47 protein-coding genes and 2 pseudogenes (1 of these 49 cut by a window edge) are annotated in these 56,412 nt (G+C 74.6%); 24 read left to right on the top strand and 25 right to left on the bottom strand.

Annotation, left to right across the window (positions count from 1 at the left end; genetic code table 11):
- Nucleotides 1–814, top strand: partial view of a phosphorothioated DNA-binding restriction endonuclease gene (locus ACOBQU_RS35435; protein WP_423633046.1) — the 3' portion only. Its footprint begins 110 nt before the window's first position; the window shows 814 of its 924 coding nt (coding positions 111–924); its start codon lies beyond the left edge, outside the window; it ends in the stop codon at nt 812–814.
- 174 nt (nt 815–988) lie between these two features.
- The gene (locus ACOBQU_RS35430) at nt 989–3,382 is read left to right on the top strand and encodes an ATP-binding cassette domain-containing protein (protein ID WP_423633044.1); all 2,394 of its coding nucleotides are present in this window, start codon (nt 989–991) and stop codon (nt 3,380–3,382) included.
- Between the two features lie 16 nt (nt 3,383–3,398).
- On the opposite strand, the gene ACOBQU_RS35425 is transcribed toward ACOBQU_RS35430, so the two are convergent.
- A complete protein-coding gene (locus ACOBQU_RS35425; protein ID WP_423633042.1) occupies nt 3,399–4,034 on the bottom strand; it encodes a pentapeptide repeat-containing protein in 636 nt (211 codons plus the stop codon).
- Between the two features lie 216 nt (nt 4,035–4,250).
- Entirely contained in the window at nt 4,251–4,814 is a 564-nt protein-coding gene (locus ACOBQU_RS35420; RefSeq protein ID WP_423633040.1) for a hypothetical protein, read from the bottom strand.
- A gap of 181 nt (nt 4,815–4,995) precedes the next feature.
- On the opposite strand from ACOBQU_RS35420, the gene ACOBQU_RS35415 reads away from it, so the two are divergent.
- Nucleotides 4,996–5,835, top strand: coding sequence for an alpha/beta fold hydrolase (locus ACOBQU_RS35415; protein WP_423633039.1), 840 nt, complete (start codon nt 4,996–4,998; stop codon nt 5,833–5,835).
- Nucleotides 5,836–5,936: 101 nt separating this feature from the next.
- Here ACOBQU_RS35415 and ACOBQU_RS35410 read toward each other — a convergent pair whose 3' ends face one another.
- From ACOBQU_RS35410 to ACOBQU_RS35400, 3 genes and pseudogenes are all read right to left on the bottom strand, one after another.
- The gene (locus tag ACOBQU_RS35410; protein WP_423633037.1) at nt 5,937–6,635 is read right to left on the bottom strand and encodes a response regulator; all 699 of its coding nucleotides are present in this window, start codon (nt 6,633–6,635) and stop codon (nt 5,937–5,939) included.
- Complete coding sequence (locus ACOBQU_RS35405) at nt 6,632–8,116, bottom strand: sensor histidine kinase (RefSeq protein WP_423633035.1); 1,485 nt, start codon at nt 8,114–8,116, stop codon at nt 6,632–6,634. Before ACOBQU_RS35405 ends, ACOBQU_RS35410 begins: the two co-directional genes overlap by 4 nt.
- Before the next feature lie 7 nt (nt 8,117–8,123).
- Nucleotides 8,124–10,402, bottom strand: a pseudogene (locus ACOBQU_RS35400) (MMPL family transporter).
- 318 nt (nt 10,403–10,720) lie between these two features.
- Here ACOBQU_RS35400 and ACOBQU_RS35395 point away from each other — a divergent pair.
- The 3 genes from ACOBQU_RS35395 (at nt 10,721) to ACOBQU_RS35385 (ending at nt 14,627) form a co-directional block, all read left to right on the top strand.
- Nucleotides 10,721–13,588: an ABC transporter substrate-binding protein gene (locus tag ACOBQU_RS35395; protein ID WP_423633033.1), complete on the top strand. Its 2,868-nt coding sequence runs from the start codon at nt 10,721–10,723 to the stop codon at nt 13,586–13,588.
- An 83-nt stretch (nt 13,589–13,671) separates the two neighbouring features.
- Nucleotides 13,672–14,085, top strand: a complete 414-nt coding sequence (locus tag ACOBQU_RS35390; RefSeq protein WP_423633031.1) for a helix-turn-helix transcriptional regulator — start codon at nt 13,672–13,674, stop codon at nt 14,083–14,085.
- Nucleotides 14,086–14,183: 98 nt separating this feature from the next.
- The gene (locus ACOBQU_RS35385) at nt 14,184–14,627 is read left to right on the top strand and encodes a VOC family protein (protein WP_423633029.1); all 444 of its coding nucleotides are present in this window, start codon (nt 14,184–14,186) and stop codon (nt 14,625–14,627) included.
- A gap of 130 nt (nt 14,628–14,757) precedes the next feature.
- Here ACOBQU_RS35385 and ACOBQU_RS35380 read toward each other — a convergent pair whose 3' ends face one another.
- Nucleotides 14,758–16,245, bottom strand: coding sequence for an MFS transporter (locus ACOBQU_RS35380; protein WP_423633027.1), 1,488 nt, complete (start codon nt 16,243–16,245; stop codon nt 14,758–14,760).
- A gap of 189 nt (nt 16,246–16,434) precedes the next feature.
- Between ACOBQU_RS35380 and ACOBQU_RS35375 the strand changes: the two genes are divergently transcribed.
- Both ACOBQU_RS35375 and ACOBQU_RS35370 read left to right on the top strand, forming a co-directional pair.
- On the top strand, nt 16,435–16,872 hold the full coding sequence (locus tag ACOBQU_RS35375; RefSeq protein ID WP_423633025.1) for a MarR family winged helix-turn-helix transcriptional regulator: 438 nt from the start codon (nt 16,435–16,437) through the stop codon (nt 16,870–16,872).
- A 151-nt stretch (nt 16,873–17,023) separates the two neighbouring features.
- Nucleotides 17,024–17,452: a nuclear transport factor 2 family protein gene (locus tag ACOBQU_RS35370; protein ID WP_423633023.1), complete on the top strand. Its 429-nt coding sequence runs from the start codon at nt 17,024–17,026 to the stop codon at nt 17,450–17,452.
- A 100-nt stretch (nt 17,453–17,552) separates the two neighbouring features.
- Here the strand turns inward: ACOBQU_RS35370 and ACOBQU_RS35365 are convergent, their stop codons facing one another.
- Together ACOBQU_RS35365 and ACOBQU_RS35360 are read right to left on the bottom strand one after the other, a co-directional pair.
- The gene (locus ACOBQU_RS35365) at nt 17,553–18,026 is read right to left on the bottom strand and encodes a carboxymuconolactone decarboxylase family protein (RefSeq protein WP_423633021.1); all 474 of its coding nucleotides are present in this window, start codon (nt 18,024–18,026) and stop codon (nt 17,553–17,555) included.
- Between the two features lie 182 nt (nt 18,027–18,208).
- Nucleotides 18,209–18,985 carry an IclR family transcriptional regulator gene (locus ACOBQU_RS35360; protein WP_423633019.1) on the bottom strand — a complete coding sequence of 259 codons (777 nt, stop codon included), beginning with the start codon at nt 18,983–18,985 and terminating at the stop codon, nt 18,209–18,211.
- Nucleotides 18,986–19,435: 450 nt separating this feature from the next.
- On the opposite strand from ACOBQU_RS35360, the gene ACOBQU_RS35355 reads away from it, so the two are divergent.
- A complete protein-coding gene (locus ACOBQU_RS35355) occupies nt 19,436–19,930 on the top strand; it encodes a peptidylprolyl isomerase (protein WP_423633017.1) in 495 nt (164 codons plus the stop codon).
- Nucleotides 19,931–20,068: 138 nt separating this feature from the next.
- Here the strand turns inward: ACOBQU_RS35355 and ACOBQU_RS35350 are convergent, their stop codons facing one another.
- Complete coding sequence (locus tag ACOBQU_RS35350; RefSeq protein ID WP_423633015.1) at nt 20,069–20,521, bottom strand: NUDIX domain-containing protein; 453 nt, start codon at nt 20,519–20,521, stop codon at nt 20,069–20,071.
- 540 nt (nt 20,522–21,061) lie between these two features.
- Nucleotides 21,062–21,856 (bottom strand): helix-turn-helix transcriptional regulator, encoded by a 795-nt coding sequence (locus ACOBQU_RS35345; protein WP_423633013.1) that lies wholly within the window; start codon nt 21,854–21,856, stop codon nt 21,062–21,064.
- A gap of 385 nt (nt 21,857–22,241) precedes the next feature.
- Here ACOBQU_RS35345 and ACOBQU_RS35340 point away from each other — a divergent pair, with 385 nt between their 5' ends.
- From ACOBQU_RS35340 to ACOBQU_RS35330, 3 genes are all read left to right on the top strand, one after another.
- Nucleotides 22,242–23,507, top strand: a complete 1,266-nt coding sequence (locus ACOBQU_RS35340; RefSeq protein WP_423633011.1) for a cytochrome P450 — start codon at nt 22,242–22,244, stop codon at nt 23,505–23,507.
- 261 nt (nt 23,508–23,768) lie between these two features.
- Nucleotides 23,769–24,389: a hypothetical protein gene (locus ACOBQU_RS35335; protein WP_423633009.1), complete on the top strand. Its 621-nt coding sequence runs from the start codon at nt 23,769–23,771 to the stop codon at nt 24,387–24,389.
- An 8-nt stretch (nt 24,390–24,397) separates the two neighbouring features.
- Complete coding sequence (locus ACOBQU_RS35330) at nt 24,398–25,657, top strand: MAB_1171c family putative transporter (RefSeq protein ID WP_423633007.1); 1,260 nt, start codon at nt 24,398–24,400, stop codon at nt 25,655–25,657.
- On the opposite strand, the gene ACOBQU_RS35325 is transcribed toward ACOBQU_RS35330, so the two are convergent.
- Together ACOBQU_RS35325 and ACOBQU_RS35320 are read right to left on the bottom strand one after the other, a co-directional pair.
- Nucleotides 25,641–26,345 (bottom strand): class I SAM-dependent methyltransferase, encoded by a 705-nt coding sequence (locus ACOBQU_RS35325; RefSeq protein ID WP_423633005.1) that lies wholly within the window; start codon nt 26,343–26,345, stop codon nt 25,641–25,643. The two genes, ACOBQU_RS35330 and ACOBQU_RS35325, sit on opposite strands and share 17 nt — an antisense overlap.
- Before the next feature lie 36 nt (nt 26,346–26,381).
- Nucleotides 26,382–26,948: a TetR/AcrR family transcriptional regulator gene (locus tag ACOBQU_RS35320; RefSeq protein ID WP_423634925.1), complete on the bottom strand. Its 567-nt coding sequence runs from the start codon at nt 26,946–26,948 to the stop codon at nt 26,382–26,384.
- 370 nt (nt 26,949–27,318) lie between these two features.
- Between ACOBQU_RS35320 and ACOBQU_RS35315 the strand changes: the two genes are divergently transcribed.
- Nucleotides 27,319–28,203 (top strand): NAD(P)-dependent oxidoreductase, encoded by an 885-nt coding sequence (locus ACOBQU_RS35315; RefSeq protein WP_423633004.1) that lies wholly within the window; start codon nt 27,319–27,321, stop codon nt 28,201–28,203.
- A gap of 40 nt (nt 28,204–28,243) precedes the next feature.
- On the opposite strand, the gene ACOBQU_RS35310 is transcribed toward ACOBQU_RS35315, so the two are convergent.
- Nucleotides 28,244–29,854 (bottom strand): PLP-dependent aminotransferase family protein, encoded by a 1,611-nt coding sequence (locus ACOBQU_RS35310; RefSeq protein WP_423633002.1) that lies wholly within the window; start codon nt 29,852–29,854, stop codon nt 28,244–28,246.
- A gap of 28 nt (nt 29,855–29,882) precedes the next feature.
- Between ACOBQU_RS35310 and ACOBQU_RS35305 the strand changes: the two genes are divergently transcribed.
- Both ACOBQU_RS35305 and ACOBQU_RS35300 read left to right on the top strand, forming a co-directional pair.
- Complete coding sequence (locus ACOBQU_RS35305; RefSeq protein WP_423633001.1) at nt 29,883–30,482, top strand: LysE family translocator; 600 nt, start codon at nt 29,883–29,885, stop codon at nt 30,480–30,482.
- A gap of 105 nt (nt 30,483–30,587) precedes the next feature.
- The gene (locus ACOBQU_RS35300; protein ID WP_423633000.1) at nt 30,588–31,280 is read left to right on the top strand and encodes a B3/4 domain-containing protein; all 693 of its coding nucleotides are present in this window, start codon (nt 30,588–30,590) and stop codon (nt 31,278–31,280) included.
- A gap of 46 nt (nt 31,281–31,326) precedes the next feature.
- Here ACOBQU_RS35300 and ACOBQU_RS35295 read toward each other — a convergent pair whose 3' ends face one another.
- From ACOBQU_RS35295 to ACOBQU_RS35255, 9 genes are all read right to left on the bottom strand, one after another.
- Nucleotides 31,327–31,590: a hypothetical protein gene (locus tag ACOBQU_RS35295; protein ID WP_423632998.1), complete on the bottom strand. Its 264-nt coding sequence runs from the start codon at nt 31,588–31,590 to the stop codon at nt 31,327–31,329.
- 59 nt (nt 31,591–31,649) lie between these two features.
- Entirely contained in the window at nt 31,650–31,835 is a 186-nt protein-coding gene (locus ACOBQU_RS35290) for a hypothetical protein (RefSeq protein WP_423632996.1), read from the bottom strand.
- 117 nt (nt 31,836–31,952) lie between these two features.
- Nucleotides 31,953–32,975, bottom strand: a complete 1,023-nt coding sequence (locus tag ACOBQU_RS35285) for a LacI family DNA-binding transcriptional regulator (protein ID WP_423632994.1) — start codon at nt 32,973–32,975, stop codon at nt 31,953–31,955.
- Nucleotides 32,976–33,029: 54 nt separating this feature from the next.
- Nucleotides 33,030–33,878: an ROK family protein gene (locus ACOBQU_RS35280; protein WP_423632993.1), complete on the bottom strand. Its 849-nt coding sequence runs from the start codon at nt 33,876–33,878 to the stop codon at nt 33,030–33,032.
- Complete coding sequence (locus tag ACOBQU_RS35275; protein WP_423632991.1) at nt 33,875–35,566, bottom strand: class I mannose-6-phosphate isomerase; 1,692 nt, start codon at nt 35,564–35,566, stop codon at nt 33,875–33,877. The genes ACOBQU_RS35280 and ACOBQU_RS35275 overlap by 4 nt, the downstream gene beginning before the upstream one ends.
- A gap of 20 nt (nt 35,567–35,586) precedes the next feature.
- Nucleotides 35,587–38,757, bottom strand: coding sequence for an alpha-mannosidase (locus ACOBQU_RS35270; RefSeq protein ID WP_423632989.1), 3,171 nt, complete (start codon nt 38,755–38,757; stop codon nt 35,587–35,589).
- A 38-nt stretch (nt 38,758–38,795) separates the two neighbouring features.
- The gene (locus tag ACOBQU_RS35265) at nt 38,796–39,608 is read right to left on the bottom strand and encodes a carbohydrate ABC transporter permease (protein WP_423632987.1); all 813 of its coding nucleotides are present in this window, start codon (nt 39,606–39,608) and stop codon (nt 38,796–38,798) included.
- Between the two features lie 10 nt (nt 39,609–39,618).
- Nucleotides 39,619–40,614, bottom strand: a complete 996-nt coding sequence (locus ACOBQU_RS35260; RefSeq protein ID WP_423632985.1) for a carbohydrate ABC transporter permease — start codon at nt 40,612–40,614, stop codon at nt 39,619–39,621.
- Nucleotides 40,615–40,699: 85 nt separating this feature from the next.
- Nucleotides 40,700–41,920: an ABC transporter substrate-binding protein gene (locus tag ACOBQU_RS35255; RefSeq protein ID WP_423632983.1), complete on the bottom strand. Its 1,221-nt coding sequence runs from the start codon at nt 41,918–41,920 to the stop codon at nt 40,700–40,702.
- A 324-nt stretch (nt 41,921–42,244) separates the two neighbouring features.
- On the opposite strand from ACOBQU_RS35255, the gene ACOBQU_RS35250 reads away from it, so the two are divergent.
- The 3 genes from ACOBQU_RS35250 (at nt 42,245) to ACOBQU_RS35240 (ending at nt 45,354) form a co-directional block, all read left to right on the top strand.
- A complete protein-coding gene (locus ACOBQU_RS35250; protein WP_423632982.1) occupies nt 42,245–42,775 on the top strand; it encodes a DUF4232 domain-containing protein in 531 nt (176 codons plus the stop codon).
- 1,265 nt (nt 42,776–44,040) lie between these two features.
- Nucleotides 44,041–44,547 carry a lysine transporter LysE gene (locus ACOBQU_RS35245; RefSeq protein WP_423632980.1) on the top strand — a complete coding sequence of 169 codons (507 nt, stop codon included), beginning with the start codon at nt 44,041–44,043 and terminating at the stop codon, nt 44,545–44,547.
- A 171-nt stretch (nt 44,548–44,718) separates the two neighbouring features.
- A complete protein-coding gene (locus ACOBQU_RS35240; protein ID WP_423632979.1) occupies nt 44,719–45,354 on the top strand; it encodes a histidine phosphatase family protein in 636 nt (211 codons plus the stop codon).
- Between the two features lie 21 nt (nt 45,355–45,375).
- Here ACOBQU_RS35240 and ACOBQU_RS35235 read toward each other — a convergent pair whose 3' ends face one another.
- Nucleotides 45,376–46,398, bottom strand: a complete 1,023-nt coding sequence (locus ACOBQU_RS35235) for a cation diffusion facilitator family transporter (protein WP_423632977.1) — start codon at nt 46,396–46,398, stop codon at nt 45,376–45,378.
- Between the two features lie 260 nt (nt 46,399–46,658).
- Between ACOBQU_RS35235 and ACOBQU_RS35230 the strand changes: the two genes are divergently transcribed.
- The 5 genes and pseudogenes from ACOBQU_RS35230 (at nt 46,659) to ACOBQU_RS35210 (ending at nt 50,885) form a co-directional block, all read left to right on the top strand.
- Nucleotides 46,659–47,627, top strand: coding sequence for a hypothetical protein (locus tag ACOBQU_RS35230; protein WP_423632975.1), 969 nt, complete (start codon nt 46,659–46,661; stop codon nt 47,625–47,627).
- The gene (locus tag ACOBQU_RS35225; protein ID WP_423632973.1) at nt 47,624–47,908 is read left to right on the top strand and encodes a putative quinol monooxygenase; all 285 of its coding nucleotides are present in this window, start codon (nt 47,624–47,626) and stop codon (nt 47,906–47,908) included. Before ACOBQU_RS35230 ends, ACOBQU_RS35225 begins: the two co-directional genes overlap by 4 nt.
- 127 nt (nt 47,909–48,035) lie before the next feature.
- Nucleotides 48,036–48,866: an ammonia-dependent NAD(+) synthetase gene (gene nadE / locus ACOBQU_RS35220; protein ID WP_423632971.1), complete on the top strand. Its 831-nt coding sequence runs from the start codon at nt 48,036–48,038 to the stop codon at nt 48,864–48,866.
- Nucleotides 48,867–48,898: 32 nt separating this feature from the next.
- A pseudogene (locus tag ACOBQU_RS35215) lies at nt 48,899–49,689 on the top strand (PIG-L deacetylase family protein).
- A 356-nt stretch (nt 49,690–50,045) separates the two neighbouring features.
- The gene (locus ACOBQU_RS35210; RefSeq protein ID WP_423632970.1) at nt 50,046–50,885 is read left to right on the top strand and encodes a GntR family transcriptional regulator; all 840 of its coding nucleotides are present in this window, start codon (nt 50,046–50,048) and stop codon (nt 50,883–50,885) included.
- Nucleotides 50,886–50,892: 7 nt separating this feature from the next.
- On the opposite strand, the gene ACOBQU_RS35205 is transcribed toward ACOBQU_RS35210, so the two are convergent.
- On the bottom strand, nt 50,893–52,278 hold the full coding sequence (locus tag ACOBQU_RS35205) for a tetratricopeptide repeat protein (RefSeq protein ID WP_423632969.1): 1,386 nt from the start codon (nt 52,276–52,278) through the stop codon (nt 50,893–50,895).
- A gap of 288 nt (nt 52,279–52,566) precedes the next feature.
- Here ACOBQU_RS35205 and ACOBQU_RS35200 point away from each other — a divergent pair, with 288 nt between their 5' ends.
- A complete protein-coding gene (locus ACOBQU_RS35200) occupies nt 52,567–53,898 on the top strand; it encodes a M64 family metallopeptidase (RefSeq protein WP_423632967.1) in 1,332 nt (443 codons plus the stop codon).
- 52 nt (nt 53,899–53,950) lie between these two features.
- Here the strand turns inward: ACOBQU_RS35200 and secD are convergent, their stop codons facing one another.
- The gene (gene secD, locus ACOBQU_RS35195) at nt 53,951–56,263 is read right to left on the bottom strand and encodes a protein translocase subunit SecD (RefSeq protein WP_423632965.1); all 2,313 of its coding nucleotides are present in this window, start codon (nt 56,261–56,263) and stop codon (nt 53,951–53,953) included.
- Nucleotides 56,264–56,412: the final 149 nt, after the last annotated feature.

Raw genomic sequence — 56,412 nt, 5'->3', positions numbered from 1 at the left:
CACGGGGCTCGGCAGCACCGCCGTCACGTACGCCGAGGCGGAGGAACCCGTCAGCCGTCTGATCAACGACTTCGGTCCGGCCGTGGCGAGTCCGGCGCGGGCGCGGGAGCGGGCCGCGATGCCGTTCGTGCACCTGGAGCGCGCGCTGTGGGACCTGCGGGACGCGGACGGGCAGCCCATCGGTCCGGACGCCCCCGAGCGCGGCGGCCCGCTGCGGGCCCGGGGCGCCCACGGGCGGCTGCGGCCCGGGGCGGAGGCGCTCCTGGCCGACCCGGTCACGCTCGCGGCGGCGGCCCGGCTGCTGCTGGAACAGCACTTCACCCCGGCGTTGGAGGCGCCGCTGTGCGACGCCGTCGGCCTCGACCTGGCCGGGGCCGAGGAGACGGCGCTGACGCCCGCGCGGGCGCGACAGCCGGTCAGGCGCGCCGGGTTCACCGAGGAGGTGCTGCACGCGTACGCGTACGCCTGCGCGTTCTGCGGCTTCGACGGCGCCCTCGGCCGCAATCCCGTCGGGCTTGAGGCGGCGCACGTGCGGTGGCACAGCCAGGGCGGCCCGGACGAGGTGCGCAACGGCCTGGCGCTGTGCTCCCTGCACCACACCCTGTTCGACCTGGGGGTCCTGGGGCTCGGGGACGACCTGCGCATCCGGGTGTCGCAGCGCTATGTGGCGCGCAGCCGGGCGGGCCGGGCCGTCGACGACCTGCACGGCCGGGCCCTGGCGGAGCCCCGCCCGGGCAGGCCCCCGGTGGACCCGCGGTTCGTGCGCTGGCACGGCGAGCAGGTCTTCAAACGGGCCGGGGCACCGGCCGCGTAGCCCGCCGGGGCCGGTGCCCCGGGGGCCGGTCAGAAATGGAGAAGCACAGGTCGTGGGCCCCGTCTAGCGTGACAGCATGAGCAGCGGGCCCGTGGTGAGGAGCGAGGCCGGGCCCGATCCGACCGAGCAGCCGCACGGCGCCCGCGACCGCGCCGCGCATTCGAGGGAGACACGATGAGCAGGGCCAAGAGACCGGACACCCCGTCGCCCGCGCGGCACGCCGCCGACAGCCACGACCTGATCCGGGTGCACGGCGCGCGGGAGAACAACCTGAGGGACGTGAGCGTCGAGATCCCCAAGCGGCGGCTCACCGTGTTCACGGGCGTCTCCGGCTCCGGCAAGAGCTCGCTGGTGTTCGACACCATCGCCGCGGAGTCGCAGCGGCTGATCAACGAGACGTACAGCGCGTTCGTGCAGGGCTTCATGCCGACGATGGCGCGGCCCGAGGTCGACGTGCTCGACGGCCTGACCACGGCGATCACCGTCGACCAGCAGCGCATGGGCGGCGACCCGCGCTCCACGGTCGGCACCGCGACCGACGTCAACGCGATGCTGCGTATCCTGTTCAGCAGGCTCGGCGAGCCCCACATCGGCCCGCCCAGCGCGTACTCCTTCAACACCGCGTCGGTCAGGGCGAGCGGCGCCATCACCGTCCAGCGCGGCGCCAGGACCAAGGCGGAGAAGGCGACGTTCGAGCGCGTCGGCGGCATGTGCGCGCACTGCGAGGGCCGTGGCACGGTCTCCGACATCGACCTCACGCAGCTCTACGACGACTCCAAGTCGATCGCCGAGGGCGCGTTCACCATCCCCGGCTGGAAGTCGGACAACGTGTGGACCGTGGGGGTGTACGCCGAGTCGGGCTTCCTCGACCCGCACAAGCCGATCCGCCGGTTCACCGAGAAGGAGATGCACGACTTCCTCTACCGCGAGCCGACCAAGGTGAAGGTCAACGGCGTCAATCTGACCTACGAAGGCCTGATCCCCAAGATCCAGAAGTCGTTCCTGTCCAAGGACAAGGAGGCGATGCAGCCGCACATCCGGGCGTTCGTGGAGCGGGCGGTCACCTTCACCACCTGTCCCGAGTGCGAGGGCACCCGGCTCAGTGAGGGCGCCCGCTCGTCGAAGGTCAAGGGCGTCAGCATCGCCGACGCCTGCGCGATGGAGATCCGCGACCTGGCCGAGTGGGTCCGCGGCCTCGACGAGCCCTCGGTGGCGCCGCTGCTCACCGCGCTCAGGGAGACCCTGGACTCGTTCGTGGAGATCGGGCTCGGCTATCTCTCGCTCGACCGGCCCTCGGGCACGCTGTCGGGCGGCGAGGCCCAGCGCGTCAAGATGATCCGCCACCTCGGCTCCTCCCTCACCGACGTCACGTACGTCTTCGACGAGCCCACCACCGGACTGCACCCGCACGACATCCAGCGGATGAACGACCTGCTGCTGAGGCTGCGCGACAAGGGCAACACGGTGCTCGTGGTGGAGCACAAGCCGCAGACCATCGCGATCGCCGACCACGTCGTGGACCTCGGCCCCGGCGCCGGGACGGCGGGCGGCACCGTCTGCTTCGAGGGCACCGTCGACGGGCTGCGCGCCTCCGGCACCGTCACCGGGCGGCACCTCGACGACCGGGCGGCCCTGAAGGACGAGGTGCGCACGCCCACCGGCAAGCTGCCGATCCGGGACGCCACGGCGCACAACCTGCGGGGCGTCGACGTCGACATCCCGCTCGGGGTGCTGACCGTCGTGACCGGTGTCGCCGGTTCCGGCAAGAGTTCGCTCGTGCACGGGTCGATTCCGGCCGAAGCGGGCGTGGTGGCGGTCGACCAGGCGCCGATCCGCGGCTCGCGGCGCAGCAACCCGGCGACGTACACCGGCCTTCTCGACCCGATCCGCAAGGCGTTCGCCAAGGCCAACGGCGTGAAGCCCGCGCTGTTCAGCGCCAACTCCGAGGGCGCCTGCCCCGCGTGCAACGGCGCGGGCGTCATCTACACCGACCTGGCGATGATGGCGGGCGTGGCCACGCCGTGCGAGGACTGCGAGGGCAAGCGGTTCCAGGCGTCGGTCCTGGAGTACCGGCTCGGCGGGCGGGACATCAGCGAGGTGCTCGCGATGCCGGTGGCCGAGGCGGAGGCGTTCTTCGCCGACGGGGAGGCCCGCCTTCCGGCAGCGCACCGCATCCTGACCCGGCTCGCCGACGTCGGACTCAGCTATCTGACGCTGGGTCAGCCGCTCACCACGCTGTCCGGCGGCGAGCGGCAGCGCCTGAAGCTGGCCACGCACATGGCGGACAAGGGCGGCGTGTACGTCCTGGACGAGCCGACCACCGGTCTGCACCTCGCGGACGTCGAGCAGCTCCTCGGCCTGCTCGACCGGCTCGTCGACTCCGGCAAGTCGGTCATCGTCATCGAGCACCACCCGGCGGTGATGGCGCACGCCGACTGGATAGTCGACCTCGGCCCCGGCGCCGGTCACGACGGCGGCCGGATCGTCTTCGAGGGCACCCCCGCCGACCTGGTCGCCGGGCGCGCGACGCTCACCGGGGAGCACCTGGCGGCGTACGTCGGCAGGTAGGCGGTCACGGGCCCGGTCAGCGCACCGGGTCGGGCGCCGGGGACGGGCTGCGGTCGTGTCCCCGGCCGCCGCGCACCTGGAAGAGGCCCGCCGCGATCTCCTCGGAGTGCTCCTCGATCTGCTCGCGGACGTCCCCGGGCCAGACGGTGCCGAGGTCCCAGCGGACGCCGGTGAGCAGCGGGAAGCTCAGGCCGACGGCGCCGGTGAGGTCGGCGCCGGAGAGGTTGGCCCGGGTGAGGTCGGTGTCGACGAGGCGGGCGCGGCTGAGGTCGGCGCGGGTGAGGTCGCTGTCGGCGAGCGTGGCGCCGTTGAGGTCGGCGCCGACGAGGTCGGTGCCGGTCAGCCGGGTGTAGCGGACGCGGGCGCGGCTGAGGTCGGCGCCGGTCGCGAGGGTGCCGGTGAGGTCGGCGCCGGTGAGGTTGACGCCGTCGAGGTGCGCGCCGATGAGGCGGGCGCCGGACAGGTGGGCGCCGGACAGGTGGGCGTGGGTCAGCCGGGCGCCGGTCAGGTCGGCGCCGATGAGGCGGGCGAGGGCGAGGCGGGCTCCGGTGAGGTCGGCGTAGGCGAAGTCACGGCCGCCGAGTTCGGCCTCCGTGAGGTCGGCGAAGCCGGTGCCGGTGCGGACCGCCTGCCGGTGCGGCCGCTCGCGCACCGTGGTCCCGCCGTGGCGGGGCCGGGGCGGGCCGCCCTGCCGGGTCCGGCCGTCGTGGGCGCCTCTTCGGGCGCCGTCGCGCGCCGGTCGATGCGGCGCTGGATCAGCTGGGCCCAACCGGGCGGCGTGCGGGGGCCGTCGGGCGCCTGGAAGGCGGGCGCCCGGCGGGAGAGGACCGCGAGCACGCGTCCGGGGAAGGAGGCGGCGTCCATGGTGTCACTCCCCCGCCCGGCGCGGTTCGGCCTCGCCGTCGGCGCCGCCCGGGACGGCGCCGGGGCTGCCCGGCGGCGTGGTCACGCCGTCCGGGGCCGTGGCCCGCGGCCGGAGGGCGGGCGCCGGTCCGCCACCGCCGGGCGGTGGCACGTCCGGCGGGGCCTGGGACTGCGGCACGGGCTGCTGGAGCTGCTGCGCGGCCGCCTGGAGGAGCGGCACGAGCATCGTGAGCTTCTCCAGGAGCAGCGGGGCGGCGGCGCCGATGACGAGGAACAGCCAGGGCACGCCCGCCTTCGGGATGCTGTAGCCGACCGCGACGGCGACCGCCACGCCGAGCCCGACGCGCAGCACCCCCGCGGTGCAGTACGCGAGGACGCCGGGCGCGGGCAGCTCCGGCGCCGTCGGGTCGTCCGCCGCAGGGGACGTCTGCCCGGCTTCCGGTGCGAGGCTCGTCGACGCGATGGCCCACGGCATCCGGCGCCACCGGCGCACGGCGATGATGTAGTCGAGCGCCTCCATCGCGATCCCGCCCACCGCGCCCCACAGCGCCCAGCCCGGCCACCCCATGCCCAGAGGCTAGGGCCGCGGCGGCCCGCGTACTACCGCTTCGGCGGTCTTCGTCCCGGCGGACCGCCGACCTCCCCCGACGGCGACCGGACACCAGAGCGGTAGGTTGCCCCCGTCCATGGTCAGTTGCCCCCGTCCGCGGTCAGGGGCGACGGCACACTCACGTCCGGGGGGCGGCACGGTGGTGGAGCGGGATCTGGAACTCGACGACGGGCGGACGCTGCGCGTCTACGACACCGGCGGCGCCGACGACCACCTCGTGGTCTTCTGGCACCACGGCACGCCGAACGTCGGCGCGCCGCCCGAGCCGCTGTTCCCTGCCGCGGCGCGGCTCGGGGTCCGCTGGGTGTCGTACGACCGCCCGGGGTACGGCGGTTCGACGCGCCGCCCCGAGCGGACCGTGGCCTCGGTGGCGGCCGATGTCTCCCGGGTCGCCGACGCGCTGGGCGTGGCACGGTTCGCCGTCATGGGGCACTCCGGCGGCGGCCCGCACGCCCTGGCCTGCGGCGCGCTGCTGCCCCAGCGCGTGCTCGGCGTGGTCAGCGTGGCAGGGCTCGCCCCGTTCGGCGCCGACGGGCTCGACTGGTTCGCAGGCATGGCGGAGTCCGGGGCGGCGGGCCTGCGGGCCGCCGCGCAGGGCCGGGCGGCGAAGGAGCGGTACGAGGCGACCGCCGCGTACGACCCGGAGATGTTCACCCCGGCCGATCACGCCGCGCTGGCCGGGCCCTGGTCCTGGTTCGAGCGCGTCGTCGGCCCGGCCGTGGCGGCGGGTCCGGGCGGACTCGTCGACGACGACCTGTCCTTCGTCGCCCCCTGGGGCTGCGATCCCGCCCGGGTCGGCGCCCCGGCGCTCTTCCTGCACGGCGCCCGGGACCGCCTGGTGCCCAGTTCCCACAGCGAGTGGCTGGCGAGCCGCCTCCCCGCGGCCGAGCTGCGGCTGCGCCCGGACGACGGCCACATCTCGGTCCTGTCCGCCGCCGATGACGCCCTGAAGTGGCTGGTGGACCACGCCCGTTCGTGAGCGCGGCCGGGTCACGCGGGGCGCGGTCCGTCGCGCCGCGCGTGTCAGGGTCGCCGTCTCCGCACCGCGACCGGTGCGACGGGTCGCTTCCCGGAACGGCCCTACTCCCCGTACCCGGAGGCGGTGCCGCCGTCGGGGGCGGCCCGGGCCAGGCCCGTCTGGTAGGCGATGACGACGAGCTGCGCCCGGTCGCGGGCGCCCAGCTTCGTCATGGCGCGCTGCACGTGCGCGCGGACGGTGAACGGGCTGAGGAACATCCGCTCGGCGATCTCCTGGTTGGACAGGCCGGTCGCGACCAGGGCCACCATCTCGCGTTCGCGCGGGGTGAGGACGGCGAGCCGTGCGGAGTGGCGCGGCAGGGCGCCGTCCGGTGTGGCCAGGAAGCGGGCGACCAGGGTGCGGGTCGCGGCGGGCGACAGCAGGGTGTCACCGGCGGCGATCGTCCGCACCGCGTCCGCCAGGTCGTCGGCCCCGATGCCCTTGCCGATGAAGCCCCCGGCGCCCGCGCGCAGCGCCTGCGCGACGTGCTCGTCGGTCTCGTACGTGGTGAGGATCAGGATGCGGCTGGCGCGCAGCTCGGGGTCGGCGCAGATCTCCGCCGTGGCGGTGAGGCCGTCCACCTCGGGCATGCGGATGTCCATGACCACCACGTCGGGGCGCAGCTCCCGGGTGAGCCGCACCGCCTCCGCGCCGCCGGCGGCCTCACCGACCACGGTGATGTCGTCGGTGGAGTCGAGGAGCAGCCGGAAGGCCCCGCGCAGCAGGGCCTGGTCGTCGGCGAGCAGCACGCGGAGGGTCACGGCGCACCACCGGCTCCGCCGCGGCCGGTCTCTTCGCGGCCGGTCCCGCCGCGGCCGGTCTCTTCACCGTCGGCTTCTCCGCCACCGCCACCGCCACCGCCACCGGCGCCGCCGCTGCCGGGCCGTCCCTCGCCCGCTCGCGCCTCGTCGGCCCCCGCCAGAACCGGAAGTTCACCGTCCACCCGTACCCCGTCCGTCGACTCGTCCGCCGTCCGCCCTGCTTCGCCCGTCGTCGTGCGCCCCGTGTCCGTCTCCTTCGCCGGTGGGAGGGGCAGTTCCGTGGAGACGAGGAAGCCGCCCTCCGGGCGCCTGCTCGCGAAGAGGCGTCCGCCGACCGCGGTGGCGCGCTCCCGCATCCCGATCAGACCGTAACCGGGCACGCGCTCCGACGCCGTGGGCGCCGTCGCGGCCGCACCGCCGCCGCTGGCCCCGTCGTCGGCGACGGTGAGGGTCAAGCGGTCGCGGTGCCAGGTGAGGCGCACCCGGGCGCTGCCCGCACCGGCGTGCTTGGTGACGTTGGTCAGCGCCTCCTGGACGATGCGGTACGCGGTCAGGTCGAGGCCCGGCGGCAGCGGCCTGGCCGTGCCCTCCTGGCGCACCGACACCTCGAGTCCCGCGCGGTGGAAGGACTCCAGGAGGGCGGGCAGACCGGCCAGGCCGGGCGCCGGTTCGGCGGAGGCGGCCGCGTCGCCGGACTGCCGCAGCAGGCCGACCGTGGCACGCAGTTCGTCGAGCGCGTGGCCCGTCGTCTCGACCAGTTCCCGCAGGCTCGTACGGGTCTGCTCCGGGCGGGTGTCGAAGAGGTGGGCGGCGACCGTGGCCTGCGCGTTGGCCAGGGTGATCTGATGGGCCACGAGGTCGTGCAGCTCCCGGGCGATGCGCACCCGCTCCTCGGCCACCCTGCGGCGGGCCTCGCTGTCGCGGCTCTCCTCGGCGCGCTGGGCCCGCTCCTCCACGGCGGCCAGGTAGGCCCGCCGGTTCCGCGCCGAGTTCCCGAGCACCCCGGCCACCAGCGGGGACGCCGCGACCGCCGCCAGCCTGGTCCCGTCCTTGCCCGACAGGTCCTCGAAGAAGGGGGCGGGGGCGACGAGCAGCGCGGCGCAGGCCACCAACACCACGCGGGCCGCGCGCCGTTCGGGGCGGGCGGTGAGCGCGTACGTGTGGGCGGCGATCACGGCGGGGGCCACGATGAGCGGGCTCAGCAGGGGGCCCAGCGGCGCCACCAGCATGCCGCTCGCGGTCGTCGCCGCGAGCGCGGCCAGCGGCGACCGGTGCCGCAGCGGCAGCGCGGCGCAGGACAGCGCGGCGATGACGTAGGCGGCGGCAGGGGGCGCCACCACCGTGTCGTCGACGCCGAGCACGCCGCCGAGCACGCAGACCGCGAACGCCGTCGCCGTGACCGCCGCCTCCCGCCACCAGCTGCCGCGTGCGCGCGGGCCGCCGCCCCCGGTGGTCACGGCCGTGCTCCCGCCCGTGCTCACGGCCGCCTCAGTCCCGGCCGACGGGCTGTCGCACCGCCGTCCCGTCGGGCCCGCTGGCGGCGGCCGGGGCACGCCTGCTCAGGGCCTCGCCCTCGATGTCCACGCGCGGCAGCACGCGGTTCAGGATACGAGGCAGCCACCAGGCCCGGCGGCCGAGGAGGGCCAGGGCCGCGGGCACGAGCGCCATCCGCACCACGAAGGCGTCGAAGGCGACGGCGGCGGCCAGGCCGACGCCCATCGTCTGGATGGTCGGGCTGCTCATGCCGATGAACCCGGCGAACACGCTGACCATGATGACCGCCGCGGCGGCCACCACGCGGCCGCTGTGCCGGAAACCGGCCACGACGGCCTCGCCGGGGGACGCGCCGCGCACGTGGGCCTCCCGCATCCGGGTCAGCAGGAAGACCTCGTAGTCCATGGCGAGGCCGAACACGATGCCGATGACGAGGACCGGCATCAGGGACATGACGGGCCCGGTCTGCTCGATGCCGAGCGGGCCCGCCGCCCAGCCCCACTGGAAGACGGCGACGAGGACGCCGAACGCGGCGCCCACCGACAGCAGGAAGCCGAGCGCGGCCTTGACGGGGACGAGCAGCGAGCGGAACACCACGGTCAGCAGCAGCACCGCCAGGCCGATGACCACGGCCAGATAGGGGACGAGGGCGTCGGCCATGGCTTCGGAGACGTCGATGTTCAGGGCGGTCTTCCCGGTCACCAGGACACGGGTGCCGGTGTCGGCCTCGACCGCTGAGGCCGCGCTCCGGAGCGCGTGCACCAGGTCCTTGGTCGCGCCGCTGTTCGGCGCGGTCCGCGGCACGGCGGTGAGGACGGCCGTGTCCCGGGCGCGGCTGAGCGCCGGTTCCCCGACCGACTCGACGCCGTCCACGGCCCGTACGACCCGGGCGACCCGGTCCGTGGCGGCCCGGACGTCCCGGGAACCGGCCGCGTCCACGACCACGGTCAGCGGGCCGTTGAAGCCGGGGCCGAAGCCGTCCGACAGCAGGTCGTAGGCGCGGCGCTGGGTGGTCTCCACCGGCTTGGACTCGTCTCCGGGGAGGCCGAGTTCCAGGGCGAGCGCCGGGGCGGCGACCGTGCCGAGCCCGAGGACGGCGGTCAGCAGCACGCCCACGGGGTGGCGCAGCACGAACCGCGCCCAGCGGGTGCCCACGCGCCCGCCCCTCGCCGCGGGTTCGCCCTGTCCGGTCGCTCCGCTCTCCGTGTCCCTTCGGGGCACCGCGGTCGCCGTGCCCCTGCGGGGCGCCCCGGTGCGGGCGGCACGGGACAGGACGCGGCGGCCGAAGAGTCCGAACAGGGCAGGCACCAGGGTCAGGGCGACGAGCACGGCGAGGGCCACGGCGCCCGCGCCGCCCAGGCCCATCCTGGTCAGCTCGGGCACGCCGACGACCCCGAGCCCGACCAGCGCGATGAACACGGTGGCACCGGCGAAGACGACGGCGGACCCGGCGGTGCCCACCGCCCGGCCCGCGGCCTCCTCGGGCTCGCTGCCCCGGGCGCACTCCTCGCGGTAGCGGGAGGTGATGAACAGCGCGTAGTCGATGCCGACGGCGAGGCCCAGCATCAGCGCGAGGATCGCGACGGTGGACGTCAGGCCCAGCGGCACGGCCAGCGCGGTGATCGCGCCGAAGGCGATGGCCACGCCCACGAGGGCCGTCAGCAGGGAGAGTCCGGCCGCGACCAGCGACCCGAGGGTGAGGACGAGCACCACGGCCGCGACCGCCACGCCGACGAGCTCCGTGGTGCCGCCCAGCGACTCCTCCGCCTCCAGGGCCGAGCCGCCGATCTCCACGGTCAGCCCCGTCTGCCGGGCCTGGCGCGCGGCGTCCTCAAGGGCGTCCCTGGCCGCACCGGACAGGTCGACGGCGTCCGCGGTGTAGGTGACGGTGGAGTAGGCGGTGGTGCCGTCGTCGCTGACGGCGCCGGTCCTGTAGGGGTCGGTGGCCGAGGCGACCTGGGCGCCGCCGTCCAGCGCGGCGAGGGCGCCGTGGACGGCCGCGCGGTTCTCCCCGCGGTCACCCGCTGTCCGTGCGGGGCCCGGAACACCAGGCGGGCCTCGGCGCCCTGGGCATTGCTGTCGGGGAAGCGCTCGTCCAGCAGGTCGAACGCCTCCTGCGACTCGGTACCGGGCATGGAGAGGTCCTCGTCCTCTCCCGCCGGGGCCGCCGCGGCGGCGACCACGGCGAGGAGCAGCGCGCCCAGCCACAGCCCGCCCACGAGTCGCCGCCGCCGGAAGGCCCACCGTCCGACCCGGTAGAGAAATGCCGCCACTTGTCGATCACTCCAGACACCGCTAGACGAGGCTCCGCTGGGCGGAGGGGAACGCGCTCGGTGCGCGTGGCCTCCACCCTTGCCTTCCGGCGCCCGGCCGGGCATCGTCCGTCGCCGCCGTCCCGTCCTGGTGCGTCCGCACCAGCCGTGCGGGGGCCCTGGTGCCCCCGCACCACGGGGTGGCCCGGCCGGGGCGGAGGCGGGCGGCGGGCCGTGGCGGGGGGTGCGGGATCCCCCTGCGTTCTCCAACTGGTCCACGGCGCGGGTAAATTGACCTTGACGCCCACGGCGGGCGCACCGGGTCGGGGTGGGGTGGGGATGCGCGGCACAGTCCTGGACGGGCGGTACACGCTCACGGAGCGGATCGGCGCAGGCGGAATGGGGGCGGTCTGGCGTGCCCGGGACGCGCGCCTGGACCGCGAGGTGGCCGTCAAGCTCCTCGGCCTGCCGACGGACACGTCGGCGCCGGAGCGGGAGCGGATGCTGGCCCTGTTCGCCCGGGAGGCGCGGGCCGCGGCGGCCCTGGACAGCTCGTACATCGTGCCGGTCTTCGACCACGGCTCGGACGGTGACGTGCCCTATCTCGTGATGCCGCTGCTGACGGGCCGCACGGTCACCGAGCTGCTGTCCGGCGGGCAGGGCCTGCCCCTGAAGACCGTGGTGGACGTCGCGGGCCAGGTGTGCCGGGCGCTGGCCGTCGCCCACCGGGCGGGCATCGTGCACCGGGACATCAAACCGGCCAACGTGATGGTCACCGACGAGGGCACCGTGAAGGTCCTCGACTTCGGCATCGCCAAGTTCCTGGACGCGACGACGGGCGCGGGCGGCGGCTATCTGACGACGACCTCCGACTCCCCCATCGGCACGCTGCACTACATGGCTCCGGAGCGGTTCACGCGCGGCCCGTCCGACGGGCGCACGGACGTGTACGCGCTGGGCTGCATGCTGCATCAGATGCTGACCGGCGCCACGCCGTTCGACGCGCCGTCGGCGGCGGCGCTGATGCACTGCCATGTGTACGAGACCCCGGACCGCCCGTCGCTGCGGCGCACCGGGCTGCCGCCGGAGTGGGACGGCCTGGTCGCGCGGATGCTGGCCAAGTCGCCCGCCGACCGGCCGGACGCCGAGCAGGCGCGGCTCGCCCTGGAGTCGCTGCCGCTGGAGCTGCCCGCCGCGCCCGCCGCGCCGCGAAGACCGGTCTCCGACACGTCCTACCCGCTGGCCCCGCCCATGCCGCAGGGCCCGCCGACGTCCTGGCCGCCGCGGCTCGCGGACTCCGCGCCGCAGCCCGCGCCGTCGGCACCGCAGCCCTCGTACGCCGCGCCGCACCCCGCGCCGCCCGCCCCGCAGTTCGGGCAGCCGCTGCCGCAGGCGCCGCTCGCGGCCCGGCGGCCGTGGTGGCGCACCTGGTGGATACCGGGCGGGGCGGCCGTCGCCATCGCGGCGCTCGTCGTCACGCTCACGGTCGTCGACCCGTTCGGCGGCGACAAGGACCCCAACGACAAGAGCAGCTCCAACCAGGGCTCCATCGACCGCGGTTCCGGCCGTCAGGACCCGGTGGGCGGCACCGCGGTGGCGGAGCGGGCGAAGACCGAGACGCTGACGACGGGCACGCAGCGGGAGTCCACGGGCCCGGCACCGGCCGTCAAGGGCGCCCGCAGGGGCGGCACCGTCAACGTCATCGAGCCCCTCGACCTCACCACCGTCGACCCCGCGCGGATCTGGTCCGGCTCCGACCGGATCACCTCGCGTCTGATCTACCGCAGCATGACCGGCCTCAAGACGCTCCCGGACGGGTCGGTGCGGGTCGTCGGCGACCTCGCCACCGACCCGGGGCGCCCCTCGTCCGGCGGCCGCACCTGGACGTTCCGGCTCAAGGAGGGCCTGACCTACAACGACGGGACGGCCGTGCGGGCGCGGGACTTCGCGTACGCGGTGGAGCGCACCCTCGACCCCCGGTACCCGGAAGGGGACCGCCTGCTGCGCACCTGGATCCTCGGCACGGAGAAGATGACCGGCGCCAACGCCCCCCGGACACTGCCGCCGGGCACCATCGAGACCCCCGACGACCGCACGGTCGTCTTCCACCTGGAAAGCCCCCACCCGGACTTCAACGTCGCCCTCGCGGGCCCCGGCGGCGTCCCCCTGCCCGAGCGGGTCAAGGACGTCACGCAGGCGTCGCGGGCGCTGCCCTCGACCGGCCCGTACCAGGTCAGTTCCTTCACCGTGGGCAAGGAGCTGCGGCTGAGCCGCAACCCCCGGTGGGAGGCGGACTCCGACCCGCTGCGCACCGCCTACCCGGACGCGTACCGCATCGAGGGCAACGTGCCCTCGTCGCAGCTCAAGTCCCGCATCCAGTCGGCCGCCCCGGGCACGGCCGTCATGTCCTTCACCGGCACCCTGGGCGCGGCGGACACCACGAAGACCCCCGGGTCGGAGCTGCTGTCGGCGCCCTCCCCCTACGTGCAGGCCTACATGATCAACACCAAGCGGGTGAAGGACCTCGCCGTCCGCAAGGCCATCGTCACCGCGCTGCCCGCCGCCGACGTCCTGGCGGCGAGCGAGGAGCGCGGCGAGGTGCACCACAACCTGATCCCCCCGGGCGTCCGCGGCGCCCGCCCCTTCGACCTGTACGGCGCGGGGGCCAAGGGCGACCCGGCCAAGGCGCGGGACCTGCTGGTGGAGGCCGACGAGGACGACCGCCGGATCACCCTCGGCTACTCGAGCGTGAGCGACCAGGACGCCAAGCGGGCCGAGGTCATCCGGGCCGCGCTGAACCGGGCCGGTTTCCGCGTCGAGCTGAAGAAGGCCGACACCACCGACTACTACCGCAACGCGGGCGCCGGGAAGTACGACCTGTTCCGCATGCCGGTCGGCGCGGGCCTGCCCGTCGCGTCGTCGTTCCTGCCCGACTACTTCAACGGCGCGTTCACCTACCCGAAGTCGTCGAACTACTCCCGGCTGAAGAGCGCGCGGGTCGCGTCCGCGATGGAGGCGGCCGACGCCGCGACCTCGCTGAGCGCCGCGGGCGAGCTGTGGTCCGCGGTCGACCGGCGCGTGATGGAGGAGGCGGCGGCCGTGCCCGTGTACGTCCCGATCCGCACGTATCCGTACTCGCGCAAGCTGCGCGGCCTCCAGGTCGACCTGGACGGGGTGTCGCCGCTCAACGTGTACGTGGCGTCCTGACCCCGGCGCCCTCCCGTTCGGCGGGGACGGCTCCGGGGGCGGGCGGCCCTCCCCCGCGTACGGGGGTGTGGGATGGTGGTCGCGTGCTGTGGGAAGACCTCGTCCGGTTGCGCCGGGCCCGCGACCTGATGGACCGCGAGTACGACAAGCCGCTCGACGTCCCGGCGCTCGCCCGTGTCGCACTGATGTCGCCGGGCCACTTCTCCCGGAGCTTCCGCGCCGCCTTCGGGGAGACGCCGTACAGCTATCTGATGACGCGCCGGATCGAGCGGGCCAAGGCGCTGCTGCGGCGCGGCGACCTGTCGGTGACGGAGGTCTGCTTCGCGGTGGGCTGTACGTCGCTCGGCTCGTTCAGCTCCCGCTTCACCGAACTGGTCGGAGAGACCCCGAGCGCGTACCGGGCCCGTGACCACGGCGACGACGCGGCACTGCCGCCCTGCATCGCGAAGATCCACACGCGCCCGGTCAAGGCCGCCGGGCCCGCCGGGTCGGGCTAGCCACCCAGGTCGGTCGGCTCGCTCAGGTCGGTCAGGTCGGTCAGGTCGGTCAGGATCGGAGAAGCGCCGCCCCGCGGTCCGGTCCTAGCGTGAACGGCATGGAAACCCGCCCCGTGCACGGCACGGACATCAAGCTCTCCACCTGCTTCATCGCCGTCGACGACCACGACAAGGCGCTCGCGTTCTACCGGGACGTCCTGGGCCTCGAGGTGCGGAACGACGTCGGGTTCGAGGGGATGCGCTGGGTCACCGTCGGCGCGCCGACGCAGCCCGACGTGAACATCGTGCTCGAACCGCCGGTCGCCGACCCGAACGTCTCGCCCGCCGACCGGCGGGCCATGGCGGAACTGCTCGCCAAGGGCCTGCTGCGCGGCGTCCTCTTCCACACGGACGACTGCGACGCCACCTTCGAGCGCGTCCGGGCCGCGGGCGGCGAGGTCCTCCAGGAGCCGGTCGACCAGCCCTACGGCGTCCGCGACTGCGCGTTCCGCGACCCGTGCGGCACCATGGTGCGCTTCACCCAGCCGCGCGGCGGCCGGTGACCGGCGGCGCCTGACGCCCGCGGCGGACGTGTGCGTCTGACACCGGCGGCGGGCACCGGCGGCAGGCGTGCGGCCCGGCCGCCGACGGGGGTGGCGGCCGGGCCGTGCGCCTTCGGCGCCGACGTCGGGTTCAGACCCGGGCGCGCTCCGGGGTGCCGGACTCCGCCACCTTCGTCGGGCCGGTCGTACGCGGTGTGCGCGCCGCCCTGAGCCCGAGCAGGGCGACGGCGGCGACCAGGACGAACGCCGCCCCGGCGAGGGCGAAGCTCAGGGTGAACTGGCTCTCCTGGGGCAGCGCGGGCATGCCCGCCGGGAGCTCGATGGTCTTCGACGCGAGGAGCGTGGTGATCATCGCGCTGGCGATCGCGCTGCCGACCGAGCGGGAGATGGAGTTGATGCCGTTGGCGATGCCGGTCTGGTGGGCCGGGACGCTGGCGACGATGAGCGCGGGCATCGCGGCGTAGCCGAAGCTGATCGCCACGCCGACCACCATGCCCGCGCCGATCACCGACGCGGTGGTGCCGTGCGCCAGGGTCAGCCAGGCGAAGCCGAGGACGCCGAAGGCGGCGCCGACCGCCAGCGTGTGCCGCGCCCCGATCCGGCGCACCAGGACGCCGCCGAGCTGGGCGCCCAGCAGCGAGACCAGCGTGGTCGGCAGCAGGTAGACGACCGAGGCCGCGAGCACCGAGGCGCCGAAGCCGTAACCGGCCAGGGCCTCGGGCATCTGCACCAGGTACGACACGCCGATGAACTGGGCGAACATCGCGAAGCCGAGCAGCAGGCCCGCGAGGTTGGTGAAGAGCACGGGCCGGTGCGTGAACATCCGCATGTCCACCATGGGCTCCCTGACGCGCCGCTCGGTGACGGCCCAGACGCCCGCCATGACGACGGCCCCGGCGAAGCTCCCGAGCGTGCGCCCGGAGGTCCAGCCCCACTCGTGGCCCTGCGAGACCGGCAGGAGCAGCAGGACCAGGAGGGCGGCGAGGGTGAGGGCGCCCAGCCAGTCGGTGCGTCCGCCCGTCTTCGTACGCGACGCGGGTACGACGGCCAGGACGCCGATCAGCGCCACGACGGCCAGGACCACGGCGAGCCAGAAGACCCGGTGGTAGTCGGGGTCGTCGCCCTGGGTGAGGAGGCCCGCGCCGACCAGGGCGAGGCCGCTGCCGAACGCGAGCGTGCCGCTGACCAGGGCCATCGCGCCGTGCAGCCGCTCCGGCCTGACCTCCTCGCGCAGCACCGACAGGGCGAGGGGGAAGATCGCGGTCGCCGCGCCCTGGAGCACCCGGCCGACGATCAGCCAGGTCAGCGAGGACGTGGTGGCGGCGAGCACCGATCCCGCGATCATCACGAGCAGGACGCCCACGAGGGTGGGCTTCTTGCCGTGCTGGTCGCCGAAGCGGCCGAGCAGCGGGGTGAAGACGGCGGCGGACAGCAGCGTGGCGGTGGTCACCCAGCTCACGTTGGCGGTGGTGACGTCGAGGTCGCGCTGGATGATCCCGAGGATCGGCACGACCAGCGTCTGCATCATCGAGACGACCATGGCGGCGAGCCCGAGGACCAGGACGACCGCGGTCTGCCCGGAGGCCCGCGCGGGGGCCGTGGGCGGCGTGTGAGACACGGAAACTCTTTCCCCACTGCGTCACGGCACCTGCTGGCGGGCGGCTGCTGGGGAGCGCCCGCGCGAGAGCGTCTGCCGGAGACCGTGGCAACTACTTAAGAACATGGAAGCTTGAGGACTTCAAGTAATACGTTCACGGTAGACAGCAATATTTGAGATGGTCAAGTTTCAGGGCGTACGGTGGATCACATGCCAGGACACCCTCGCGTCGACACGGGGCAGCTCATGGAGCTGCTCTCGGTGTCGCTCGGCGCCTACTACGGCGACTTCACGGCCGCGGCCGCCGACCAGCGGCTCACGGCGAGCCAGGCCAAGACGCTCAGCGTGCTGCGCCGGGGCCCCGCCGCGATGCGCGCGCTCGCCGGGACCCTGGCCTGCGACGCCTCCAACATGACGGGCATCGTCGACCGCCTGGAGAAGCGCGGCCTGGTGCGGCGCGAGGCGAGCCCCGGCGACCGCCGCGTCAAGAACGTCGTCCTCACACCCGAGGGCGAGCGGACCATCGACGCCATCCGCGCCTCCATGCACGCCACGACGGCGGGCCTGGCCACGCTCGACGCCGAGGAGCGGGCGACGCTGCACGCCCTCCTCAGCCGCGTCTTCGCCCCGACCCCCGAGGGCGACTGACCCCACCGCGCCGCACCCCGTGATGCGGATCACAGCCAGAACGCATTATTCAAGTTTGACTAGCCAGACTCGGCGGTATACCTTCTTCACGTAGTCAAGCTTGACTACGTGGCCTGGGGGGTCGAAGAGCCCCGGACAGCAAGGAGACTGCATGACGCACCTGCCCGACACCGGATACAGCCCCGCTCCGGAGGACCGCGCCAGCCTGGACGCCTGGTTCGCCGCCTACGACGCGGCGAGCGGCAAGCGGGACGTGGAGCGCATGGCGGACATGGCGGTGTTCCCGCTCAACCTGGTGAGCGACGACTCCGCGGGGAACGGCCGGTCGGCGCAGTGGGACCGCGAGCAGTTCGTCGCGACCATGACCCAGGTGATGGGCGACGGCAGCCAGGACATCACCTTCGAGTCGACCCGCACCCCGGTGTTCCTTTCCGCCTCCATGGCGGTGGTCTTCACGGACTCGACGATGACGATGGACGGCCAGACGCAGCAGCTCCGGTACGCCGACATCCTGATCAAGCGGGACGGCGCCTGGGCGTTCCAGACGATGATCCAGGGCGGCTGGGGCGACAACCTGTAACGCCGGTGAGGCGCCCCCGCCCCGGCGTGAGGCCCCGAGGCGCCCGGCGCGTGTGTGCACGTGCCGGGCGCCACGGGGCCGTTGTCCGCGGAGAGCCGGTTCAGCCGAACTGGCCGGGCCGGTAGTCGCCCGCGGGCTGCCGGGTGATGACGTTCACGCGGTTGAAGGCGTTGATGAGGGCGGTCAGGGCCACCAGGGCGCCCAGCTGCTCCTCGTCGAAGTGGCGCGCGGCGTTCGCCCACACCTCGTCGCTGACGCCCCCGGCGGCGTCCGCGATGCGCGTCCCCTCCTCCGCCAGTTCCAGGGCGGCCCGCTCGGCGTCGGTGAACACCGTGGCCTCCCGCCAGGCCGCGACCAGGTGGAGGCGCGGCGAGGTCTCCCCCGCCGCCTCGGCGTCCTTGGCGTGCATGTCGACGCAGAAGCCGCACCCGTTGATCTGGCTGGCCCGCAGCAGCACCAGATCCCGCGTCGCGGTCGGCAGCGACGAGTCCTCGATCACCTTCGAGGCCGTGACCAGGTGCTTCAGGGACTTGCTCGTGACCACGTTGGTGAAGAGGTTCAGACGCGCGTCCATGGTGCCCTCCTTGGGGTGGCCAGTGCGTGGTGGCGCCGGTGCCTGCACCCCTTCGGACGGAACGAGCACCGCGGAACGTGATACGCGCGCAGGTGTGACCCGCGCCTCCTCCGGCGCGCGCGGCGCACCCCGGCTCCCCGCCCCTCGCCCCCCACCTCCTCGACCCCGAGCCCGGCCCCGGGTCAGTCGCTCGCGCCCCGGTAGCCGAGGCGGGCGGAGAGGTCGAAGGCGCCCTTGACGGCCAGCGCGGCCAGCTCGCTCTCGCGCTCGTCGCTCCAGCGGACCATCGGCACCGAGATGGACAAGGCGGCGACGACCTCCCCGTCGCCGTTCCTGACGGGCGCCGCCACACAGCTCACGTCCGGGTTGGACTCCCGGTGCTCCACCGCGACGCCGCGCAGGCGGATGGCGGCGAGCGCGGCGCGCAGCGCGTCGGGATCGGTGATGCTCCGGCGGGTCATCGCGACCAGCTCGCCCTCCTCCTCGATGCGCAGGTCCAGTTCGTCCTCGGGCAGACAGGCCAGGAGCATCTTGCCGACCGCGGTGCAGTGGGCGGGCAGCCTGCGGCCCACGGCGGAGACCATGCGCACGGCGTGGGTGGAGTCGACCTTCGCCACGTAGATGACGTCGAGGGCGTCGAGCATCGCGACGTGCACGGTCTCGTCGCAGGTCTCGGCGACCTCGCGGGCGACCACCTGGCCCTCGGCGGCCAGGTCGAGCTGCTCGGCGTAGCGGCTGCCCAGCTGGTAGGCGCGTACGCCGAGGCGGTAGCGGCCCGGCTGGTCGGGCAGCGGCACCAGGTAGGAGCGGGCCGCGAGGGTGGTGACCAGCTCATGCACGGTGGTGCGCGGCAGGCACAGCTTGCGCGTGATGTCCGGCGCGGAGAGCGTGCCGTCGCCCTCCAGGAACAGTTCGAGTATGTCCAGCGCTCTGGTCACCGCGGGGACGAGCCGCCCCATGGTCCTCACCCACCCTCGTCACGCGAAACTCCGGTCAACGGCCGAGATCCCGAACACCGGCTGGTCACAGCCGCGTTCACCGGGACATGATCCTGCGGAACGGGGCGCCGCGCGAGGGATTGGCGCCTTCCGAGCGCCCCGAGGGCGCGCCGGGGAGGGCGGCGGCCGCGTGACCCCTGAGGGCACAGGGACACCGCGCACGGCCGGTGCCACCGATCGCGGTGGCGCCCGCCACCCCCGGGCGGCCCGCCCCCGGACCGGAAGTGATCTTTCTCTCGTACCCCGGTTCCCGCAGGTCGGCGGGCGGCCCGGCGCGGCCCCGCGCAAGGCCGCGCCGCCGCCCGATCCGGGCCCCGCCGGGCCTCGCGCGGGCCCCGGACGGCCGGGCGCACCACGCGATACGGGGGGCCGTCTTCGACGTGAACGCGGGGAGCATGGAGAATCGGGGCCATGAGTGAAAATGTCTACTTCGATGTGTCGGCCAACGGCGAGAGCCTGGGCCGCATCGTCTTCCGGCTCTTCGACGACGTCGTGCCGAAGACGGCCCGCAACTTCCGCGAGCTGGCCACCGGCCAGAACGGCTTCGGCTACAAGGGCGCGCCCTTCCACCGCGTCATCCCCGAGTTCATGCTCCAGGGCGGTGACTTCACCAACGGCAACGGCACCGGCGGCAAGAGCATCTACGGCGAGACCTTCGCCGACGAGAACTTCCAGCTGAAGCACGACCGTCCGTTCCTGCTGAGCATGGCCAACGCGGGTCCGGGCACCAATGGCTCGCAGTTCTTCATCACCACCGTGGTGACCCCGTGGCTGGACGGCAAGCACGTCGTCTTCGGCGAGGTCGTCGAGGGCGAGGACGTCGTCAAGGCGATCGAGGGCCTCGGCAGCCGCTCCGGCACCACGGCCAAGAAGATCGTCATCGACGACAGCGGCGTCGTCGCCTGACCGTCCGCGTGACCGTGCGGATGCCGCCCGCGCACGGGCGCGGGCGGCATCCTGTCAGGTTCGTGCGTCGTGCCGTGCCTGCCGTCGCGCTGACGGGACAGGGACCGGTCGGCTCGGCGCTCTCCCGGGCAGCGCGGGTCAGACCTCGACTTCGAGACAGACCATGCGCTTGGTCCTGCGGGCGGTGAGGGCCGCCGCCCACAGGGGCTGGGCGAACGGCGGGATCAGCGGGGCCTCCACCCGCTCGGGGGCGGCGAAGCAGTAGCTGCCCGCGTCGTTCTCCTCCAGGTGGATCGAGCGCCGTTGCCGCGCGCTCACCTCACCACCGTCGAAGACGTAGTGCACGCGGGGCATCTGCCCTCCGGAGTCGAGCCAGGCGACCACCAGCAGGTCGCGTACCTCGATGTCGAGCCCCAGCTCCCGGCGTACCTCACGAGCGCAGGCGACGCTCGGGGACTCCTCTCCGTCGACGTGGCCTCCCGGGAGGTTCCAGTACTCCGTGTACTCCGGTTTGACCATCAGCACATCACCGCGCTCGTCGGTGATGAAGGCCCCCGCCGAAGCGGCGAGGGGCGGTGCGGCAGTATCCATGGCATCTTCCTGACTCAGCCAAGACATGACGTGAGCACCAGCGCGGGACCAGGGCGGGTCCCCCTGGGCTCAGGGGCGTACACCTGGTGACGATCGCCGGTACGCAACGGCCCGGTGTCACGTCCACTGGACATGTCACCGGGCCCACGCGCGCGCCCTTGACGGGCTCAAGGGCCTGACGCGCTGTCGCCGCCTGTTCATCGTTCCTCCCCGACCTCCGTGGTCCTGTGCCCACGGGGGTCATGGCATCACCTGGTGAAGCGTTCGTTCCACTCGCGGGGGCCGACCAATCCCCCAGGCAACGCACTGCGGTCGGGCGGGCGTGCCCTCCAGTACGCCGCGTCCGGCGCCGGACGCGGTGTGCGCAGATGCGTGGAGTCGGGAGGCCGTTGACCCGACGCTCCCGCCCCCATGCGGGTTGCCTCGGAAACAGGCCATGTCAACGAGAGGAACCTCCGGGCAGGCGTCGCTCGACGTCAGAGCCAACCTGCCCCCCGGCTCTGGCGTGAGACTGATCCTGATGCACTATCACACTCGGTGTCAACGATTGAGAACGACGCATGTCACAAGGGTGTCCGTCACCCGTTGATCCGCAGTGTCCCCGGCCGGGCCGCGAGCGGGCGCCGCAACGCGCGTAGCGCGGCGGCCACCGCTCGCCCTACGGCTCGCCGCCGGGCCGGGGGCGTCCGGATTCCGCTCTTGCATCAGCCGGACCACCTCGTCGAGGGCCGGAAGGAGATCACGCAGGGTGTCGATCTGGGCCCCGTCCCGCGTGCTGCGCAACGCCACGGAGCGCGCGCCCAGTTCCTGAAGCACCGCCCGTGTCGCGAGCTTCGGCAGGTCCTCGTTGACCATCCGGCGCAGATAGGCGATGAGCGCGGCCCCTTCCGTGCGGGAGCAGAAGCCCTCCGGCACGCGGAAGAACAGCTCCAGGCGGGCGGCGTGGTCGTGGTTGGCGCCGCGCTCGCCGTTGATCAGGTTCGACACGTGCTGGGCCGAGATGCCGGTCGCCCGGGAGATCTCCCGCAGCCCGTACGGCTCCTGGCCCGTCGCCGTCTCCTTCAGGCGGGTCCGCTGGAGGAAGCGCAGGCGCTGCTGGAACAGCGCCTTGCGGAAGCTCTCCCGCGCGTACTTCTCGCGCGGCTCCTCCTCCGGGGGCTCACCGGCGAGCAGCGCGCGCACCCGCGGGGGCTCGATGCCCGTGGCACGGGAGATGAGCGTGACGTCCAGGAGGCGGCCGCGCGAGGTCCCCAGGCGCCGGGCGTAGGCGTCGACGTCGTCGAGGAGGCGGGCGATCTCGTGTGCAGGCGCCGGGTGATGGTCGGCTGCGTTCACCTGAAGGTCTCCATGGGGCCACCGAACTCGTTGGGCGCCCCCGAGCGTATCCACCTCGATCGTCCCCGGCCAGCGGTGTCCTCAATTGTTGACACACAACCTGCGTGTGGCAGAGGATCGGCGGGTGATCGGTACGGGGTCCGCGCGCCCGGTCGCGGCCCCGCCAACCACCGTCCAGCACCCGCCTCTTGGCCGACCCGGAACCCGATGCGATGACCCTCACAGCAGCCCCGCGGCCGAGCACCGACCCGCCGTTACCGCCCTGCCGCCGCCCCGCCCGCCGTGCGCGGCGAGCGCCCCTCGTCGCCGTGCGCGCCCCGCGCTCCCGTCCTGTCAGCCACGCGCCCGCCTGCGTCCGCGGGCCAGCTTCCCGTGAAGGCCACTGATGGATCTCGCGCACCCGCTGCTCCGCCTCGACGAGTACGCCGCCGACGTGCCCGCCCAGGGCCACCGCATCCGCGCCCTCGGACCGCTGGTACCGGTGGAGCTGCCCGGGTCGGTGCGGGCCTGGGCGACCGCCGACCACGCCGTCGCCAACGCGGTGTTCCGCACCCGGGGATTCGTCAAGAACCCCCGCCTGTGGTCGGCGTACCGCGACGGCGAACTCCCCGACGGCTGGCCGCTGCTGCGCCTGGTCGCCGTCGACAGCATGCTCACCAAGGACGGGGCCGACCACCGGCGGCTGAGCACCCTGGTCGGCCGGGCGTTCACCCCCCGCAGGGTCGCGCGGCTGCGGCCCCGCGTCGAGGACCTCACCGCCGAACTCATCGAAGGCCTCGCCCTCGCGGCCCCCGCGGGCCCCGTCGACCTGCGCCGCTGTTTCGCCTTCCACCTGCCCCTGCGCGTCCTGTGCGAACTGTTCGGCCTCACCGACCCGGTGGACCGGCAGCGCCTGGCCGACCTCTACGGCGCGCTGCACCACCGCCACGTCACGGCGGCCGACGCCCAGGCCGCCGACACCGGCATCCGCGAGGCCCTCGACGCCCTCGCCGCCGCCAAGAGCGTCACGCCGGGCGACGACCTGACGTCCGCCCTGATCGAGGCGCACGACGCCGCCGACACCCCGCTCAGCGCACGGGAGTTGGTCGACACCCTCGTCCTGTTCCTCGTCGCCGGGCACGAGACCACCCAGAACCTCATCACGAACGCGGCCCGCAACCTCCTCGACCACCCCGGCCAGTTGGCCCTCGCCCGCCAGGGCGCCGCGGGCAGCGACTGGTCCGGAGTCGTCGAGGAGACGCTGCGCCGCGACTGCCCCGTGCACACCGTGATGTTCCGCTACGCCGCCACCGACCTGGAGGTGCCCGGCACCGGCGTGACGGTCCGCGCGGGCGAGCCCGTGCTCGTCCACCTGGCCGCCACCGGGCGCGACCACGCCCAGTTCGGCCCCGGCGCCGACGCGTTCGACGTGACGCGCGCGGACGCCGACCAGCACCTGGCCTTCGCCCGGGGCGCGCACTACTGCGTGGGCGCCCCGCTGGCCCGGCTGATGGCCGGGACCGCGCTGCACGCGCTGTTCACCAGCTTCGACGTCACCCGCACCGACCTGGACGCCCCGATGCCGCTGCCGGGCCGCGCCGCGAACTCCGTGCGGGCGCTGCCGGTCACGCTGGCGCCGCGCCTGGTGTGCCTGCCGGTCGGAGGCGCGTGAGCGCCCGGCCCGTGGCGCGCCCCGAACCCCGCGCCCGGCCAGGGAGGTTGACGCGCCCGCCGGAGCCGGTTGACGGACCAGGGTCCCCGCCACCGCGGGGCGGCCGCTTGATAATCTCGCTCCGCATGTCGGCCTGTACGGACGGTTACTGAGGGAGCGTGGGGCGTGTCCATGAGCACGAAGCGACCCGGGGGCGTGGGGCGGCCGCCGCTGAGACCCGGCGGTCCCCGGTTCCCCCGCCCGGACCGGTGGACTGACCCCGTGCTCGCGACGCCGTGGCACCGCCTCCGTCCGGCCTCCGCGCTGGGCGCGACGGCCCGGGCCCGCGCGGCCGTGCGCAAGCACCGGGCCTGGGCCCGGGCCCGCCGCCGGGCCACCCGCATCATCCGCGTCGACCTGGGCCTGCGCCCGGGACACGGCCTCCAGGACCTGATCGACGCCGTCGCCGCCCGGCGCCGCCGCCCGATCACCGTGCTGCGCCTGGCCCTGCCCCCGCACGTGAGCGGCTTCTGCGTGCAGGGCCGGGCCGGTGACACCGTCGTCGTCACCGCCGACACCAGCGAACGCCAGGGCCTGCACGTGCTGTTGCACGAGCTGTACCACCTGCTGCGCGAGCCGCCGGACGCGGGCACCCCGTCCGTCGCCGCCTGCGACCTGCTCGACCTCGACGCGGTCACCGCCCAGTTGCCCTCCCTGCCCGCCGACGCCGTCCGCGACGTGCTGTCCCGCCCGGCGCGGCTGCGCTGCGGGTACGAGGAGGACGAGGAGTGGTCGGCGGAGGTCTTCGCCACCGTCGGCCTGCTGCTGCTCTGCCTGGACGACGGCGTCAGCCGCACCGGCTCGATGACGACCGCGTTCGCCCACCGGTGGTCCGACGTCTGATGTGGCTCGTGGTGTGCACCGTCGTCAACCTCGGCCTCGCCGCGGTCCAGTTCGCCCTCGCCGCCGTCAAGGCGCTCGCGGCCCGCCGCGAACCCGACCTCGCGCTCAAGCTCACCGCCTCCGTCCTCGCCAACGCCGGGCTCGCCTTCCTGCTGAGCGCGCCCGCCGTCCACGACGCCGTCGGCGCGGCCGTCGGCTCCCCCAGCCTGCCCGCGCTGCTCATCTACTGCCTGACGCTCCTGTGCGTCGGCCACGCCCATCTGATGACGCAGCTGTGGCGCCCGGAGCGCCGGGCTCCGCACGTGCTGCGCCGCACCGTGCTCGCCTGGGCGCCGGTGTACGCCGGGACGATCGTCGTCATGGCGGTGCTCTACGCCCGCGCGGATCTGCTGGACGCGGACCGCCCGGTCCGCTTCGCGGCGGCCTACGGGCACGTGCCCGAGGTGGCGGCCCTCCACCTCACGTACGTGGTCGCCCTGTTCCTCACCGTGGGGGTGACGCTGCTCCAGTTCCGCGGCCTGGTCGCGCCCGACGGCCCGGGGACGCTCGCCGGGGACCTGCGGCCCTGCGTGGTCTGGTTCGCGCTCGCGCTGGCCCTGGACGTCGCCCACGTCGTCTGCTCCGTGACCGTCGTCCTCTGCTCCGTCAGCGGCGGCTACCGGCTCGACTTCCTCGCCGACGTCTCCTGGCTGGCCACCATCGCCAGCGGGCTCGCCGTCACCCACGGCATGTCCCGGCTCACGGTCACCGCCCGCCGGGAGGAGCGGCGCGACCACCGGACCCTTCAGCCGCTGTGGGGCACGGTGGTGCGCGCCGACCCCCACCTGGTCCTCGCCCCCGGCCTGTTGTGGAGCGGCTGGGACACCCGCATCGCCCTGTCCCGCCGCCTGGTCGAGATCCGCGACGGGGCCCGCAGCCTCAGCCCCTGGATGAGCGCCGCGCCCGCCCGCGCGGTGGCGCAGGTGGCCCGCCGGGACCGCGGCTACCCCGCCGAGGACGTGGTGGCGGCGCAGGCCGCGGCGACGCTGCTGTACGCCGCCGGGGCGCGGGAGCGCGGTGAGCCGCCGGTGTCCGCCGAGGAGCGGCTCGCGGCGCTGCCGGGCGCGGACGTGCCCGCCGCCGCGGAGCGGGCGCACCTCGTGCTGGTGGCCCGCTACCTGCGGCACGTCCTGGTCGCCGAGGCGCTGATGCTCGTACGCCGGGAGCGGACCGGGGACCTGGAGACGTGGGCGCGGCGGCCCGGGCCCGGGGTCAGCGCGCGCTCGTGAGCAGCCGCACGGCCAGGAAGGACGGTTCCTGGCTCAGCTTCTCGTACCGGGCCTCGTCGACGTCCCGCAGCTGTGGCAGTGGCCGCGGCTCGACGAGGCGGTCCAGGGTGAAGCCCGCGGCCAGCCACTCGCCCAGCAGGGCCTCCAGGGTCAGCCGCTGGTAGCGGATGGTCAGCGACGGGTCGGGGAGCCTGGCGTCCACCCACGCGTCGTCGAAGTTCGAGCCGCCGTGGTGCAGCCACTCGGCCGTGGGGTGGGTGGTGGAGAGGACCAGCCAGCCGCCGGGGCGCAGCACGCGGCGCAGTTCGGCGAGGAGTTGGGCGCGGGCCGTGACGTGGTGGTAGACGAGCGCGCACACGGCTCCGTCGTAGGTGGCGTCGGCGGCGAAGTCCAGGGGCGTGTCCAGGTCGTGCCGACGCAGCTCGGCGCGGTCGCCGACGCGGTCGCGGGCGTGCCGCAGCAGTGTGGCGCTGCCGTCGACCGCCGTGACGCGGGCGCCGCGGTCGAGCAGGTCGGCGGTGTAGTGCCCGGCGCCGCAGCCGAGGTCGAGGACGTGGCGACCGGCGACGTCGCCCGCGAGGGCGAGGGTGGCGGGGCGGTCGGTGTGGGCGTTGTACGGGCTGGCACCGGCGAGCTGCGCGAAGTAGTCACCGAGGCGGTCGTGGTAGGCGTTCTCCGGGAGCGTCATCCCGCTATCTGATCACGCCGGGCCCCGGGGGTCCGGTCACGGCCGCCGCGTCACCGCCGCGTCCAGCAGCGGCCCCAACTCCCGTGCCACCGCCGTCAGGGCGCGGGCGTCGCGCTCGGCGCGGGCGATGAGCAGGGCGCCCTCGGCGGCGCTGATCATGAGGGTGGCGAGGGACTCGGCCCGGGCGGAGGGGACGCCCATGTCCGTGAGCGCCCGGGCCACCGGGCGGGTCCAGCAGGCGAACGCCTCCGCCGCGGCGGTCCTGGTGGACTCGGTGGTCTCGACGCAGTCGACGACGGCGGCGGCGACGGGGCAGCCGGTCGTGGCGTCGGGCGTCGCCTGGAGTTCGTCGGTCCACTGCCGCACCATCTGCGCGTACAGTCCGCTCGGCGTGGGCTCGGGCAGGGCGGCGAGGAAGCGGGCGACGCGCCGGGCCGCGTAGTTCCCGCCCCACCGCACGGCCTCGTTGACCAACTGCTCCTTGCCGCCGGGGAAGTAGTGCTGGAGCGAGCCGCGCGGCGCCCGCGCGTGGGCGACGACGTCGCGCATCCCGGTGGCGGCGACGCCCCGGCGGCGCATCAACTGGGCGGCGCTGAACACCATGCGCTCACGCGGCCCCCGCTCGGACCCCATCGTCGGCCTCCCCTGATCTGACACTGACCTGAACTGACGTGAACTGACCTGAACTGACGTGAACTGACCTGAACTGACGTGAACTGACCTGAACTGACGTGAACTGACCTGAACTGACGTGAACTGACCTGCACGACCTGACACCGGCCGCGCGACCGGAGTTGACCTGCACAACCAAAGCTGACCTGAGCTGACCTGCACCGACCCGCGCCGATCACGGATCCGGTCAGCTTAGGCGGCGGGCATCCCTGTGGTGGGCAGGGTAGCGCGGGCTACTATGACGGCTGTCATAGACACAGAGGTCAGCGGCCCGCTGGGCGGGTCAGAGACGGGGTGTGCGGTGGACGTGGGATTCCTGGGGCTCGGCGTCATGGGGCAGCCCATGGCGCTCAATCTGGCCCGTTCCGGCGCGGAGCTGACCGTCTGGAGCCGCACCGCCGCGAAGGCCGGGCCCCTGCGCGCGGCGGGGGCCCGGGTGGCGGACGGCCCCGACGAGGTGCTGGCGAAGGCGGACGTCGCCTTCCTCATGCTGGCCGACGCGGACGCGATCGACGCGACCCTCGGCCGGGGCACGGCACGGTTCGCGGCGCGGGTCGCCGACCGCGTCATCGTGCCCATGGGGACGACCTCGCCGGAGTACTCGCGCGGCCTTGAGGCCGATGTCCGCGCGGCGGGCGGGCGGTATGTGGAGGCGCCCGTGTCCGGCTCCCGCGTGCCCGCCGAGGCCGGGCGGCTGGTGGCGATGCTGGCGGGCGAGGAGTCGGCGGTGGCGACGGTGCGGCCGCTGCTGCGGCCGATGTGCCACGAGTCGTTCGTCTGCGGCGCGGTGCCGCACGCGCTGTCGATGAAGCTCGCGGTGAACCTGTTCCTGATCACCACGGTCACCGGGCTCGCCGAGGCGTTCCACTTCGCCGAGCGGCAGGGCCTCGACGTACGGCAGTTCCTGGACGTGCTTGACGCCGGACCGATGGCCAGCAGCGTGTCCCGGATGAAGGCGCCCAAGCTGCTGGCCCGCGACTTCGCCGTACAGGCCGCCGTCCGCGATGTCCTGATGAACAATCAGCTCGTCGCGGACGCGGCCCGCGCCAGCGGCGTGGCCTCGCCGCTCCTCGACGTGTGCCATGAACTCTTCGCCGACACCGTGGCGTTGGGGCACGGCGGGCAGGACATGGCGGCGGTGCTGCACGCGATCGAGGCACGCACCGCGCGGCCGGAGCACCGGTAGGAAGCCTCCTCCGGAGCACCGGTGCGCGTACGGGACCGGGTCAGCCCACCAGTTCGCCCAGGACGCCCACCCCCTCCGCGATGTCCGTCGGCGTACTGGCCGCGTAGCCGAGCACCAGGCCGGGGCCGTGCGGGCGCTGGGTGTGCCACGACAGCGGCTGGACCTTCACGCCGCGCTCCAGGGCCGCCGTGGCGAGCGCCGTGTCGTCGGGCGTCCGGGCGGCCGTCGCGGCGTCGAAGGTGACCATCAGGTGCAGGCCCGCCGCGGCCCCGTGGACGACGGCGCCCGGCAGGCGGGTCCTGATGGCCTCGATCATGGTGTCGCGGCGCACCCGGTGGCGGCGGCGCAGGAACCGCAGATGGCGCTCAAGGCCGCCGGACTCCATCAGGTGGGCGAGCACCAGCTGCGGCAGCGCCGCGTTGCCGAGGTCGGCGAAGCGCTTGGCGTCGACCAGCGCGCCGTGGTGGCGGCGGGGCGCCAGCAGCCAGCCCACGCGCAGGGCGGGGGCGAGCAGCTTGGACACGCTGCCCGCGTACGCGACGTGGTCGGGGAGCGTGGACCGCAGGGCGGGGACGGGCGGCCGGTCGTAGCGGTGCTCGGCGTCGTAGTCGTCCTCGATGACCAGGCCGCCCTCCCGCGTCGCCCAGTCGGCCAGGGCGCGGCGCCGGGCGCCGTCGAGGACCACGCCGGTCGGGAACTGGCGGGCGGGCGTGAGCAGCACCGCCGGGGCGCCGGTGGCGCGCAGGGCGTCCACGCGGACGCCGTGGGCGTCCACCGGGACCGGCGGGGTGGCGAGCCCCGCGTTGTGCAGGTGCTGGCGCAGGCCGAGCGAGCTGGGGTCCTCCAGGGCGACCTCGGTGATGCCCTCGGCGCGCAGCAGGATCGCGAGGAGGCCGAGCGCCTGCGCGGTCCCGGCGACGATCAGGACGTCCTCCGGGTCCACCGCGATGCCCCGGTTGCGGGCCAGCCAGCGCCCGACGGCGCGGCGCAGGGCCGGGGTGCCGCGCGGATCGCCGTACCCGAAGTCCGAGGGCGCCAGAGCGGCGAGCACCGCGCGCTCGGCCCGCAGCCAGGCGGCGCGCGGGAACGCCGCGAGGTCCGGCAGGCCCGGCGACAGGTCGATGCGGGCGGGGGCGGCGCGCAGCGCGTCGAAGACGTCGGTGGCGTCCGGGTCCGCGAACAGGCCGCGGTCGGCCGCGCCCGCGGGTCCCGGCTCCCCGCCCGCACGGCCCGGCTCCCCGCTCAAGGGGCCCGGCTCGCTTCCCGCGCGGGACGAGTCTCCGGCCTCGGGCGCCGGACGCCCCAGCGGCGCCGCCACCACCACCGTGCCGCCCCGTCCCCGCCCCGCCACGTGCCCGTCCTCCGTCAGCCGCCGGTAGGCCTCGGTGACCACGCCGCGCGACACGCCCAGCTCCGCCGCCAGGACCCGGGTCGCGGGCAGTCTGCTGCCCACCGGCAGCAGGCCCCGCGCCACCGCGCGCCGGATCTGCCGGGCCAGCCAGTCGGCGAGGCCGCCCCTCGGGGCGTCGGCGGTATTGAGCTGGAGGAAGTCCGAGGCCGCTGCCGGGGCGGGCGCACCCGTGCCGCCGGAGCCACCGGAGCCGTCCCGCGTTATGGACCTGCCGGAAGGAGATCCATTGGACCTGTTCATGGAGCCATTGTCGCGCCAGAGTCAAGGCATGGAGTTCCTGCTCACCTCGCTCGTCATCACGGCGACACCGGGCACCGGCGCCCTCTACACCATCGCCGCCGGACTCTCCCGGGGCGCCCGCGCCAGCCTCGTCGCGGCCGTCGGCTGCACCCTCGGCATCGTGCCGCACGTGCTGGCCGCGATCACGGGCCTGGCCGCGGTCCTGAACACCAGCCCGGTCGCGTACCAGACGCTGAAGTACCTCGGCGTCGCGTACCTGCTGTACATGGCCTGGAGCACCCTGCGCGACACGAGCCCGCTGACCGCCGACGAGGACGGCGCCCCGCGCTCGGCGGCGGGCGTCATCCTCAACGCCGTACTGATCAATCTGCTGAACCCGAAGCTGACGCTGTTCTTCTTCGCGTTCCTGCCGCAGTTCGTGCGCGACGACGACCCGCACGCGCTGCCGCGCATGGTCCAGCTCAGCGCCTGCTTCATGCTGGTGACGTTCGTCGTGTTCGCCGCGTACGGGCGGTTCGCCGCGGCGATGCGGGACCACGTCATCGCGCGTCCGGGGGTGACGACCTGGCTGCGGCGCGTCTTCGCGGGCGCGTTCGCCGCGCTGGCCGCCACACTGGCCCTGTCCTGACCCCGCCGCCCCCGGCCTCCCCTCCCCTCGCTTCCCCTCGCCTCCCCTCCCCTCGCTTCCCCGGATCGCCCCTCCCTGTCCGTCTCAGCCGATCGGAACCTCATCGTGTACTTCCAGCACTCCAGCGCCCTGTGGCAGGACTTCCCGGCCCTCGTCCCCGGTGTGATCCACGTCAAGGGCATCACCCCGGACGCGATCGTCGACGACCCCGTCGCCGCGTGCGGCGCCCGCGCCGCCACGCGGCTCTCCGGCACCGCGGAGGGGCAGTTGCCCGAGATCCAGGCCTGGCGGCGCGCGTTCTCGGCGATGGGGCTCAAGCCCACCCAGTACCGGTGCGCCTCCGAGTCCCTGCTGCGCCGCTTCCGCAAGGAGGGCGCCCTGCCGCGCATCCACCCCCTGATCGACCTGTGCAACGCGGTGTCGCTGGCGTACGCCATCCCCGTCGGCGTCTTCGACGTCTCCCGCGTGTCCGGGAACCTCGAAGTGCGGTACGCCGACGGGGACGAGGCGTACGAGACGTTCTCCGGCGCCGTCGAGCGGCCCGACGCCCGTGAGGTCGTCTTCGCCGACGACGAGCGCCGGGCCCACGCCCGGCGGTGGACCAACCGGCAGAGCGGCTACTCCGCGGTGCGCGAGGCCACGTCGGAGGTGCTGATCGTCTCCGAGGCGCTGCACGACTCCGCCGCCGACGACATGGCCGAACTGCTGGAGTCGCTCACCGCCGCGCTGCGCGAGGTCTGGTCGGTCACACCGACGACGGCGGTGCTGACCCCGGGCTCACCGCGGTTCGCCTGCTAGACGCCCCGGAAGCGGGCCCAGGGTCGCTAGTCGTTGCTAGTCGTCGCTAGTCGTTGCTGACGAGCACCGTCAGCCGGTAGTTCAGGTCGTCACCCCACTCGATGTTGACCCAGATGACGTACTGGCCGTCCCGGGCGGCCACGTTGTGCACCGTCATGCGGGCGGCTCCGACGAACGGGTCGCCGTTGCCGTCCACTTCGGTGATCGAGGCGACGATGCTGCTGGTCTTGAAGGAGACGGGCGAGTTGATGGGCTGGACGAAGCTGCCGCGTCCCCTGCCGTTGAAGACGCGCCGGATGACTGTGCTCACTACCTACCCCTCCCGGTGGCTGAATTCCGCGCGCACTGCTTCGTTCCGTTCCGTGCCGTTCACGCCTCGGCGTCGTCCTCGGGCTCACGCACCCGAGGCTCCGCCGCCGCCTGGCCGCCGACGTCCGCCGCCTGGTCGTCGTCGGCGACCGACGCCCTGAGCGGGACCACGCCCCGGGCGGCCGGTTCGTCCTCGCCCGCCGCGGCGATCCTCGGGGCACCGTCCCCTGCCTGCGTGCCGCTCACGCACAACCCCCTCTCCATGAGGTCCCGGCGCCGGGTCCGGTCGGCCGGGCGGGGGCATCGTCCTGCCGACCGAGCCTCGCGTCCACACCCAAAAGCCGCCATCGTCATATGTCGGAGCTATCTGCCGTACTCCACCAGACTCGTCGGAAGGACCACCGTGCGGGACGGCGCGGCGGCCGCTGTCCGCGAGCGCCGCTCCCGCAGCCGGTCCAGGAGCAACCGCCCGGCCGCGCGGCCGAGTTCGTCGCTGTCGTACGCCACCAGGGTCAGGGGCAGGCCGAGCGCGTCGGCGAGTTCGAAGTCGTCGAAGCCCGCGAGGTCGGTGCCGGTGCGGGCGGCGCGGATGGCACGGAACGCCCCTATGGTGTTGCGGTTGTTGGAGCAGAACAGCGCGGTCGGCGGGTCCGGCAGGGCGAGCAGCTCGGCCGCGGCGCGCTCGGCCTCGTGGGTCTGGGACTGGCCCTGCCGCACCAGGCGCGCGTCGGCCGCCGCGCCCGCGTCGGCGAGCGCGGCGCGGTAGCCCCGCAGGCGCTCGGTGCCGGTGTGCACGGCGGGCGGCGAGCCGAGGAAGCCGACGCGGCGGTGGCCGCGGGCGAGCAGCCGGGCCGTGGCGTCGCGGGCGCCGCCGAAGTCGTCGACCAGGACGCAGTCGGCGTCGAAGCCGTCGGGCGGGCGGCTCGCCAGCACCACGGGCACGCCGTCGGCGGCGGCCGCCGCGAGGTGGCGGTGGTCGGCGCCCGCGGGCACCGCGATGATGCCGTCGACGCGGCGCGCCACCAGGTCGGCGACCAGGTCCCGTTCGCCCCGCGGGTCCTGGCGGGTGTTGCCGATGACCGTCTTCAGTCCGTCGCCCGCCACCACGGCGTCGACGCCGAGCGCGAGCCGCGAGTAGAAGGGGTTGGCGAGGTTGGTGACGACGAGTCCGACCAGGCCGGTGCCGCGGCCCAGGCGCAGGCTGCGGGCCACCTCGTTGGGCCGGTAGCCGAGCGCCGCGGCGGCCGCGCGCACCCGGTCGCGGGTCGCGGGCAGCACCTTCGGGTCGTCGCGCAGCACCCGTGACGCGGTCATCGCGCTGACCTCGGCCCGCTCGGCGACGTCCCGCAGCGTGGGCTTGCCCCTCCTCGGCTCCCGTGCGGGCATGCCGCGCCTTCCCTTCCCGGCCCCCGGCCGTCACCGCACGCGCGCGGGCGCCCCTCAGCGCTCGGCGTGGACCGCCGCCCCCACGAGGCCCGCGTCCTCGCCCAGCGCCCCCACGCGCAGCCTCACCGGAGTATCCCGCAGACCGGCGCGCAGCGCGGGCCCGACCAGGTCCCAGGAGCCCGTCAGGCCGCCGCCCACGACCAGCGCCGTCGCGCCGAAGTCCCGTACGCGGGGCGCGAGGACCCGGCCGAGGGCGGTGAGCGCCTCGTCGAGGATCCGGTAGGCGCGGGCCTCGCCCGCGCGCGCCCGCGCGGCGACGTCGCGCACGTCCACGCCGGGCGCGCCGTACCGCGCGAGGACGGCCCGGCGCGACACCACCTCCTCCAGGGGGCGCCCGTCGACGGTGACCAGGTCCAGGCGCCCCTGCGGCGGCACGCCGGGCCCGTGGCCGCGCGGTTCGCCGTCGGCGAGGAAGGCGGAGCCGACGCCCGTGCCGAGGGTGACGCCGATCCACCGCCGGTGGCCGCGGGCGGCGCCCGCGCGCTGCTCGCCGAGCGCGAAGGCGTGCGCGTCGTTGAGGAAGGCGACGCCCGTGGGCCGGGGCCAGACGCCGTCGAGGAGCACCGACCCGACGTCGATGCCGTACAGGTCGGCGAACTTGCCGACGCCCTCGAAGCGGGCGACGCCCTTGTCGTAGTCGAAGGGCCCGGGCACGGCCACGCCCCAGGTGCCGCCGGGCGGGGCGTCGAGGTCGGTGGCGCAGCGGACCACCGCGCCGAGGACCTGCTCGGCGGTGCCCCGCGCGTCCAGCGGGCGCCGCACCCGGCGCGTCACCCGGGCCCGGGCGGGGTCGACGAGCGCGGCCGTGACGTGCGTGCCGCCGATGTCCAGGACGGCTCTCACGCGGCGCCCCGGACGAGCGCCTTGACGACCTTCGCGGGTCCGCCGCGGGCCGCGATCGCGTAGGCGCCGACGGCCGCGGGCACGGTGAGCGTCTCCGCGTACGCCAGCGGATGCGTCCGGCCCGCCGCCGTGCGCACCTCGACGCCCTCGCCGTCGACGACGTTCAGGACGTGGAAGCGGCCGTCGGTGTCGTCGGCGGCGACGGCGTCCTCGTCCAGGACGAAGCGGCGCACCTCGTAGAACATCTCGTCGAGGGCGCCGATGGCCTCCTCGCGCCAGCCCGGCCCGGACCGCAGTGTCCTGGGCTCCTGGACCAGGTCGCGGGCGACGGCGTCGCCGCGCCGTGCGGTGTCCAGGTTCGCCAGGCCGTGCTCGTAGGGCAGCGGCCGTGGCCGCCCGTCGGCGTCGGGGCGCAGCCAGTCGTAGAACCGCAGGCTGTACAGGTACGGCGTGGCGCTGATCTCCAGGACGACGTTGCCCGCGCCGCTGGCGTGCGGGGTGCCCGCCGGGATCATGAACAGGCGGCCCCGCTCGGCGGGGAACGTCAGGACGTGGTCCTCGGGGTCCATGGGCACGCCGTCCGTCACCGCCTCCTCGATCTCCTTGCGGAACAGGTCGGGGTCGGCGTCCTCGCGCAGCCCGAGGAACACGCGGGTGCCGGGGCCGCTCCGGGTCAGGTAGTAGGTCTCGTGCTGGGTGTAGGGCCAGCCGAACCGCTCGCGCATGTACGGCTCCCGGGGGTGGCAGTGCACCGACAGGTTGCCGCCGTCGACGGTGTCGAGGTAGTCGAAGCGGATGGGGAAGGAGGTGCCGAAGCGGGCGTGGACGTCCGGGCCGAGCAGGGCGCGCGGGTGCAGCGCGCACAGCAGTTGGAAGGGGACCTCGGCCTGCTGGTGCGGCCCGGTGCCGATGAGCACACCGGACTCGGGGGCGATCAGCTCGTAGCCGAGCGCGGTGTTGCGGGCGCCCGCGTCGAAGCCGAGGACGCGCTGGGCCCAGTGGCCGCCCCACGGCGTGGAGTTGAAGTAGGGCCGGGTGCGCACCGGTCCGCGGGCGAGGGCCGCGAGCGTGGCGCGCAGGCCGTCGCCGTCGAGGTAGGTCGGCCGGTCGCGTTCCTGGGTGTCGAGCCAGGCGTCGACGCGGGGGGCGAGCGCGTCGCGGTGGCGGTCGAGCATCGGCCAGTCGACGTAGAACAGCCGTCTGAGGGTGGCCGGTTCGCCGGGCAGGGCGAGGTTCCGCCCGGTGCCCGCGGTCACGGCGGCCTCCGCGTACCGCTTGGGGAGGTCGGCGTACCAGAGCACGTCGTGCGGGACGAGCGCGGCACCCGGGCCGATCACCAGCAGCAGGCCGCCGCCGGGCGGTTCGGCCGCCGGGAGCGCGTCGAAGAGGGCGCGAAAGGGGGCATCGGCGAGCTTGCAGTAGTACGGGTCCCCGGCGCCGTCGTCGGTGCGCGCGCGCACGGCGTCGGGCGGCGCGTAGTGGGCGCGCACGTCGAGGACGCGCACCGGGGTTCCGGCGGCGGTCAGCGCCGCGGTGAGGCGGGCGGCGAGCAGGTCGAAGTCGACGGTCGGCGGTCCCTCCACGGCCACGGTCGCGGGGGCCGCGGGCAGGCGGGCGGCCACGGCGGGCCAGCCGGTGGCCAGCACGGCACCGGGCGCGGGGCCGTAGCGCGGGTCGAGCGCGTACACGCGGGCTCCTTCTGCGGGGGTCAGGGGCGGATGAGCAGCACGGCCGCCGTCCCTAACGGAGGGATGCCGACGGTCACCTCCCCGTCCGTGAGGGGCAGGGTGGCGACGGCGCCGCCCAGGTAGTCGGCGCGGTGCGCGGCGGCCACCGGGAAGCGGGCCCGCACCCGGCAGTCGACCGGCGTCTCGGCGAACGACTGCAGCCGCAGCAGCACCTCGCCGCGCCGCGGTGTCGTCGCCCCCACGAGCCGCACCCGGGCGTCCCCGACGTCGACGAACGTGTGCGTGGCCCGGGCCGCTCCCGAGGCGCCCCGGGCCCGCACCGCCCGCAGCGGGCGACTCCACGCGGCCGCCGTGCGCGGCCCGAGCCCGAGGCCGACGACGGTCGGCGCGCAGGCCACGCTGTAGCGGAAGGTGAACTCGAAGCCCTGCTCGCTGGGGAAGTTGGTGTCCCACAGGTTGTTGTGGATCCAGGAGAAGACGGTGCCGGGCTCGTCGTGGCCCATGGTGGCGGGGAACGGCGCGTAGGGCAGGGCGAGGTTGCCGAACTGCACGAGCGGCGCGTCCTGCGTGGCCCAGGCCACCGTCCACCGCTCGTCCTCCAGGGTGATCCAGCGGCGCACGGCCCGCATGTGCCGCGCGGAGCCGGGCACCACCGGCAGGCGGGTGCCGGTGACTCCGCCGGTGGCCTCCATGCGCACCACGGGCTCGTCGAAGGCGAACGGGAAGGCGAAGTAGGCGCTCTCCTTGCCGAGGGCGCGGTCCTTGTCCAGGCGGTTCTCGATGTCCAGGCGGGGCACACCGCGCGGCAGGGTCAGCGTGACGCGCAGCCGGTTGGCGCCCGCGGGCCGCGTCTCGTAGGTGAGGGTCTCGGCGGTCGCCGTGGACTCGCGGGCGATGAGCGCGGCGGGCGGTGCGACGGCCCGGCGGCCCAGGTGCTCCAGGCGGTCGGAGGCGGTGGTGCGGCTGGAGTTGTGGTTGAAGCCGCCCGCGGTGGTGAAGCTGTCGTGAAGGTAGCCGTTGAGGCCGACGACGGCGTCCTGGCGGACCAGTTCGCGCCCCGTCGACTTGTCGACGACCGAGGCGACGCAGGCCTGCGCCAGGTCGACGCGGACGGCGAGGTGCTCGTTCTCCAGGAGCGTCGGCTCGGGGTGGGCGGCGGCGTGGGCGGCGGTCTCGGCGGGGTCCTCGTGCTCGCTGCCGCCGGTGGGGTTCCAGCCGGTGGCCGCCATCACGATGGTCTCCTGCCGCGCCCCGGCGGTCTCCTCCGCCCGCGCCAGGACGTCCAGGCGGACCGTACCCGCGGGCGGCACGTCGTCGACCCGTACGACGAGGAACCGCCCGGCGTCCCGGTGGTCGTCGTTGACCTGCGGCCGCTCCTCGTGCGTGAGCCGGTGGCCGTCGCGGGCGTCGTGCACGGCCACCGCCAGGTCCAGCGGGGCGGTGCTCTCCGGCAGGAAGATCCGTACGACGTCGGTGCGCGGCCAGGAGCAGGTGTTGACCACGTGGTACGAGGCGACGGCGCCCGGTGCCGCGGCGAGCCGCTGGCCGAGCCTGGCCTCGGCCCGGCGCAGCAGGGAGGTGCCGTCGTCGTGGGCGCGCAGGGCCTGCCCGTACTTCCAGTGCCACTGGTGTTCTCCGCAGTGGCCTCCTTCGTCGCCGTGGGTCCAGGGGTCGCCCGCGCCCCAGGTGTGCTCGTCGAACAGGGACACCGCTTCGTAGACCGCCGCCGCGTCACGCGTGTCGTCCTCGGCCCCCGTGGCGTCGAGGAGGGACGCGAACGCGCCGACGGTCTGGGCGTCGGCGACCAGGGACTGGGCCGTGCGGGCCAGGGACAGGGGCCTGGCCCCCGCGCCCACGCCGTCGACCCACCAGTCCGTCCAGTCGCCTTCGAAGGTCTGGATCCGCTCGCCGAGCCGCGCCTCGGCGTCGCGGAAGAAGTCCTCGTTGCGGGAGAGCCTCAGGCGCGGGTAGGCCCAGGTGTCGTTCCAGCGGCGCACGGTGTCGGCGATGACGCGGCGCGGCGGCGCGTTGTCGCCGAACTTGCCCTGCACGCGCAGGTGGAGCACGTCCCACGGGTACGGCTCGCGCTTGACGTCCTCCTGGTCCATGGCCCAGCCGAAGATGCCGCCCCGGTAGGGGTAGGGGCGGGTGGCGAGGGAGGTGAGGTAGGCGGGCAGCAGGTCGTCGACGTCGGCGTAGGCGGTGTCGAAGCCGAGCAGCGGGCCCTCCATGTAGGCGAGGCCGTGCGGGGTGTCGGTCACCCAGACGAGGACGCTGGCGCCGCTGGGGGCGCGCCAGCGGAAGAGCCGGGGCAGCTTCTCGCCGCCGACGAGGTGGGGCACGGAGCGCCCGGCCCAGTTGTGCGCCACCGACAGGTACGTCACGCCCGCCTGGGCGAGGGCGTCGACCAGGCCGACGACCGCGCCGGGCACGTCGGTCTGCATCGCGGAGGTGAAGGTGACGCCGTGGCGCTCGCGGATGTCCCGGGCCAGGCGGAGGAGTTCGTGCAGCTCGTCCGTGGAGCAGGTCTCGGTGTGCAGGTTGAACGGCAGCGCCGTCAGCTCGATGCGCCCCTCCCGCACCCGTCGTACCAGCTCCTCGACCTGCTCCGCGGGGCGGTTGTCGGCCCACTGCTTGAAGGACCACAGCGACTCCACGCACCAGCGGAACCGCGCGTCGGGCGGCCAGTCGTCGGTGGCCCGGGTCAGTTCGAGGCAGGAGTCCAGGAACGACAGGTGCTCGTTCAGGACCAGCCCCTGGGGGTCGGTGTAGCCGATGTCGAGGTGCGAGTGGTGCACCAGGTGCACGGTCCAGCGGCGCTGCGGCGTCAGGGGTACGTCGATGCCGTGGTCGTCGCCGGGCAGGCCGACGGTGACGCGGGTCGGCCCGTCCACGGCGGGCAGCAGCAGCCGCACCGCGTCGCCCGGGCCCGCGACGCGCTCGGCCCGCAGCGCGGTGCCCGACCCGGTCCGCACGTCGAGGAGTTCGGGCACCGGAGAGCCGCCCACCGGCTCGACCCGCACCGACTGGAGCAGCGTGCCGTCGTCGGCGTACCGCATCAGGGGTTCCCCGGTCAGGCGGAGCGCCCGGTCGCCCAGGGTGCCCTCGGCGGTGACGACGCCGGAGCGGAGGCTGGCGCGGACGCGGTCGTTGTCCCAGTCGGTGGCGCGGACCAGGGCTCGTGTGGTCATGCGGCTCTCCCCGTGTACGGACTGACGGAACCGGTGGCTCAGCGGGTGGTGGCGGTGATGCCGCGCAGGAACAGGCCGCGGAACACCAGGAACAGCAGGAGCGTGGGAACGGACACGAGGAGCGCCCCGGCGAGGATCACCGGGGGTCCGCTCGACGCGTAGGAGCTCTTCAGGGTGGTCAGGGCGGCCATGACCGGCTGGACGTCGCCGCTGCGGCTGAGGGTGATGCCGAGCAGCAGGTCGTTCCAGACGGCGGTGAACTGGAAGAGGAAGGCCGCGCCGAGTCCCGCCCGCATCAGCGGCACGTGGACGCGCCAGAAGATCCGGGTGAAGGACGCCCCGTCGATGAGGGCGGCCTCGGTCAGCTCGGGCGGCATCGCGGCCATCTGATTGCGGATCAGGAAGAACGCGAACGGCACCGCCCAGGCGACGTACACCAGCATCAGGCCGAGCCGGGTGTCGTACAGGTTGGCGTCCGCGTACAGGCCGAACAGCGGGGCGAGGAAGATCTGGAGCGGGAACAGGGTCCCGGAGTAGATCAGCCAGAACCAGAACACGGGCCGCGGCACGGGCAGCACGACCACGGCGAAGGCGGCCATGGCCGCGACGAGCACGGCGACCAGGCCGCACACCGCGGCGTACAGGAGCGAGGACTGGAAGGCGTCGCCGATGCCCGCCTTGTCCCAGGCCTCCTCGACGTTGTCGGCGAGCGCGAAGCCCTGGAGGGTCCAGGCGGGCTCGCCCTCGTACTCGGCGGCCGGGGTGAGCGCGTTGACGACGAGGAGGTAGAGCGGGATGAGCCAGAGCACGACGCACCCCGTGACGAACAGCGGCTTCACGATCCGTACCACGGCGGCCTCCTCAGCTCCTCGCCCAGCCGGTGTCCGGCATCTGGCGGCGCAGGTACAGCCACGACGAGCCGACGACGATCACCGTCAGGACGAGGGCGATCGCCGAGCCGTAGCCCACGTGGAACAGGCGGAACGTCTCGCGGTACATGGTCAGGGCGAGGGTCTCGGAGGAGCGGGACGGGCCGCCCTGGGTGAGGATCCAGATCATGTCGAAGGCCTTCAGACTGTTGACGACGGCCATGCCGACCACGACGACGGTCACGGCGCGCAGCTGCGGCAGGGTGACGTAGCGGAACATCCGCCAGCCGCTCGCGCCGTCCAGTTGGGCCGCCTCCACGGTCTCGCGGGGGATGGCGCGCAGGCCGATGGCGAAGAGCACCACGTTCAGGCCGGTGGCCTGCCAGGTGCTGGCGACGATCAGGGCCAGCGTGTTCTGCGGCCACTCCAGGAGGAACGCCTGCGTCCATCCGTCGAGTCCGACGCCGCGCAGGGCTTGGTTGACGGCGCCGTCGGAGGTGAGCATGAAGTGCCACAGGACGGCGGTGGCGGCCGGGGAGATCGCGAAGGGCAGCACGATCACGGCCTGCGCGAACCCGCCGAGCCGCGTCCGGTGCGTGGCGACGGCGATGAGCAGCCCGGCCGCGACCGGCAGCAGCAGCGTCCCGGCCACCCACAGCAGGGTGTTGAGCAGCGACCGGCCGAAGATGGGGTCGTCGGCGAGCCGGGTGTAGTTGTCGACGCCGGTGAAGCTGCTGGTGAAGCCGTTGTCCTCGAAGAAGCTGCCGTACACGCTGCGGAAGAACGGGTAGACGAGCAGCACCCCGACGAACGCGACGGCGGGCAGCGCCCACGGCAGCGCGGTCAGCGGCCCGCCCAGGCGGGCGGCGGGCCGCGCGGCCTGGTGCGGGGTGCGTACGGGGACGCGGCGGCGTCCGCGCGGGGGCCTGCCCCCTGCCTTGTCCGCCGGGCGCGCGGGCGTGCCCGCGGGGGTCACCATCCCGGTCATGTCCGGCCCGCCTCCCGCCACACCCGCCACGCGTCGTCGGCGCGGTCCTGCATGGTGCGCAGCGCCTTGCGGTACGAGGGCGGGTTCAGCAGGAAGCCCGCGAGGTCGTCGACGGTGGCCTCGACGAGTTCGGGCGGGCCCTGCTCCCAGAACCGGTTGAGCAGCCACAGCCGGTCGCCGCGGACCTTGGCGGCGAGTCCGGCGATGACCGGGTTGGCCGGGGGACCCGGGGGTTGGGGCAGTTGTCCTGGAGGGTGTGCGCGAACGCCTTCATCACGGCGGGGTGCAGCCAGCCGCGGGTCGCCTTGAGGGCCTCGGCGCGGTCGGGGCCCTTGACGGTGGCGACGAGGGCGCTGGACTCGAAGATCACGCTGGGGCGGGCGCCGGGTTCGGCCATGGGCAGCACGAACGCGTCGACGTTCACGCCGGGCCTGCCGCCCGCGCCCGCCAGCGTCGAGCCGAGCCAGGTGCCGCAGGGCACCATGCCGAGCCTGCCGTGCACGACGGCCGCGGCGGCGTCGGGGAAGTCCATGTCCATGGGCGTGAACCAGTCCTGGTCGAAGAACGACACGACGGTGCGCAGGGCCCGCTCGGCCCGCGGGTCGGTGTAGCGGGCGCGGCCGGTCATCAACTCCTCGTAGAACCGGGGGTCCTGGCGGCTGAGGACCTCCTGGAACCAGATGAAGGACGGCCAGCGCTCGTGGGCGGTGCCGTGCAGCGGGGTGATCCGGTTGCGCTTGAGGCGGGCGCAGGCGGCCAGGAAGTCGCCCCAGGTGCGCGGGCGGCGCAGGCCGTGGTCGGCGAAGAGTTCCGGGTTGTAGAAGAACACCCAGTACGCGAGGTTCATCGGCAGGCCGTAGACGCGGCCCTCGTGGCTGAACGCGGCGCGCAGCGAGCGGTCGACCCAGCCCCTGCGGGCCGCGGCGTCCCAGGCGCCGGTGAGGTCCTCGATGCCGCCGGTGCGCGCCAGTTCCTTCAGGCGGTAGCCGGACCAGTACTTGAGCAGGTCCGGGGTCTTCCGGGTGCGCAGCGAGGTCTTCACCACCTGCTCGAACGCCTCCAGCGACGGGTTGACCTCCGGCACCAGGCTGATGCCCGCCACGCGGCGCAGGGCGGCCCCGGCGGCCGTCATGGGCTCCGCCAGGGCGGCGCTGTCCCCGAACACGGCGACCTTGCCCGGCGGCTGGCCCTCGGCGGTGCCGCAGGCGGTGGCGAGGGTGCCCGCGGCCGCGGCGGTGAGCAGCGCGCGGCGGGTCACGGTGCGGGGCGCGGTGCCTGACGTAGTGGCTGGCAGGGTGGCTGGCATGGGTGCCCCCAGGGGTGTTCCCGGGTGTGTCCCGGCCCGGTGTTAGCGTTAACACGAGCGAGGGGGAGCGTCGCGATGCCCGGGGCGGATGTCAAGGGACCGCGGACCGATCGGGCCACGCGGACACAAGTGGACGCGGATCCTCAACAGGGGTCGCAATTCGGCCAGTTGCGCGCAGCCGCATTTCCGCGAGTCTCGTCGACGAACACAACCCGACCGGGGGCTCAAGGGTCATCAAGGCACAGACGATCTGTCGACGTGACGGTACGTCCGGCCACCGGACGTACCGCCCTGTCCGCCCACCGACCCAAGGGACACCGCACCATGCGCACTCGCTCCGTCATCGCGCTCTCGGCCACGGCCGGGACCGCCGCCGCCCTCCTCGCGCTCGCCCCCGCCGCCGGGGCCCAGCCCTCGTCCGCCGCCCGCACCCCGACCTGCGCGGAGTCCGCCCTCACCGTCAAGGCGTCCGCCGCCGACAAGCCCGGTGTGCTGCGCGTCAGCGTCACCAACCGCACCGACCGCACGTGCGCCGTCGACCGCGTCCCGACGGTCACCTTCGGCACCCTCGACGGCGCCGCCCAGCCGGTCCCGGCCACCGAGAGCGCCCCCTACCGCATCGCCGCGGGCCGCACCGCGTACGCGGCCGTGCGCACCGCCGCCGACCCGAGCGACACCCACGCCCGCCTGGTCGACTTCGTGACCGTCGCGGGCGACCCCTCGCACCAGGGGCGGCAGTTCACCGACGACCAGCTGGGCCTCCCGCAGGGCGTACGGGTGTGGGAGCCGGTCACCACGTGGTGGCACCCGACGCGGGCGAAGGCGGACACGGCGCTGGAGAACGCGACGCGCTGACAGCGCCCCCGCGCGGGGGCGCCGGCCTCCCAACGGGGGTGTGGGGCGCGGCTGTTGCGGGCCCTGGGGCCGGGGGCATGACCTTCGGGCCTCGGCTCGGGATTGAGCGCTCGGGGCTCGGCTCGGGCTTGAGCGCTCGGGGCTCGGAGCTTGAGCGCTCGGCGCTTCGGGCTCGGGGCTTCGGGCTCGGGGCTCGGAGTTGGGCATTGAGGCTCGGGGCTCGGGGCTCGGAGATTGAGCATTGGGGATTGAGGCTCGCGGCTCGGACTTCGAGGCTCGGCACTCAGGGCCTCGGGCTGAGGGCTCGGCTTCGGGCCGGGGGGCTCAGGGGTTCGGGTTCCGGGCCTGGAACTGCTGGGCCTCCAGCCCGAGGTCTCGGGGCTCGGGACCTCGGAGCTTGGGGGCTGGGGCCCCTGGGCATCAGGCTCGGCCCGGACCCCAGGACTCCAAGCCCGACTACCGGGGGCGACCTTCGAGCCAGGGGGCTCAGAGACTCGAACTCCAGGACTGCAACCGCCGGACCTCCAACCCGAGAACACAGGGCTCAGGACCACGCAGCTCGGGCGTTGCGACCCCGAACCCCGCGCTTCAGGCTGAGGCTCGGGCCTCGGGGCTCGGGGCTCGAGACCGCAGAGCTTAGGGGCTGGGGCCCGTGGGCATCAGGCTGGGCCCGGGCCTCAGGACTCCAAGCCCGGCTACCGGGCGCGACCTTCGAGCCAGGGGGCTCAGAGACTCGAACTCCAGGCCTGCAACCGCCGGACCTCCAACCCGAGAACACAGGGCTCAGGACCACGCAGCTCGGGCGTCGCGACCCCGAGCCCCGCGCTTCAGGCTGAGGCCCGGGCTGCGGGCCTCGGGGCTCGGGGCTCCAGGCCTGCCGCCGGGGGGCGGGTTTCGGGTCTGCGGGCTCCGGCCTGGGGCCTGGGAACCTAGGCGTCGGGGCCGGTACCTCAGAGCCTCGGGCCCGGGGCCTAGGAACCGGGGGCTCGGAGCTGGGCCCTCGGGTTCAGGCCCGGGCCCCTGCTGCGAGCTGCGTGCTGCGAACCTGGAGGTCGGGCTTCCGGCGGCGGGCATAGGCCCTCAAGGCCCCGGCCCCCGGGCCGACCGCGCCTCGTAAACCAGCGGCCCGGGGATCCGCCCGGGCAACAGGCTCGGGGCATGTCCTCCGCCGTGAAGCCCGCCCCGCCGCCGTCCGCCTCCGCCGTCCTCGCGGCACGGGGCCAGCCGCAGTCCGGGCTCCCGGGGAGGCCGACGCTTCCGCTCCGGTGACCGGCAACCCGGTCGCGGGGCTGCTCGCCGGGTACGGGATCGCCATGCCGGTGGAGCCCGTCGCGGCGTACCTGCTGGCGCTCACGGCGCGGACCTCGTGGCGGACCGGTGCCTGCGCCGCGCTGGGCGTCGCCACCGCCGACGGGCTGTACGCGCTGGTCGCCGTCGCGGCGAGCGCCACCGCGGCCTCCGTCATCACCCCGCTGAAGGGCCCGCTGCGCTGGGTCCGCGCCGGGGTCCTCGTCGCCCTGGCGGTGCGCGCCGCCACGACCGCCGTCCGGCACTACCGCGCCCCGGAAGCGGCCACTCCGGGCGACGGCGGCGCCACGGTCATCCCCTTCGCGGCGCTCGCGGCCCTCGCGGCGTCCGCGAGCTGGCAGTTCCCGATCGCCGGGGGCGGCGCGCTGCTGGGGCGGGCCCTGACGGGCGCCCGTGGCCGAATCGCCACGGCGCTGGCGTCCAGCGCGGTGATCGCGGCGCACCTGCTGGCGTCGGCGCCCTGACCCGCGCCGGAGGCAGGCGGGCAGCGGCACCCGCCGGTGTCGGCTCCGTCACGCGGGCGCCCCGCCAGGAACCGCGCTGACCACGGCGAACGTCCCAGCGCACGCCGAGCCACCCCCCACCCCCACCGTCCGCCATCGGCCATCCGCCGTGCAGAGGAGACGTCCCCGCCCATGACCGAGACCGCCACCCGCTACCTGTATCTCGCCCGGCACGGTGAGGCCTCGCCGGACGAGTCCGAGCTGACGGAAACGGGCCGCCGCCAGGCGGCCCTCCTCGGCGAGCGGCTGCGCGACCTCCCGCTCGCCCGGATCACCCACAGCCCGCTGCCGCGCGCCACCCAGACCGCCCGCCTCGTCCACGCCCACCTCGGCCCCGCGGCTCTGGCCCGCCTGGAACCCCCCGCCCTGCGGCCGTCCGACGCCGCCGGGGACTTCGTCCCGTACGCGCCGACCCGTGAGGAACTGCCCGTGGAGTGCGCCGACGCGGTCCTCGACGGCCTGGCGCGGCAGCCCGCGGCGCGGCCGGAGCTGGCCCGGGCCGCGCTCGACGCGTTCACCGGCCCGGTCGCGGGTCCCGAGCCGCGGCACGAGCTGGTGGTGACGCACGCCTTCCTGATCGGCTGGCTCGTGCGGGCCGCCCTGGGCGCGCCGCCGTGGCGGTGGGTCGGTCTCCCCCACGGCAACGCCGCCCTGACGGTGATCCGCTACGCGCCGGGCCGCCCGGCGGCGCTGCTCGCGCACAACGACGCCGGGCACCTGCCGCCCGCGCTCCGCTGGACGGGGCTGCCCGCCGAGCCGCGCGTCTGAGCCGCGGGCGCCGCCGGGGGCTCAGTGCGGGTGCGGCATGCCGCGGTGCGTCGGGCCGTGGCCGTGCGCGCAGTGCCGCGTCGGGCCGGACGCGGCGGGCACCGGCTCGCCGAGGGGGCGCGGGTCGTGGTCCTCGTGGTCGATCTGCAGGGTGGTGTGCGTGAGCCCGTACTCGTGGACGAGCAGTTCGTCCAGATCGCGGCGGACCGCGTGGCAGTCGCCGCCCGGCTCGACCACGACGTGCGCGGACAGGGCGGGTTCGCCGGACGTGATGGTCCACACGTGCAGGTCGTGCACCTCGGCCACGGCGGGCGACGCGGCGAGGCGGCCCCCGATCGCGTCCGGGTCGAGCCCGGCGGGCGCGGCCTCCAGGAGGATGCGGCCGGAGTCGCGCAGCAGGCCGCAGCCCGCCTTGACCATGAGGACGACGACGAACAGCGTGGCGATGGTGTCGGCGCGCGCGAAGCCCGTCGTCATGACGACGACACCGGCGACGGCCGTGCCGATGAAGGCGTACAGGTCGTTCAGGATGTGCTGGTAGGCGCCCTCGACGTTCAGCGAGGCGCGGTTGGCCCGGGACAGGCACCAGGTGGCCGCGAGGTTCACGGCCACGCCGCTGAGGGCGGTGGCGAGCACCATCCAGCCGGTGACCTCCGGCGGGTGCAGCAGCCGCGTGACGGCCTCGTATCCGAGCCAGGCCGCCGCGAGCAGCAGGGTGAGCCCGTTGGCCTGCGCGGAGAGTATTTCCACGCGTTTCAGGCCGAAGGTGTACGTGCCCTTGGCGGGCCGCGCCGCGAGCCGCATCGCGACGAGCGCGAGGACGATGGAGAAAGCGTCCGTGAGCATATGCACGGCGTCGGACAGCAATGCGAGAGATCCGGCCATAAAGGCGATCGCCGTCTCCACGCAAATGAAAACGCCAATCAGAACGAGCGCCAGGGAAAGCCAGCGCCGGTCGGCGTCGGCGGACACTCCGTGGCTGTGCCCGGCGTGACCTCCCGTTCCGTGCTGGTGTCCATGGTCGTGCGTATGCGCCTGGCCCACGGAGAATTCCCCCCAGGTGGTGTTCCGGCTGATTCTCTGACTGGTGTTTCCGCAGTCAACTCACGGAAGTTAAGCGCAGTTTCGCGATACCCGCAAAGGCTGCACCGGTGACGGTTTTCAGTACCGCAATGGGTGGTGTTGACACGAGCGCGCGGCCCGTCGTTCAGCTCCCCTTCGGTGGCAATTCCCGTACGCTGCCCAGAGGTTTTCGCCCGGCGGGCCGCGCGGGGCGCGCAGGGCAGCGGGACGGAGGGCGGCGCATGGGCGAGGCGGTGCTGTGGGTGGGCGGTCCGCCCGGCGCGGGCAAGACCACGGTCGCCCGGCTCCTCGCCCGCCGCCACGGCCTGCGCTGGTACAACGCCGACGCCCGCACCTGGGAGCACCGCGACCGCGCCCTCGCCGCGGGCCACCCGGCGGCCCACCGCTTCGAGCGGCTGTCCCGCGAGCGGCGCTGGCAGGAGCCGCCCGCCGAACTGCTCGCCCAGTCGCTGCACCGGGAGCGGGGCGCGATGGTCCGCGACGACGTACGGGCCCTGCCGCCGACCCCGCTGACGCTCGCGGAGGGCACGCCGGTGACGCCGTCCGCCGTCGGGACCAGCGACCGCGCGCTGTGGCTGCTTCCCACCCCCGAGGTGCAGCGCGCCCGGCTCGTCGCGCGGGGCCTGGACCCGGACGGCGGCCCGCTGCGGCTCTACCAACTGCTACGGGAGGAGATCGCGGCGGAGGTGGCGGCCTACGGGGCGCGGGCCCTGCCCGTCGACGGCACCCTGGACGTCGCGCGAACCGCGGCGGCCGTCGAGGACCTGTTCGCCGACGCCCTCGCGCGGGGCCCGCGCACCGCCACCGCCGCCGAGCGCCGCGCCCTGCTGCGCCACGCCAACCGGGCCCTGGTCGTGCAGTACGAGCAGTTCCACGCCCGCCCGTGGGCGCCGCGCCCCGACCCGGCGACGACGGTGGCCTTCGCGTGTGAGTGCGGAAGCGCGGACTGCCGCGCGGACGTCGCCCTCACCGTGGAGGACTTCCCGGTGGGGGACTTCCCGGTGGAGGGCTTCCCCGTGGGGGACTTCCCCGTGGAGGGCTTCCCCGCGCCGCCCGCCACCGCCTCGCCCCCGCTGCTCGCGCCCGGGCACGCCCTCGCGCACGGGCACGCCACCGCGTCCGTGCACGCCACCGCCTCCACGGCCGGACCGCGCGGCGCCCGTCGTCCACCCCTGGGAGACCTGTCGTGATCATCGTGTCCGGAACGCTGTACGTCGCCGCCGACGACCGCGCCGCCTACCTGGACGACTGCCGCGAGGCCGTCGAGCGGGCCCGGGCGGCGCCCGGCTGCCTGGACTTCGCCCTGTCCGCCGACCTCATCGAACCGGGGCGGATCAACGTGTACGAACGGTGGGCGTCGGACGCCGACCTGGCCGCCTTCCGCGGCTCGGGACCGGACGCGGGGCAGGCGGCGCGGATCCTGCGCGCGGACGTGGCGAAGTACCGGATCGCCACCGCCGAGGCACCCTGACGCCCGCCCGCGGCCGGGCCCGGCACCCGCACCACCGCCCGGCGGCCGCCCCCGGCCCCACGGAACCCCCTGGGTAGGGTGGACGCGACAGCACATCGTGACATCGTGAAGCGGAACGGGAGCAGACGTGAGCGAGTCGGCGTCCATCGACCTGCAGCGGGAGATCGCCCGGGAACTCCAGGTCGCCGAGACCTTCGACGCCGAGCGCGAGATCGAGCGCCGGGTGGCCTTCCTCGCCGAGCGGCTCACCGGCACCGGTCTGCGCTCCCTGGTGCTCGGCATCAGCGGCGGCGTCGACTCCACCACCGCCGGGCGGCTGTGCCAGCTCGCCGTGGAGCGGGCCCGGGCCGCCGGGCACGAGGCCGCGTTCTACGCGATGCGGCTGCCGTACGGGGTGCAGGCCGACGAGCGCGACGCCCAGCTCGCGCTCTCCTTCATCCGCGCCGACCACGTCCTGACCGTCGACGTGAAGCCCGCGAGCGACGCCGCGCTGGAGGCCGCCCTCGCCGCCGACGTGGCCTTCCGCGACGCCCACCACCAGGACTTCGTGCACGGCAACATCAAGGCGCGCCAGCGCATGATCGCGCAGTACGCGGTGGCGGGGGCGCACGGCGGCCTGGTCGTCGGCACCGACCACGCCGCCGAGGCGGTCTCCGGCTTCTTCACCAAGTTCGGTGACGGCGCCGCCGACCTGGTCCCGCTGACCGGCCTGACCAAGCGGCGGGTGCGGGCCGTCGCCGACGCGCTCGGCGCGCCCGCCGAGCTGGTGTGGAAGACCCCGACCGCCGACCTGGAGACCCTGGCCCCGGGCAAGGCCGACGAGGACGCGCTCGGCGTCACGTACGACGACATCGACGACTTCCTGGAGGGCAAGCCGGTCGACCGGCGCGCCTACGACACGATCGTCGCGCGCTACCGCGCCACCGCGCACAAGCGCCAGCTGCCCATCGCCCCGTGACGGCCGCTCGCCCCGTGACAGCCGCTCGCCCGGTGACGGCCGCCCCCGCCCAGCCCGTACCGAGCCTCCTTGGGGTGTTCGCGCACCCCGACGACGAGTCGCTGTTCGCGGGCGGGGTGCTCGCGCGGCACGCGGCCGCCGGGGCGCGCACCGCCGTGGTCACGGCGACCTGGGCCGAGGGCACCGCGCGCGCCGGGGAGCTGGCGGACGCGCTGCGCGTGCTCGGGGCCGGGGCGCCTCGGCTGCTCGGCTACGCGGACGCCCGGGTGCCCGCCGAATCCGCACCGGACAGCGCCCGGCTCTGCGAGGCGCCGCTGGACGAGGCGGTGCGGAAACTGGTCGGGCACATCCGGGAGTTCCGCCCCGACGCCGTCGTCACGCACGACGCGTACGGCGGCCTCACCGGCCACCCCGACCACGTGCACACGCACCGGATCACGGCACTCGCGGTCCAGGCGGCGGGCCTGGGCGGTTCCGCCCCGAGGCCGGGGAGCCGTGGCGGCCGGGCGCCCTGTACCTGGCCACGCACCCCGAATCCGCCGTGCGGGCGCTGCCCGGAGACCTGCTCCAGGAGGGGCGGGAGCCGTACGGCGTCCCGGACGCGTGGGTGACGGCCACGGTGGACGTGCGGCCGTGGCTCGACCAGAAGGTGCGGGCCGTCCTGTGCCACCGCAGCGAGGTGGAGCGCGGCGCGGCGCCGGGGCTGCTCGCCGCGCTCGCCCCGGCCGAGCGGGAGCGGCTGCTCGGCACGGAGTGGTACATCCGGCAGCGGCTCGCACCGGACGGCCCGCCCGCGACGGACCTGACGGGCGACGGCTCCTGAGGCAGCGGGTTCCTGAGGCGACCGCCCGCGCGACCGCTCCCGCGGCGGCTTCCACGACGGCTTCCGAAGCGACTTCCGAGGCGGCGGCATCGGCTCCTCCACCCGCTCGGCCAACCTGACCAGCCGCTTGACCAGTTGCCGAACTGGTCAGGTCGACCCCCTTGGCGAGCGGGGACGAAAAGGGCCGCTCGGGCCTTCGCCCCTTCACGTATCGCCTTCCAGGCCTCAACGCCCGTACATTCAGAGCCGGTTGACAGGGTCATGCCCAACATCCGCGGTACACTGGGAGTTGACCAGTGCGTCCGGCACCCCACGGCCGCGGCGGAACTGGTCAGCTGAGTGTGGACGGGGGCGCGATGGACGACAACCGGTCACCCGGTGCCGTACTGAAGCGGGAGCGCGTCCGGGACTTCGTCCTGGAGCTGATCGAGTCGCGCGAGGCGGGGGACGCCATCCCCTCCGAGCGCTCCCTGTGCGCCCAGCTCGGCGTGTCCCGCCCCACCCTGCGCGCGGCGGTCGACGAGCTGGTCGCGGCGGGCCTGCTGGTCCGCGAGCACGGCCGGGGCATGTTCGTGGCGCCGGAGAAGATCACCCAGGAGCTGGTGTCGGAGCCGCAGGCCCTGACGGCCCCGCAGGCGTCGGGGACGTGGACCAGCCGCCTGCTGGAGTTCACGACGCTCCCGGCGGGCGCCCGCGTGGGCCGCAGGCTGCGGATGTCCCCCTCGACCGAGGTGGTGTACGTGGCGCGGCTGCGCCTGGTCGACGGGGCGCCGATGGCCGTGGAACACCTGCACCTGAAGGCCGAGCTGGTCCCGGGCCTGTCCGCGCGGGAGCTGGAGCAGGGCGACCTGTACGCGCACCTGCGCGAGCGGCACGGGGTGCGGGTGCACGAGGCGGTGCAGACGATCGAGCCGACCGTCGCCACCCGCGCCGAGGCCCGCCTCCTGGAGGTGCCCGAGCTGTCGCCCGCGCTGCTCTTCGAGCGCCTCACCACGGACACCACGGGCCAGCCGGTGGAGTACGTCCACTCCCTGTACCGCGGCGACCGCTACCGCATCGTCTCCCGCCTCACCCTGAGCGCCACGGCCGCGCCCGCCGACAACCCCAGCGGCCACCATCCGGGCATCCCCCCGGGCGACTTCACCCACCCCGAGCCGGTCGCGTCGTCCACGGTGGGCGACGTCCAGGACCGGTGAGCGGCGGCTACAGCGGCGGAGTGGCTGGGGCCGGGCCGAGCGTGGTGGTGCCGGGCGCGGCGCGGTGGCCGAGGCCGGTGCGGTAGGCGTCGAGGGCGGCCTCCACACGGCCCGTGCGGCGCAGCAGGTCGCCCAGGAGACGGCACAGGTCCGCCACGTCCCCGGCCGCGCTGGAGCGCTCCAGCAGGGACAGGGCGGCGCAGTAGTGCTCCTCCGCGGTGTCGGTGTCGCCGCGCTCCTCGGCGATCAGCCCGAGGAGGCGGTGGGCGCCGCCCGCGTGCACCGCGCCGCGCTCCGCGCCGAGCGCCCCGGCGTCGGAGCCGTCCGGCGTGAGCAGGGGGCGGAGCAGCGCCTCGGCTTCGGCGGCCTTGCCGCGGCGGCGCAGGACGTCGGCGAGTTCGACCTCGACCTGCTCGGTGAAGAGCGCGGCCCGCTTGGAGGCGAGCATGTCGCGGGCGGTGCGCAGCTCGCTCTCGGCGCGCTCCAGGTCGCCGTCCTGGGCGTGGACGTAGCCGCGCATCCAGTGGCAGTGGGCGAGTTCGGTGCGGATGTGCAGCTGCTGGTACAGCTCCTGGGCCTTGGCGAGGGACGCGTCGGCCTCCGCGGTGCGGCCCTCGGCGATGAGGGTGCGGGCGACCCCGCGGTGCATGTGGGCGACGAGCGCCGGGTCGCTGACGCGCGGCGCGAGGGCGAGGGCCAGCTCGGCGGCGTGGGCGGCGCGGGCGTGGGCGCCCATGTCCATGTACGGGGCGATGGACGCCGTGTAGAGGAGCAGCAGGGCGTCGGGGTCGTGCAGGCCCGCGGCGTTCAGCTCGTCGAGGGTGGTCTCCAGGAGGTAGCAGGAGTACCGCAGTTCACCGGCGAGGAGGTGGGCGGTGGCGCGGCCGCGGATGGCGGGGACACGGCGGGGCAGCGGCTCGTCGGCGAGGAGGCGCTCGACGGCGGCGAAGGTCTCGCGGGCCTCGGTGAGGTCGCCGGACTCCAGGAGGCAGTCGCCGAGTCCCTGGAGCGCGGCGGCCCGTTCGGGGTCCAGGCCGTGCCGGGCGGCCTCGTCGCGCAGCGCGCGGAAGACCGCCGCCGCGTCCTTGGGCGCACCGGTGGCGAGGGCGCGCCGGGCGTCGGTGAGGCGCAGCCTGAGATCCGTGGCCAGGCGGGCGGGGCGGCCGGTGGCCAGCTCCTCGTACCCGACGCCGAGCCGCTCGGCCAGGTGCCGCAGGGCGGCTTCGGAGGGCCGCACCTTGCCGGACTCCAGCGTGGAGACGTACGCCGGGGTGTAGGCGGGCTCGGCCAGTTGACGCTGGGTCAGGCCCCGTTCGGTGCGCAGCCGCAGCACGCGGCGGCCGATGTCGGCGGGGTCGTCGAGCCGCGCGGCATCGGGACTGTTCTCCGCCACCTCTCCTCCTCCAGCAGGTTCCAGCAGGCCCCATCAGGTCCCATCAGGTCCCATCAGGTCACGGCCCTGAGCTAAGTCGATGGGCGGCCCGTTGAACAGAGCCCGTACGAGTGGGGAACATGGCGCGAATCACACTCCAACTCGCGGGCCCCATGAGTAACTTGGCACACACCATTGCCTCGCTCCGCACCACCCTCTACGTTGAACCGCACCTTAATCCGGTTTAACCCGCCACTTAACCAGCCACTCAATCCGCCGTTCCACCGGCGGAGCTCGGGAGGACCCCCCATGCGGAGCGACGAGTCCGGCATAGCCGGGCGCACCAGACGTACGCGCCTGCGGACCGCCCTGGCCGCGGGCGTCGCCCTCGCGGCGTCCCTCGCCGCGACCGGCGGCGCCACCGCCGCGGACCCCGGCCCCGGCCCCTCGGCCCGGTCCCAGCAGCACGTCGAGTACTTCGACCGCGACGGCCACCCCCGGCACACCCGGGTGCCCGCGCCCGACGCGCTCTCCCGCACCGAGCGCTCGGCGATCGCGGGCGACGGCGACGTGGTGCCGATCGTCCAGAACGGCCCGGTCGGCACCAAGGCGGACGTGGTCTTCGTCGGCGACGGCTACACCGCCGCCCAGCAGGCGGACTTCCACGCCGACGTGCGCGCCAAGTGGGCCGAGGTGTCCAAGGTCGAGCCGTACGCCTCGTACAAGAACCTCTTCAACGTCTGGGCGGTGGAGGCCCACTCGCGCCAGTCGGGCGTCTCGGGCGACCCGACGAGCGACGTGCGCAGGGACACCGCGCTCGGCTCGTCCTTCTACTGCGACGGCATCGAGCGGCTGCTGTGCGTCGACACCAACAAGGTGGAGGCGTACGCCAGCAAGGCCGCCGACCCCGACCTGGTGATCGTCCTCGCGAACTCCACCAAGTACGGCGGCGCGGGCTACAACGACATCACCTCGCCCTCCGGCTACGACGGCATCGCCACCGCCTCCTCCGACAACGAGGACTCCTCGCAGGTCGTCGTGCACGAGACGGGGCACTCGCTCGGCAAGCTGGCCGACGAGTACTGGTACGACGAGTACGGCACGTACACGGGCGCCGAGCCGTGGGAGTCGAACATCAGCAAGCTCACGGCGGCCCAGCTCGGCGCCCAGAAGAAGAAGTGGTACCGCTGGCTCGGCCAGACCTCGCCGGACGGCGGCACCGTCGGCGCGTACGAGGGCGGCGGCTACTACCCGCGCGGCCTGTACCGGCCCACGCGGGACTCGATCATGCGCACCCTGGGCCGGGAGTTCAACCTGCCCGGCCGCGAGGCGATGATCGCGGGCTTCCACCGGCACGCGTCGGTGGTCACCTCCCCCACGCCCACCGACCGCGAGGTGCGCCGGGGCCAGCGCATCACCGTGGCGGCGGGCGACGGGGTGCGGCTGCGCTGGTACGTCGACGGCCGCGCGGCCAAGCAGGGCCACGACCGGACGCGGATCACGCCGCGCGCCCTGGGCGTCCCGGCCGACGGCCGCCCGCACACGGTGACGGTGCGCGCCACCGACCCCACCGGCAAGGTCCGTGACCCGCAGCTGCGCAAGCTCCTGACCGGCGAACTCACCTGGCGCGTCGCCCGCTGACGCCCCGCGGGCCCCTCGCCCCGGCCGACCGCGGCCGGGGCGAGGGGCCGTGTCACACGACGGCGCCCGTGTCCTGGGCGTGCTTGGCCTCCAGCGGGCTGCCCCCGCGCGCGCCACGGGCGCGGGAGGGGGGCGGCGCGGGCCTGCGCCGCTCCAGCACGACCGCCGCGGGCACCGCAACGGACACCGTCGACACCATGCCGAGGACGACGCCCGCGATCAGCGCCAGGGAGAAGTCCGCGAGCGAGTCGCCGCCGAGCACGGCGAGGGCCGCCAGGACGAACAGCGCGCCCATGCCGGTGTTGACGGTGCGCGGCAGGGTGCGGATGACGGCCTTGTTGGCGGTGTCGGCCAGGTCGGCCCGCGGGTCGCGGCGCCGCGTCTCGCGGATTCGGTCGAAGACCACCACGGTGTCGTTGACGGAGTAGCCGACGACCGTGAGCACAGCCGCGAGGAACACGCTGTCGATGGTCTTGCCGAGCCAGGCGAACAGGCCGACCACCAGCAGCACGTCGTGCACCATCGCCGCGACCGCCGCCGACGCGAACGTCCAGCGGAACCGCACGCTCAGATAGATCAGCTGGGCGGCGACGGCGATGCCGAGCGCGATCAGCGCCTTGTGCCGCAGCTCCTCGCCGAGGCTCGGGCCGATCATCTCGTCGCGTACGACGGAGACATCGCCGCCGCGCTCGGCGAGCGCCTCCTTGATCTCGCGCTGCTCGCCGTCGCTGATCTTCCCGGTACGGACCGTGAGGTCGTCGTCGCCGGACTCCTGGACCACGGCGTGCGGGAACCCGGCGTCCGCGACGGCCTCGCGCGCGGTGTCGGCGTCGAGGCGCTGGCTGGTGCTGTACTCGACGAGGCGCCCGCCGGTGAACTCCACGCCCCAGTCGAGCCCGCGGACGACGATCCCGGCGATCGCCAGCGCCACCGCGAGCGTGCTCACGCCGAGCCAGCGCCGCCGGTGCCGCACGATCCGCGGGTTGCGGCGCTCCAGGAGCGCGCGGACGCGGCCGGTCTTCGCGATGCCGGTCCAGGCGGGCCGGGCGCGCACGAACCGGCGGCGCACCGCGAAGTCGGCGAGTGCCCTGGTGACGACGAACGAGGCGACCATGGACACCAGCACGCCGATGGACAGGGTCACGCCGAAGCCCTTGACCGGGCCGGTGGCGAAGAAGAACAGCAGCCCCGCGGCGAGCAGCGTCGTGACGTTGGAGTCGATGACCGCGCTCCACGCCTGGCGGAAGCCGGTGCTCAGGGGCTTGGCGAGGTTGGTGGAGCGGACGCCGAGATAGTCCTCCCTGGCCCGTTCGAAGACCAGGACGTTCGCGTCGACCGCCATGCCGATGGCGAGCACGAACCCGGCGAGGCCCGGCAGGGTGAGCGTGGCGCCGACGGCGAGCAGCGCCGCGTACGCCATCACTCCGTAGGCGAGCAGCGCCAGCGTGGCCAGGGCGCCGAGCAGCCGGTAGACGACGATGATGAACAGGCCGGTCAGGGCCAGGCCGATGAGCGCGGCCTGGGTGCTGGCCTCGATGGCGGCGGCGCCGAGCGTCGGGCCGACGGTGCGCTGCTCGACGACGTCGACCGGCACGGGCAGGGCGCCGCCCTTGACGAGCGCGGCCAGGTCGCGGGCCTCGCCCTCGTCGAAGCCGCCGGTGATCTGGGTGGTGCCGCCGGTGATGCCGGTGCCGCAGCGCACGTCCGGGTTGACGCCGGGCGCCGAGATGACCTTGCCGTCCAGGACGATGGCGACGCGGCGCTCGGGGGCGCCCTGCGGGGCGCAGGCCGCCTTGCCGGTGATCTTCGCCCAGTCCTTGCCCGCGCCACCGCGGAAGTCGAGGGTGACGTACCAGCCGTTCATGGACTGCTGGTCCAGGGCGGCCTGGGCGTCCTTCACGCCGTCGCCGGTCAGCGCGGTCGGGCCCAGCTTCAGATGGCCGCCGGGCCGGTCCGGGTCGGGCAGGGTGCGGGAGCCGTCGGCGGCGGGCGCGGCCTTGCCGGGGGTGTCGGTCTCGCCGACGACGGGGTGCACGGTGAGCTGCGCGGTGCGGCCGATGACCTCCGCGGCCTCGCGCGGGTCGCGCAGGCCGGGCAGCTCCACGATGATGCGCCGGTCGCCGGACTTGGCGAGGCTCGGCTCGGCCACGCCGAGCGCGTCGACGCGCTGGCGCAGGACCTCCACGGCCCGGCTGGTGGCGGCGGAGTCGGCCTTGACGGTGGGTGAGTCCTTGGTCTCCAGGACGATCTGGGTGCCGCCCCTCAGGTCGAGGCCGAGGCGCGGGGACTGGGTGAGGGCGAGGTACAGCGAGGCGGCGACGGCGACGAGCGCGACGATCGCCCGCCACAGGGGCGCGCGGGGCATGGGAGTTCTCCCTATCCATGGGGTCCACGGGGCCCACGGCATCCACGGGATCCACACGGTCTGCGGGATCCACGGGCGCGTGGGCAAGCGTGGGCGCGCGCACGCGTGCGAGCGGCACGGCGGAGCGCGTTCACGCGATGACGACGAGG

The sequence above is a fragment of the Streptomyces sp. G45 genome, from assembly GCF_049542095.1.
In the GTDB taxonomy this organism is placed as follows: Bacteria; Actinomycetota; Actinomycetes; order Streptomycetales; family Streptomycetaceae; genus Streptomyces.
This window is presented reverse-complemented; position numbering and strand designations above follow the sequence as displayed.

What these genes read in the sequence shown, in the direction of transcription:
- ACOBQU_RS35430 (WP_423633044.1), top strand. Translation starts at nt 989, where the DNA reads ATGAGCAGGGCCAAGAGACCGGACACCCCGTCGCCCGCGCGGCACGCC.
- ACOBQU_RS35420 (WP_423633040.1), bottom strand. Translation starts at nt 4,814, where the DNA reads ATGGGGTGGCCGGGCTGGGCGCTGTGGGGCGCGGTGGGCGGGATCGCG.
- ACOBQU_RS35395 (WP_423633033.1), top strand. Translation starts at nt 10,721, where the DNA reads ATGCGCGGCACAGTCCTGGACGGGCGGTACACGCTCACGGAGCGGATC.
- ACOBQU_RS35385 (WP_423633029.1), top strand. Translation starts at nt 14,184, where the DNA reads ATGGAAACCCGCCCCGTGCACGGCACGGACATCAAGCTCTCCACCTGC.
- ACOBQU_RS35375 (WP_423633025.1), top strand. Translation starts at nt 16,435, where the DNA reads ATGCCAGGACACCCTCGCGTCGACACGGGGCAGCTCATGGAGCTGCTC.
- ACOBQU_RS35370 (WP_423633023.1), top strand. Translation starts at nt 17,024, where the DNA reads ATGACGCACCTGCCCGACACCGGATACAGCCCCGCTCCGGAGGACCGC.
- ACOBQU_RS35365 (WP_423633021.1), bottom strand. Translation starts at nt 18,026, where the DNA reads ATGGACGCGCGTCTGAACCTCTTCACCAACGTGGTCACGAGCAAGTCC.
- ACOBQU_RS35360 (WP_423633019.1), bottom strand. Translation starts at nt 18,985, where the DNA reads ATGGGGCGGCTCGTCCCCGCGGTGACCAGAGCGCTGGACATACTCGAA.
- ACOBQU_RS35355 (WP_423633017.1), top strand. Translation starts at nt 19,436, where the DNA reads ATGAGTGAAAATGTCTACTTCGATGTGTCGGCCAACGGCGAGAGCCTG.
- ACOBQU_RS35350 (WP_423633015.1), bottom strand. Translation starts at nt 20,521, where the DNA reads ATGGATACTGCCGCACCGCCCCTCGCCGCTTCGGCGGGGGCCTTCATC.
- ACOBQU_RS35340 (WP_423633011.1), top strand. Translation starts at nt 22,242, where the DNA reads ATGGATCTCGCGCACCCGCTGCTCCGCCTCGACGAGTACGCCGCCGAC.
- ACOBQU_RS35325 (WP_423633005.1), bottom strand. Translation starts at nt 26,345, where the DNA reads ATGACGCTCCCGGAGAACGCCTACCACGACCGCCTCGGTGACTACTTC.
- ACOBQU_RS35320 (WP_423634925.1), bottom strand. Translation starts at nt 26,948, where the DNA reads ATGGTGTTCAGCGCCGCCCAGTTGATGCGCCGCCGGGGCGTCGCCGCC.
- ACOBQU_RS35310 (WP_423633002.1), bottom strand. Translation starts at nt 29,854, where the DNA reads ATGAACAGGTCCAATGGATCTCCTTCCGGCAGGTCCATAACGCGGGAC.
- ACOBQU_RS35305 (WP_423633001.1), top strand. Translation starts at nt 29,883, where the DNA reads ATGGAGTTCCTGCTCACCTCGCTCGTCATCACGGCGACACCGGGCACC.
- ACOBQU_RS35285 (WP_423632994.1), bottom strand. Translation starts at nt 32,975, where the DNA reads ATGCCCGCACGGGAGCCGAGGAGGGGCAAGCCCACGCTGCGGGACGTC.
- ACOBQU_RS35270 (WP_423632989.1), bottom strand. Translation starts at nt 38,757, where the DNA reads ATGACCACACGAGCCCTGGTCCGCGCCACCGACTGGGACAACGACCGC.
- ACOBQU_RS35260 (WP_423632985.1), bottom strand. Translation starts at nt 40,614, where the DNA reads ATGACCGGGATGGTGACCCCCGCGGGCACGCCCGCGCGCCCGGCGGAC.
- ACOBQU_RS35255 (WP_423632983.1), bottom strand. Translation starts at nt 41,920, where the DNA reads ATGCCAGCCACCCTGCCAGCCACTACGTCAGGCACCGCGCCCCGCACC.
- ACOBQU_RS35250 (WP_423632982.1), top strand. Translation starts at nt 42,245, where the DNA reads ATGCGCACTCGCTCCGTCATCGCGCTCTCGGCCACGGCCGGGACCGCC.
- ACOBQU_RS35240 (WP_423632979.1), top strand. Translation starts at nt 44,719, where the DNA reads ATGACCGAGACCGCCACCCGCTACCTGTATCTCGCCCGGCACGGTGAG.
- ACOBQU_RS35230 (WP_423632975.1), top strand. Translation starts at nt 46,659, where the DNA reads ATGGGCGAGGCGGTGCTGTGGGTGGGCGGTCCGCCCGGCGCGGGCAAG.
- ACOBQU_RS35210 (WP_423632970.1), top strand. Translation starts at nt 50,046, where the DNA reads ATGGACGACAACCGGTCACCCGGTGCCGTACTGAAGCGGGAGCGCGTC.
- ACOBQU_RS35200 (WP_423632967.1), top strand. Translation starts at nt 52,567, where the DNA reads ATGCGGAGCGACGAGTCCGGCATAGCCGGGCGCACCAGACGTACGCGC.
- secD (WP_423632965.1), bottom strand. Translation starts at nt 56,263, where the DNA reads ATGCCCCGCGCGCCCCTGTGGCGGGCGATCGTCGCGCTCGTCGCCGTC.